Consider the following 57264-nt stretch of genomic DNA (forward strand, 5'->3'; position numbering starts at 1 on the left):
CGCGGTGTTTTTCTTCTGGATCGGGCTGATCACCGACCCCGGGGTGTTTCTCGACGCGTTCGTCCTGGCAGCGATCGCCGCCGCAGTCGTGCTGACGGCCCCGTCGAAGCTCGTGAGCGGCTACCTCGGCGGCCGGATCTACGACCTGAGCGAACGCCGCTCGCTCCGGGTCGGGCTCGGGATGACGACCCGCGGCGAGTTCTCCCTGATCATCGCGAGCATCGCGATCGGCGGGGCCGGCATCGGCCTCACCGAGGGAACCGCCGAGGCGCTGTACGCCTTCGCCGTCGGCTACGTGCTCGTCATGAGCATCCTCGGGACGACGCTCATGCAGTACTCGAGCGAGATCGAGTCCGTCGTCGTGCCGCGTCTCGAGGCCCGCCACGAGACGACGGCGCGGCCGAGCGATGACTGAGTCGGACCCGTTCCGGCCGGGCCATGCAGCCGCGGTCCGAAGGGATAGCTTCAACCGCCTCGAGCCCTCCGTCCTCCCTATGATACGGGCGGTCGTCTTCGACCTCGATTACACGCTCGCGGTACCGACCCGGGATCGCGAGACGATCCTGCGGGAGGCCGTCGACGCCACCGGCGCACCGGAGATCACGCGCGAGGAGTACCTCGAGGTCCACGGCCAGCACCTCACCCGCGAGAGCCGCGAACCGATCTTCGCGGACTTGCTCGAGGGGAGAGTCGACGGGGACGAGGACGAGGACGGGGACGAGGACGAGAACGGGGGCGATGGCAGGGACAAGGACGGGAACCAGAACGAGGTCGGAGTCGCCCCCGAACGGCTCGCGGCCGCCTACCGCGAAACCATTGCCGACGCCCTCGAGCCCCTCCCGGGCGTCGAAGCCATGATCGCGGACCTCAGCGGGGAGTATCGCGTCGGTCTGCTCACAAACGGCCCCGTCCGCGCCCAGCGGGACAAACTCGAGACCCTTGGCTGGGAGGACGCCTTCGACGCCGCGCTGGTCACCGGGGAACTCGAGGCCGGCAAACCCGATCCGCGCGCGTTCGAGGCGATCGCGGCCGAACTCGACGTCGCGCCCGGCGAAACCGTCTACGTCGGCGACGACGTCGAGGCGGACGTCTACGGGGCGACGAACGCAGGGATGGCGGTCGTGCAAGTGCTCCTCGAGGACGGCCCCGACCCGGACCCGCGAGCGGCGGCCCACGTCGACCAGAAAGAGGTCGCGACGGCGATACCGGAGGTCGTCGCGAATCTGGACACGAACCGTAGTTAGGTGTCGGCGTCGGCCTCGAGACCGCGAACGACCGCGCACACCACGTCCGTCGCCCGCTTGACCGCCGCGCCGCTCTCGACGAACACGAGCGTCCGGGGCGGTTGCGTCGCCTTGGGGCGAACCCGGAGGTCCGCGGCCTCGGCTTCCTCGGCCGCACGGTCCTGTTGCAGTTCGAACTCGAGATGGGCGCGATCCTCGTGGACGAACGCTCGAGCGATGCGTCGGCCCTCCGTCTCGTCTTCGTCACCCTCGGAACCTCCGTCGTCTCGAGCGTCACCGACTATTTCCACGTCGTACGCGCGCGCGCCGTCGGGGGTCGGCTCGACGTCGGTATCCGCATTGGTTACCGCAACGGCCGCAAAGGCTCCGTCTTCGCGGCCGTCGAGTTCGGAGGAGAGCAACTGGGCGATCCGCGTCCCGTCGGTGATCCGATCTTCGACCATGTGCGTCGGTCGGGCGGCCGAGGATTAAGAGTACTCGTCTTCGGCCGTTCCCGAGTGGTCAGGCTTTCGCGTCCGAGTCGTCCTCCCCCAGCGCCGCCTTCGCGATCGGCGCGAGTTCCGAGACGTCGATCCCCTCGCGACGGGCGTAGACGACCGCCGCGGCCTCGATCGTCAGTCCGAGTTCGTCCTGGAGCCCGTTGATCGCGCCGACGGCCTCGTGTTTCTCCATCCCCTCGGCGACGAGCGCGTCGAGGACTCGCTCGAACGCGGACCGCTCCCGGAGGATGTCGTCGTCCGGGACGAAATCCTCGGGAACCGTCACCTCCGTGTGATCGAACGTCGGGACGAGGTCGTCCCCTTCGGGACCCTCGCGCTCGAGCAGCCCCTCTCGCGTGGCGACGTCGATCAGGCGCTTTGCCTGGTCGGGCGAGAACCAGTCACGATCCAGCGAGAGCGAGACGACGAACTCGCCCTCCTCGAGGCTGTTCGTGCCGTGCTGGATGAACGGGGCCGCGACGGCGACGCGAAGGCTCATCGGGGACGACTCTCGTGAGCGGCGAAATAACGGTGGCGGTTCGGGGACGGGGTCAGTCCGAAGCGCGGCCACCGCCGTTACGATCGGCACGGGACGGGGGCGGGAACTCGGTGGCCGAGGAGCCAGACCTCGCGGGTTCGGGCGGGTCGGGGAGCACGCAGCGGTCGGGCTCCTGGTTGACGTGCTGGTACCGGTCCGGTTCGTTCGCGAGGGGGTGGGCGGGGTTCTGGTCGCTGTCGATGCGAGCGGCGCGTACCTCGTCGAATCCACAGAGGCGCGCCCGAATGCCTCGCCAGTGGTAGCGGGTCTCCGCCGGGACCGACAGCGGCTGTGGCGGTTTTCCCTCGGGATGGTCGGTCGCGAGGATGGCGTTGTTCACGTTGCTCGCCAGGGCGTCGTGATCGACGAGCACCCCTACGCGAGCGTCACGCGGCGCTCTCGCGGCGAGGACGTCGAGTCCGAGGTGAAGCGCCCGGTACTCGGCGACGTTGTTGTCCGGCGGCGCGTCCGCGGTCGCAATCCGTGCGACGCGTGCGCCGTCGCGCGTTTCGATGACGGCCCCCAGGCCGCCGCCCGATTCCCGGAAGGACCCGTCGGTGGCGACGTAGAAATCGCGGTGATGAGTCCGGGGAGGATGGGCGATATGCGGCGTGGGCGACTCGTCGAACAGGTCCCGCAGTGCGGACCGGCCGTGAGCGGCCATATCCCGTGTAGGAGACGAGTACAACTTAAACTTGTGGGTGAATTCAGTGCTCGCGACGGGCCGACCCCGTTATGTGAGCGATTCAACGTCGAATCGGTCGTGAAAATGTGTCCCATACCACCAACATTTATATTACATATCCCTCTCATTAAGCCCGTATGAAGGGTGCTAACAACATAGCAATCGATCGCCGAACGCTGCTGAAACTCACCGGGGCTGCTGGAACCACGACCGGTCTGGCCGCGCTCGCCGGGTGCATGGGCGAGGAAGGTGAAGACGGGGAAGAAGGCGGTGACGGGAACGGGTTCGATCCAAGCGAGATGACCGTGACGCTGTCACAGTTCCCCGATACCATCGACCCGCTCGACCACATCACCGGGGACTACTTCGACGTCTACGACCACATCTACGAGCCCCTGTTCGACTTCGAGCCGGGCGAGGGGATCTTCCCGCGCGTCGCCGAGGACTGGGAAGCACAGGGCGACGGGACGACCGAGGTTTACCTTCGGGACGACGTCGTCTTCCACAACGGCGACGACCTGACCGCGGAGGACGTCGCCTGGACGATCGAGCGGACGATCGACCCCGAGATGGGCGTCCCCAGTCCGATCGGGACGTTCGGTCTCGGCTCGATCGAAGGCGCGGAGGCGGTCGACGAAACGACCGTCGCCATCGAGTACGGCGCCGCGCCGGGTCTCGCCGAGTTCGAGTTCGGCAACTACGCCCGCGCGCTCAACCGCCAGTGGGCGATCGACAACCACGACGCCGAAAACGACGCGATCTCCGGGTCCAGTCCCGAGGACTTCAACGGGACCGGCCCCTACGAGGTCGTCGACTTCACTTCCGGCGAAGAGATCGTCCTCGAGCGGTTCGACGACTACTGGGGCGACGAGCCACCGTTCGAACAGGTCACGTTCAACGCGGACAGCGAATCCAGCGGTCGCGTCGCCTCGCTCGAGGCGGGCGAGACCGACCTGACGATCAACATCCTGCCGGAGGACGTGGCGACGGTGCAGGAAGCGCCGGACATCGAGGTCCGACGGGTGACGAGCTTCCGGAACATCTTCTGCCCGATGAAAAACACCGTCGAGCCGTTCGACAGCCAGGAGTTCCGGCAGGCGATGAACTACGCCGTGGACAACACGGAGATCGTCGAGACGGCCCTCAGCGGGTTCGGCGAACCGCGCGGCCAGCCCGTCGCGCCCGGTATCAACGGCTTCAACGACGACATCGAACCCTACGAGCAGGACATCGGCATGGCCGAGAGCCTGGTCGAGGAGAGCGGTTACGGCGGCGCCGAGATCGAACTCGTCGCGCCCCAGGGCCGGTACCTCAACGACGCCGACATCGCCGAGATGGTCGCCGACCAGATCGACCAGCTCGAGAACGTCAGTTGCGAGGCGAGCATCGTCGACTTCGGTGTCGTCTCCGACGCCAACCAGGCGGGGGTCGACCCCGACGAATTCGGCGACACCTGGGAGATCCCGTTCTACATGATCGGGTGGGGGACCATCACTGGCGACACCGACTACGGCGTCCAGGGCTTCTTTACGATCCCGGACAACCCGAACCGGACCTTCGACGACGAGGAGCTCAGCGACGCCATCCTCGAGAGCCAGCAGATCGAGGACCCCGACGAGCGACGCCAGAAGCTCGAGGAAGTCAACCAGCTGGCCCACGAGAAGGCGCCGTTCGTGTTCCTGCACACCCAGGAGAGCATTTACGGCATTCGCGAGGAGATCCAGTGGGAACCCCGCGAGGACGAGACCGTCTACCTCTGGGGAATGGACGCGTAGCGTCGCTGCCGTAATCGGATCGAAACCCTAATCATTATCCTTTCGATCTTCATGATATGTTCCAATGAGCCTGGGTAAGTTTCTCGTCCGGCGGATACTCCAGGGCATATTCGTCATCTGGGGCGCGATCACGATCATGTTCGGACTCCGTGCGGTGTCGCCGGGCGATCCGGCGAATCTGATGCTCGCGGAGGGTGCCACTCAAGAGTTGGTCGAACAGGTCAGACGCGAGGAAGGCCTCGATCAGCCGATCTACGTCCAGTACTTCGACTACCTCCAGGGAATCGTCACCGGCGACTTCGGGTACTCCTGGCAATCGAACCGGGAGGTCGAGGCGATGGTGATCGAGCGCATCCCCGCGACGATCGAACTCGCGGTGGCCGCGACCATCGTCGCGATCGTCATCGCGATTCCGCTGGGCGTGATCTCGGCGACGCGGCGAAACCAGCCGTCCGACTACGGGGCGACGCTGTTCTCGCTGCTTGGCATCTCGACGCCGAACTTCTGGCTAGGACTGATGTTGATCCTGGTGCTCGGCGTCTGGACCGGGGTCTTCCCGACCGGACGTCGACCGGTCGGACTCGGCGAAGCCGCGATGACGTTCGCCCAAACCGGGTCGCCCGGTGACCTGTTCACGTGGCTGCGGTACATCACGCTCCCGGCGCTCACGCTCGGGACGTACTTCACGGCGCTCATCACCCGCCTCACCCGGAGCGGTATGATCGACGAACTCGGGAAACCGTACGTGACCGCCAGCCGTGCGAAGGGACTGCCCAACGTGCTCGTCCGGTACAAGCACGTGCTCCGGAACACGATGATCCCGATCATCACCGTCCTGGGGCTCCAGATGGGGACCCTGATGGGCGGTGCAGTCATCACGGAGACGGTATTCAACTGGCCCGGACTGGGCCTACGGCTCATCGACGCCCTCGACGCCCGCGACTGGCCGCTCATGCAGGGCATCATTCTGTTCATCGCGGTCGCGTTCGTGGTGATCAACATCGTCGTCGACGGACTCTACTCGTACCTCAACCCGCAGGTGAGAGAATGATCTCGGACAGAGTCAAGTCGAACCTGAAACAGACGCTCTCGGAGAGTTTGCTCCCGAAGATCGGGCTGCTACTACTGGTATCGATCGTCCTCATGGCGATCTTCGCGCCGCTTCTGGCCACTCACGACCCGACGAGGACGGGGTACTACAGCGAACAGGGATCGGAGTATCCGCCGATCGGCCACGAATACACGACCCAGGTCGCATCGGAGGGTGAGATCGCCGAAATCACCGTCGAGCCGACCTCCGAACACGTTCTCGGTACCAACAACGTCGGCCAGGACGTCTATTCGCGGTTCCTCTACGGCGCTCGAGTGTCGCTGTTGGTCGGGATACTCGGCACCACGATGGCGCTGGTAATCGGGGTGCCGTTCGGCCTCATTTCCGGCTACTACGGCGGCCGGGTGGACGACGGGCTGATGCGGATCGCGGACACCATGCTCGCGTTCCCCGCGCTCGTGCTCGCGCTGGCGTTGATCGGCGTGTTCGGCGAATCGCCGGTGATGGTCCCCGACCCGTTCGTCATGGCGGGACTCGCCGACGGGATGCCGGAGTCGATACCCATCCCGGGTACCGTGACGATCGTCGTCGCGCTGGTGACCTGGGTGTGGTTCGCCCGCGTCGCCCGCGGGGAGGCCCTGTCGATCCGCAACGAGGAGTACGTGAAGGCGGCCCGGAGCTTCGGCACCAGCAACAGGACGATCCTGCTCAAACACGTCCTACCGAACAGCCTCACGCCGATCATCGTCCTCGCGTCGATCCAGGTCGCGACCATCATCCTGATCGAGGCCTCCCTGGCGTATCTCGGCTTCTCCGGGACGACGCTGTCGTGGGGGTACGAGATCGAGCGCGGGCAGGACGTGCTCAGGACCCGACCGTGGGTCGCGATGATCCCGGGCATCGGGATCGTCCTGGCCGTGATCAGCATCAACCTGCTCGGCGACTGGTTCCGCGACGCACTGGACCCGAACATCGAGGGTGAGGCGCGATGACAGAAACAGAAATGGATACGACGACACGGAACACGAACGCGGAGGAGATCCTCCGTGTGAGCGGTCTCTCGACTCGCTTCTTCACGCAGGAGGGACAGGTAAACGCGGTCTCGGACCTCGATCTACGGATCGAACGCGGCGAGGTCTTCGGGATCGTCGGGGAAAGCGGCAGCGGCAAAAGTGTCACCGCCAGGTCGCTCATGGACCTGATCGAACCCCCCGGCGAGATCACCGAGGGGAAAATCGAGTACAACGACCCGGACCTGGCCGACGCGGTACGAGACGACTACCCCCAGGCCGTCGACGGGGAGTACGTCGACTTACTCGAGGTCCCGGCGGACGTCCGCGAGTCGCTTCGCGGGACGTCGTTCAGCATGATCTTCCAGGACCCCGAGAGCAGTTTCAACCCGACGCTGACCGTCGGCGAACAGCTCGCGGAGGCGGTCGAGGTCCAGCGCCGTGCGAGCGCGCGGCCCCGATCGACCCGTGCCAAGACCCAGGACTACACGCTCGCTTCCTTCGCCCTGTCGACGGTGCTCCCCTCGAGGGAGTACGTCAGCGAGGAGAGCCGCGAGCGGGCCATCGAACTGCTCGAGATGGTCGGCATTCCCGACCCCGTCGAGCGGGCCGACGAGTACCCCCACGAGTACTCCGGGGGGATGCTTCAGCGGGCGATGATCGCCCAGGCGCTCGCCGGCGAACCCGACGTACTGGTCGCCGACGAGCCGACGACGGCCCTCGACGTGACGATCCAGGCGCAGATCCTCGATCTGCTGGCCGAGATCCAGGAGGAGACCGGGATGACGATCGTCCTGATCACCCACAATCTCGGCGTCATCGCCCGCATGTGCGACCGCGTCGGCGTCATGTACGCCGGCGAGATCGTCGAGCGCGGCACCCTCGAGGACGTGTTCGACGACCACGTCCACCCCTACACGGAGGGGCTGCTCGGCTCGATCCCCGACCTCGAGGGGGCACGCGGCCGCCTGCAGCCGATCCCCGGCAACGTGCCGAGCCTCCTCGATTCGGAGATGGAAGATCGGTGTTACTTCGCCGACCGCTGTCCGAACGCCATGGAGGACTGCCTGGATCACCCGCCGGAGTACGACGCCGACGGGAGCGCGGACCACGAGGTCCGGTGTGTTCTCGCCGAACGGGACTACGAGGAGTCCCGGGCGTTGCCCGAGGGTTACTTCGGCGAGACGGAACGCCCGGCCGCGGACAAGCACGCCGATCCGGACCGCACGGAAGAAGACGTCCAGCCCGAGCGGGCCGAGCAACCGGTCGACGACTCCGGAGGTGATCGTCTATGAGTTCGGACCTCTCGGACGCGACGGGAGCAGAGACGGCGGACGCCGCGAGCGATGCCGACGGCGAGCAACCCCTCGTCCGGGTCGAGGGACTGGAGAAGTACTTCTGGGAGAACGACTCACTGATCGACCGCCTGCTCGGGGACGAGCCCGTCGCCGTCCGCGCGGTCGACGGCGTCAGCTTCGACATCCACGAGGGCGAGACGCTCGGCCTCGTCGGCGAGTCCGGCTGCGGGAAATCCACCACGGGCGAGACGCTGTTGCGCCTGCAGGAGCCAACGAACGGCCGCGTCGAATTCGACGGCGAGAACGTCTACGACCTCGACGGGAGCGAGCTGACGGACTTCCGGCGGTCGGCCCAGGTCGTCTTCCAGGACCCCTTCTCGAGTCTCGACCCGCGGATGACGATCGGCGACATCGTCCAGCAACCGCTCGACGTCCACGACGTCGGAACCGAAGCCGAGCGCGAAGAGCGCGTTCGCGACCTCCTCGAGCGGGTCGGACTCTCGGTCGACCAGCTCGATCGGTTCCCCCACGAGTTCTCCGGCGGCCAGCGCCAGCGCATCGGCATCGCGCGGGCGCTCGCGCTCGATCCGGAGTTCCTCGTCCTCGACGAACCGACGAGCGCGCTCGACGTCTCCGTCCAGGCGCAGGTGTTGAACCTGCTGGACGACCTCCAGACGGAGTTCGACCTGACCTACCTGCTGATCAGCCACGACCTCTCGGTGATCCGCCACATCTGCGACCGCGTCGCGGTGATGTATCTGGGCGAGATCGTCGAGGTCGGGCCGGCCGACGACCTCTTCGAGGACCCGAGACATCCCTACACGCAGGCGCTGCTCGAGAGCGTCCCGCGAGCGTCGACGGCGGAACAGGACCGCGACATCGAGACGCTGTCGGGCGACGTTCCCTCGCCGCGTGACCCGCCCAGCGGCTGTCGGTTCCGGACCCGGTGTCCGAAGGTGATCCCGCCGGCCGACCTTGAGATCGAGCAGGCGGATTTCCGCGAGCTCATGGATCTCCGCGAGCGCATCGAGCGACGGGACGTCTCCCTCGAGACGGTCGGCGAGGACGGCCGGTTCGAGTTCGAGGACGGATCGGTACCCGAGCGGGACGTCTCCGCGTTCGTGACGGCGCTCAAGGACAGGTTGCTCGACCGCGACCTCCCGGCGGAACACGACGCCGTCGTCGAAGAGGCGCTGACCGAACTCGCAACCTCGAACTGGGACGCCGCCGCGGAGACGCTCCGTGCGGAGTACCAGAGCGTCTGCGAACGCGAAAATCCGCCCCTCGAGACGCCCGCGTCCTGGGCCGGAGCGGACGTCGACTCGAGCGAGGGTGAGGATCATCCCGTTGCCTGTCACCTCTACGCGGAGTCGACGCGGTCCGCCCCCGAGCCGGACCCGTAATCTCGCTTATCGGCGGCGACTACCTTTCTCCACCGGTATATCGGAGAAAAAGAGGATTCCGGGGGAGACCCAATCTGTATTGGCACCAGGTGTAATACCGGCCGTCTCCTGAAACGGGTATGAACCGATCTAGCGACAGCCGAATGGAAGCCGCCTGTTCTCTCCTCGCGAAGTCGAAACGCCGCTACGTGCTCTATCAGCTGGTAGACGACCGCGCTGCACACATCGAAGATCTCGTGACCCAGGTTGCAGCCTGGGACGCAGGCGAGCCCGTCGACCGGATCGACGACGAGACCCGACAGCGGACCTACGTCTCGCTCGTCCACAACCACCTCCCGCGACTGGCCGACTACGACATCATCGACTACGACCTGCGAAGCGGCGACATCGTCCTCGCCGAGGGCTTCGAGGACATCCAGCCGCTGCTCGAGCAGTTCAGACAGACCGAAGAGGATCCGGAGCTTCGCGCCCGCCCCGCGCTCTGATCGGCGATCGAACGCGAAATCGGTTCCGGTGTCCGTCCCCGTGTCGGTGTCCGTGCCCGTTCGCGCTGTCGATTTCGGCGTCCGTATCGGTGTCGCCGCCCGTCTCTTTGCTTCGAATCGAAACCAATAGGACACTCCGAGCGGGAGTGCCGATGTGAGCCGTTATCGAAACGTCGGACTCTTCCTGACGCTTGCAGCCTGCTGGGGATCGGCCTTCGTCGCGATCAGCGCCGGCCTGGAGCACTTCCCGCCGGTGCTGTTCGCCGCGTTACGGTACGACGTCGCCGGCGTCATCATGCTCGGCTACGCGGCCTACGCCCTCGAAGACGGGGCGTGGCTCCCGCGGGGGCGCGCCGAGTGGGCGGTCGTCGCGGTCGGGGCCGTACTGCTGATCGCCGCGTATCACGCGTTCCTGTTCGTCGGCCAGCAACACACGACCGCGGCCGCCGCAGCCATCCTCGTGAGCCTCTCGCCCGTGTTGACCACCGGGTTCGCCCGGGCGCTGGTCCCGTCGGACGCCCTGTCCGCGATCGGGGTCGTCGGCGTCGCCCTGGGACTGGTCGGCGTGGCGATCATCTCCCAGCCCGATCCGTCGAACCTGCTTGCGACCGACTTCGTCGCGAAACTGCTCGTCTTCTGTGCTGCGGCCTCGTTCGCGCTCGGGAGCGTGCTGACGCGGCGGATCGACGCCTCGTTGCCGATCGAGACGATGGAGGCCTGGTCGATGATCGGCGGGGCACTGGTGATGCACCTCGTCAGCCTCGCGCTGGCCGAGCCGATCGAACCGTCCGCCTGGACTGATCCCCAGGCGCTCGGCGCGCTGGGCTATCTCGCGCTCGTCGCGAGCGCCCTCGGCTTCCTGCTTTACTTCGACCTGCTGGAACGGCTGGGGGCCGTCGAGATCAACATGGTGTCGTACGTCGCGCCGATCTTCGCGACGGTCGTCGGCTGGCTCTATCTGGGGGAGGTCGTCGATGCGACCACCGTCCTCGGGTTCGGCTTCATCGTCGCCGGGTTCGCCCTCGTCAAACGCCGGGCGCTCCGGGAGGAGTTCGCCCACGTCAACCGGCTGTACTCGAACTCGAGGGAGTGACAGCGACCGACCCGCTATCGACCGTACGAGTGGCCCACGTACAGCGCGACCAGGTTGAGTGCCACGAGCGCGACGAAGACGAGCGTCCGGAACCGGGTCGACAGGCCGGACGCGAGCAACGGCAGGGAAAGAAACGGTAACACGACCGCCATCCAGAATCCCGCCCGTCGGATCGGCGTCGCAAGCGCCGGGACGGCTCGCTCGAGGCGACGGTCGTGGTCCGGGCTCGTCTCCGCCTGCGTCTCCGGGTCGTCCGTGGCGGTCGTCGAGGTCGGGGCGGCCGTATTCGTTGCACCTGTGGCACTCGAGGCCGATTCCTCCCTCGCGTTCGGCGAGTCCGCCGACGTGGATGCGGATGGAGAGGGGGATCGGGACTGGACCGTCGAGGCCGACCCGGAGGCCGAGGTCGGTCCATCGCTTGCGGCTGACGAATCGCTCATCGAAACACCTGCTATCGGCGCTAGTTCCGCCCCGGGAGCCATATATCGTCCCGACGGTTTCGTTCGGTTAGCGACGATTCACTCGAGTAACCGCCGCGAGCCGTCGTTCGTCGCCGCCTTCGCGAAAACCGCTGTTTTCAGCGCTCGAAAAACCCGTTTCCGCCCGTTTCTCGGCGTGAGGTGCTGCCTTCCCCCGCTCAATTTCGAATTACGGCGCCGGCGCCGCCGTCGCTCGAGAGTCGACGTGGGAACAGGTCCCGCCTACTGTATGGGTAGCGGCGGACGAGAGCGGCGTTGGACGCGAACCGCGAGGCTGTCGCTGCTCGACGAACCCGGAGAAAACGGCGGTCGGATTCGAACGAACCGAGGCCGGTTCGACTACTGGAAGCCGATCCGGCTGCTGCGACGACCCGTCGGATCCGGTCCGCCGGAGCCGCCCTGGAACTCCTCTTCGATCCGCTCGTAGTAGTCGAGGATGTCGTCCGTGATCGTCGGCCGGACGTTCTCCATCGCCTGACGGAAGTGGCGCATCTCGACGACGTCCGCCTCCTCGTCCTCGCGCAGCGCCTCGATCGCCGCCTCGCGGGCGATCGACTCGAGGTCGCTGCCGACGTAGCCGTCGGTGATCTCGGCGATCTCGCGCAGCGTGACGTCGGCCGCCAGCGGCGTATCCTCCGTGTGGATCTCGAGGATGCGCTCGCGACCGTCGACGTCCGGCTCGCCGATCATGACCAGCCGGTCGAACCGGCCCGACCGCAGGAGCGCGGGATCGATCATGTCCGGCCGGTTGGTCGCGCCGATCACCATCACGTCCTCCATCTCCTCTAGCCCATCGAGTTCGGTCAGCAGCTGGTTGACGACCCGCTCGGAGACGTTCGAGCCGGTCTCGCCGCCGCCACGACCCGGCGCGAGCGCGTCGAGTTCGTCGAAGAAGATGACGGTAGGCGAGACCTGTCGGGCCTTGCGGAACGTCTGGCGGATCGCCTTCTCTGACTCACCGACCCACTTCGAGAGCAGTTGCGGCCCGCGCACCGAGATGAAGTTCGCGTTGGTCTCGTTGGCGACGGCTTTCGCCATCAGCGTCTTCCCGGTGCCCGGCGGCCCGTACAGGAGGACGCCGGCCGGCGGATCGATGCCGAGCCGGTCGAACCGCTGGGGGTTGTTGAGCGGCCACTCGACGGACTCCTGGACCTGGTCTTTGGCGTCGTGGAGGCCCCCGACGTCGTCCCAGGAGATCTTCGGCAACTCGACTAGCACCTCCCGCATCGCGGAGGGTTCGACCTCGTTGAGCGCGCCGCGGAAGTCCTCCCGCTTGACGATCATCCGGTCGATCAGGCTCGGCGGGATGTCCTCCTCGTCGAGGTCGATCTCGGGGAGGTATCGGCGGAGGGCCTTCATCGCGGCTTCCTTCGTCAGCGACTCGATGTCCGCGCCGACGAAGCCGTGGGTCTCGTCCGCGAGGTGGCCGAGGTTGACGTCATCCGAGAGGGGCATGCCGCGGGTGTGGATCTGGAGGATCTCCTCGCGGCCCGTCTCGTCGGGGACGCCGATCTCGATCTCGCGGTCGAACCGGCCCGGCCGGCGCAGCGCGGGGTCGACGCTGTCGACGCGGTTGGTGGCCGCGATGACGATGACCTGGCCCCGGGCCTCGAGGCCGTCCATCATCGTCAGCAGTTGTGCGACGACGCGGCGCTCGACCTCGCCGGTGACGTCTTCCCGCTTGGGCGCGATGGAGTCGAGTTCGTCGATGAAGATGATCGACGGCGACTCCTCGCTCGCGTCCTCGAATATCTCCCGGAGCTGTTGCTCGGACTCCCCGTAGTACTTCGAGATGATCTCCGGTCCGGCGATGGAGAAGAAACTCGCGGAGGTCTCGTTGGCGACGGCCTTCGCGAGCAGGGTCTTCCCGGTGCCCGGCGGCCCGTGGAGCAGGACGCCCTGCGGAGGCTCGATGCCGAGCTTCTTGAAGATCTGCGGGTGTTTCATCGGGAGTTCCACCATCTCCCTGACCCGCTGGATCTCGCTTTGGAGGCCGCCAATGTCCTCGTAGGTGATCCCGCCCCCGGTCTTCTCGAACCCGGAGATGGGTTCCTCCCGGAGTTCGACGTCGGTGTCCTCGGTGATGAGGACGACGCCCTCCGGTTCGGTCTCGACGGCGATCAGCGGGATCGCCTGGCCGGGAGAGCGCATAAACGGATGGTTCGTCGAGGACATGACCGGGACGATGTCGCGACCGACGACCGGCCGCTTGAGGATCTGGCGTTTCACCATGCCGGCGGCGTCGGAGCCGAACTGGACCGACGCCTCCTCCGGGGGCGCGAGGACGAGTTCGTCGGCTTTCGTCGCCTCGGCCTTCCGGATCGTCACCCGTTCACCGATCCCGACGTCGGCGTTCTGTCGCGTGAAGCCGTCGATCCGGACGGTGTCCGTGTTCCAGTCCTGCCGGTCTGCACGCCACACTTTCGCGGCGGTCGTATCCGCACCTTCGATCTCGATGATGTCGCCCGGACTGAGCTTCAGGTGCAACAGCGTGTCCGGGTCGAGTCGGGCGATACCACGACCCGAGTCGTTCGGGTACGCCTTCGCAACCTCCAGTTGAACTTCGTTCATGATTCGGGATGGACGGCGATGTCAATGACTCCGATTCGTTATCGGATAGGCTTTTTGCTAGCTTGGGTTTGCTAGATGCTACCAATTCAAAGAAAGGGGAGCGGATACATAGATGTGACGGCATCGGCGGATTTGGTTCCCCCCCGGTCCGGTTCCGGCCCCGAGAAGATGGGTTTTTGCCCGTGCCGGTCCCCCACGTAGCCATGACTGGGACCAGTGCGCGCACGCTCGCGTTCGACGGCCGCATGGGCGCAAGCGGCGATATGATCCTCGCCGCCCTGCTCGACGCCGGCGCGGACCCCGACGCGCTCGAGGCGGTGACCGAGGAACTCGATCTCGAGTACCGACTCGAAGAGACCACGAAGTGCGGCATCTCCACGACTGCGGTGGACGTGTTCCTGACGGACGGGGACGAAGGGACCCCGGAAGGGGCCCGTGACGGGGACGAACAGGACGACTCGGACTTCGATCGGGGGGACGGGACCGACGATCAGTCCCACGGTCACGGGTCCGAAGGCGACCATCACCATCGTCACGAGCACGATCACGGCCACGACCACGGCCACGACGGCGTCCGCGCCGAGGGCCACGGCCCCCACCGCAGCTACCTCGAGGTCCGCGACATCGTCGAGCGAATGGCCCTTCCGGACCCCGTCGAGCGCGACGCGCTGGCCATCTTCGAACTCCTCGGTGAGGCCGAAGCCAGCGTCCACGGCGAGGCACTCGAGGACATCCACTTCCACGAGGTCGGGGCCGACGACGCGATCGCCGACGTGGTCGGCGCGGCCGCCCTCGTTCACGATCTGGACGTCGACCGGGTCGTGACGACGCCGCTTGCCACCGGCGGCGGCGCTACCTCGATGAGCCACGGCGAGTACCCCGTCCCGACGCCCGCCGTCGTCGAGATCGCCGAGCGCGCCGACTGGTCGCTGCGGGGCGGCCCCGTCGACGCCGAACTCCTGACTCCCACGGGCGCGGCGATCCTGGGCCACTACGCCGAGGGCGTCGAGTCGCTGCCGCCCCTCGAGGTCGACGGGTCGGGGTACGGCGCAGGCGGCTACGACCTCGATCCCCACCCGAACGTCCTCCGCGTGCTAGTCGGCGACGGCTCCGGCGAAGGGGGACTGGTGAAAGACGCCATCGCCGTCCTCGAGACGAACCTCGACGACGCCACGCCGGAGGTGCTCGGTGGACTGCAGGAGACCCTCGCGGACGCGGGTGCGCGAGACGTTTCGATCCTCCCGGCGACGATGAAGAAGTCCCGGCCGGGGCATCTCGTGAAGGTGATCTGCAAACCGGCCGACCGGGAGCGGGTTGCCCGCCGCCTCGCCGAGGAGACCGGCACGCTCGGGATTCGTGACTCCGGCGCGAGCCACCGGTGGATCGCCGAGCGGGCGTTCGAGACCGTGGAACTGGATCTCGACGGCGAGACCTACGCGGTGACGGTGAAAGTCGCAAGGGACGCCGACGGCGACGTCTACGACGTGAGCGCTGAGTACGACGACGCACGGGACGTGGCTCGAGCGTCCGGCGTCGCCGTTCGCGACGTAATTAGACGGGCCGAAGCGGCGGCCGAATCGGAGTCGTGGCGAACCTGAACTGCGGCCCGACGAGAACGGGTGGCCACGGGTATGGATCAGCGCCGAAAACAGAAGGGAAGGTCGTCGCATCCGCCGACGTACCAGCGGAACACGTCGGGTCCGTTGCCGCTACGCCAGCTAGTCCAGGTCGTCGCCGTCGACGGTAACGGAGACTCCGGTGACGTCACCGGAGGTGGCCGACTGGTTGACGTCAGCGACGTTGTTCTGCTCGACGTTCTGGACCTGGTTCGTCGTCGCGTCGGCGAACGCGATCGATACCGCTATCGAGTCGCCGCCGTCTACGCCAGCGAGGACGTCGGCTGTCCCGCTGTCCTCGTGAGAGGCGGCGGCCGTTCCCGCGAATCCCATTGCCAGTACACTGGCCATCAGTGCTATCGTCAGTGTGATCGTAAGTGCGCGTTTCATAGTTGATCGTTGTGAGGCACGCATCACACCGGCGATCGACAGCGGGAACGACGATCCGACAGGTGTGTGTACTCCGGCGAGATAGCCACTGCCGTCTCCCCGCTGCTCCCGCTGTGACGCGTTACCCAGTCGTTCCCTATCAGGGAAGCCCACTTCAACCCGAAGAACGGTTTCGGGGAGAATTGGGCCATTAGCATGACTCTATCGACGCCCAAAGACCGAATGCGACAGATCTCTGAACGAACTCGAGTCGGCCGTTCGAGCATATTGGATACGGGGAGTGCAACGACGACCTTTCCGGAACAGGTCGGTCGTCGGACTCTCGCGACGCCACTGTGGGTCGTTCTCGATCAACAGACGGCAGACACGGTCGCTACGGGCTCCGAGTCGACGGCCGAAAAAAGCAGAATCAAAATTCCGTTCGAGACGGATGTCGGCGTGTGAGTATCAGGGAACGTTACGATTATCCGTTGCCGTCGTTGCCGTCATCGTCGCCGTTGTCGTCCAGGTCGTTCTCCCAGTCGACGTTCACGTCGACGCCGGTGACGTCACCGGTCGTGGCGGTCTGGTCGACCTCGGCGATGTTGTTCTGCTCGACGTTCTGGACCTGAGTCGTCTCGGCAGCGGCGAACGCACCGCTCGCGGCTATCGCATCGCCACCGCCGTCGTCAGTCACAGCTCCGCCAGCGGAACCACCCTTCTGGTGACCGGACTGACCCGCGGCGGCGGCACCGGAGCCACCCCCGTCGCTCGCGGCGAACGCGTCGCCGGACTGGGCGACTGCGAGGGTGTTAGCCTCTTGCACGTTGGTATTGTCCTGGTTTACGGTGGCCGTGGTGGTGGCGTCACCGGACGACAGGTTCTGATCGCCGACGCTGATGTCGATATTGATTCCGTCGTCGTCGTCGACGTTCTGTGCCGCAGCCGTTCCGGCGAACCCCATCGCCATCATGCTGCCGATCAACGCTACTGTCAGTGTAATTGTGAGTGCGCGCTTCATATTTAGTGTCTATTAGGCACGCATCACACGGGCGGGCCGTAACGAGATCAGTGGCCCACTCGGAGCCACACCTCGTCGGGGTAGGCACCGCCATCTCCCCTACTCCTGCTGTGACGCGTTGCCCAATCGCCACTCATCACGGAAACCCACTTCAACCCGAAGAACGGTTTCGGGGAGAATTGGGCCATTAGACGGCTCGAGGGGCGGATTTAGTTGATAACCGCGAGATTCCATCCACGACGAATGAACGTCCGTTCTCGGTACGACGGAACTATAGGCCCCGTTTGCTACAGTTACATCGATTTCATACCGGCTGCCGCCCCCGAAATACCGGCTGAACGACCGTCAGTAAGCCCGTCGTATATAGACGACTGACGGTTCGATCGGCGAGAAATTTCACCGGAACGGAACACCGGCGGCGGCTGCCGAACCAGGTCGGCCGACCGTTCCGAAGCCCTGTAATTCTCCCATGAGGCGGATTCTAACTGGGGATCTCCTCGAGCCGTATTCACACCTTGTAATTGGAAGCCACCGGTTTCGGCCTGCGTACGCTCGACGTGGAACGAGTAGGCTCCTTCATATCGGAATCAACTGACAGATAACAAAGTCTGTCATCCGGATACGAAGGTTCACGCCGTGGAGATGCAGAAACTAACGACTCTCACGGCTCAAGTCAAACGAATCATGACCAACACGACGACGATACGTTCACAGTGTACGACGGTTCTTATGGCCTGTATAGTCGCCTTAGCGATGGTAGCCGGCGGTGCACCGGCGGTTGCCGCGGGCGAGGACGCCGACACCGGTTCGGAGTCCATCCACGCCCTCGAGGATGGCGAAGAGCTGTACCTAGTGTTCGGTGCTGACCTCGGCGATATGACGCTCGAGGAGTACATCGAAGCGCACGCGTCGGGCACCGCCGCGGCCGACGCGGAGGTCACCCAGTACCAGGACGTCAGCCAGGTCAACATCAACCAGCAGGGGAACGCGACCTCCATCTCGATCGACGGCGGTGAGGCCACCGCCGTCCAGGAGGCCACCCAGCAGAACGACAACGTCCAGTTCGGCGACGCCTCTTCCTCGAGCGTCCAGTCGACGCAGTTCGAGGACGTCGGGACCGTGACGGTCGTCCTCGGGAACGGCGACGGCAAGCACTTCGACGGCTGGGGTGTTGCCGACAAGAAAGGTGACAAACCGGACGTCGACGCCGATCAGGCCGCCGATGCGGAGGTCACCCAGGTCCAGGAAGTCGGCCAGCTCAACTACAACGAGCAGAACGTCGCCTTCGCGATCGCCGAAAACGAGAGCGAGGCCGTCGCCCTGCAGTACTCCGAGCAGGCCAACCAGAACCTGCAACAGGGCGTCGCGAACGCTACCAACGTCTACATGGGCGACGGCGAGTTCAGCGACCAGTCCGCCCAGGCCTCTGTCGAACAGGGCCAGGCGACGGACCAGATGAACGTCAACGAACAGGACGGCGCGGTCGCGATCGCCGTCGGCAACAACAGTACGGCGACCGCGATCCAGTTCACCGAACAGACCAACTTCAACGAGCAGATCGGCGAGGCCGACGCCGCGAACGTCATCGCCGGCATGCCCGGCATGAACGTCGCGACCGCCGGCTTCACCGGCGACAACGGCGTCGTCCAGACCGAAAGCACGCTGAAGGGACTGCACGGTGACAAGGACCCGGACAAGGATCACAAGAAGGGCTCCGACGAGATCCAGACCGCGACCACCGAGGTGACCCAAGAGCAAGGCGTCGAGCAGATGAACGTCAACCTGCAAAACACCGCCTTCGCGTACGCGACCAACAGCAGCAACGCCACCGCGCTGCAGTTGTCCTACCAGCAGAACATCAACGCACAGGTCGGATTCGCCGAGGCGCTGAACGTCTACGCCGGACCCGGTCACGTCAACGACGGCGTCATCGCCTCCGAGACGACCAGCGTGACCCTAGGTGGCAACGACGTCGGCGGCGTCTCCGGAATCGCCTACGACTCCGACGCCAACCAGACCAACGACGTCGAGCAACACGCCACCGCGCAGATCGAGCAAGTTCAGTTCGTGACCCAGGAGAACGTCAACGAGCAGCAGGCCGCAGTCGCCGTCGCCGACAACGGCGGCAGCGCCGACTCCGCGCAGTTGACCATCCAGGAGAACGAGAACGTCCAGTTCGCGTCGGTCGCCGCGACCAACGTCTGGGCCGCTTCGTAACTGAATACCCTCGAGACTGCCTTCGGCTACCGCTTCGACGTCGTATTCGATTTCTCCCGTTTCTTCGGAGCCTCGTGCCGCTAGAGGCGTCTCGCTCCCACTGTGAGACCACAGTAACGCACCTGAGAGTCGTGGTATCCGATCGATCGCTGGCGTCGCTACCGTGCGATCGGATACCGAGATATCGGTCGGTAAACGCGAAGCGACGCGATCGATTCGGCCGGAGTGTGAAATTTATCGCTCGAACGAGGACTGTTTCAGCGAGTTCCAACCGTATTGACGAAACCGTTCAATCCTATTGTCTATTTATCCGGTGAGACGATCACGGACGCAAACGATACCCCTTATCGATACGAGCGGGTATGGCTATCGAGACCGCCGTCGTCCTCGCTGCCGGGGAGGGAACCCGACTCCGCCCGCTGACGCGGAATCGACCCAAGCCGATGCTCCCGGCGGCGACGAAACCCATCCTCGAGCACGTCTTCGATCAACTCCTCGAGGCGGGGATCGAGAGGCTGGTCGTCGTCGTCGGCTACGGCCGGAACCGGGTCCAGTCACACTTCGGGCCGACCTACCGGAACACCCCGATCACGTACGTCACCCAGGAGTCACAGCTCGGGACCGGCCACGCGTTGCTGACGGCGGAGTCCGCCGTCGACGGCTCGTTCCTGGCGATCAACGGGGATCAGATCGCCGACGACTCCATCGTCCGCGACGTCCTCGAGACCCACGGCGACGGGAGTAAAGCGATGCCGAACGACGGTCCCGCCGCGACGCTCGCGCTGTTGCGGCGGCCGGCCGACGGCGAGTACGGGGGCGCACACGTCGACGACGGCCGCGTGACGGAACTCGAGGAGTCGCCCGGCGACGATCGATCGTATCACCTGAACGCGGGAATCTACGCCTGCGAGCCGGCGGTGTTCGACGCTGTACGGGAAGCGACCTCGGAGACGGGAGAACACTCCCTGATCGACGGCCTTTCGCGGCTCGTCTCGTCGGACGACCTCGTCCGCGGGGTCGTCACCGAGGGGACGTGGGTCGACGCGACCTATCCCTGGGACCTGCTCGACGTCTCGTTCGCGCTGTGTGACGCAGGAATGCTCGAGGCCGATCCCCCGGCTGGGGATCGTTCGGCGGCGACGATCCACGATCGGGCCGTGGTCAGGGAGCCTGCGGTCATCGACCGGGACTGCGTGATCGGCCCGGGAGCCGTCGTCGGCCCCTACGTTTGCCTCGGGGAAAACGCGACCGTCGGATCCAACGCCGTCCTCGAGCGGAGCGTCGTCGACGCCGATACGACCGTCGCGGACAACGCGACCGTCGTCGACTGCGTGACCGGGACGGGAGTGACGATCGGTGCCGGATCGACGGTTCCGGGCGGCCCGGGCGACGTCCGTGTCGGCGACCGCGTCTTCGAGGACGAGTCCCTGGGTGCGTTACTCGCCGATCGCGTCACCGACCACGGGGGCGTCGCGTACGTTCCCGGAACGATCGTCGGTCCCGACACCGAACTCCGGACCGGGGCGACCGTCCGCGGAACGGTGCCTGAGAGAACGGAGGTGTGGCCCTGATGTGCGGGATCGTCGGCTACACCGGTGCGCGAGCGGACCGGAGCGTCCGCGAGGTGCTGTTGACGGGCCTGTCGAACCTCGAGTACCGTGGCTACGATTCGGCGGGCGTCGCCATCGCGAACGGCTCGCTGGCAGTTCGCAAGCGAGAAGGCGAGCTTCCGGAACTGAAAGCCGCGATGGAAGGGGGAGCGGAACCGGTTCCCGACGACGGCCTCGCCGGCATCGGACACACCCGCTGGAGCACGCACGGGCCACCCTCGGACGCGAACGCCCACCCCCACACCGACTGCGGGGGTCGCGTCGCCGTGGTCCACAACGGCATCATCGAGAACTACCGCGATCTCCGCGAGTCGCTCGCCGAACGGGGACACGAATTCGAGAGCGACACCGACACCGAAGTGATCCCGCACCTGATCGAGGGGGCGCTCGGCCAGGGCGACGAGTTCGAGGCCGCGTTCCGGCGGGCCGTCGATCGGATCGAGGGAAGCTACGCGGTGGCGGCCGTCCACGCCGACCGGGAGACGGTCCACGCGACGCGCTACCGGTCCCCGCTGGTCCTGGGGCTCGACGACGACGGCTACTTCCTCGCGAGCGACGTCCCGGCCTTCCTCGAGTACACCGACCGCGTCGTCTACCTGGAGGACGGCCAGTTCGCGTCGATCCGTCCTTCCGGGGCCGAGATCACCGACGAACGTGGCTCGCTGGTCGACGTCTCGGTCGAGACCATCGACTGGGAACCCGAGGACGCGGGCAAGAGCGGTTACGACCACTATATGCTCAAGGAGATCCACGACCAGCCCCGCGCGATCCGGCGGTGCCTCCGCGGCCGGTTACGGGAACTCGACGGGGCCGTCGAGATCGACGAACTCGGCGGGCTGGACCGGCCAAAGCGGGTCCACTTCGTCGCCTGTGGCACGTCGTACCACGCGTCGCTGTACGGAGCTCGCCGCTTCCGGGAGCGGGGGATCCCGTCGACGGCCTTCCTAGCGAGCGAATACGACGTCGGCAAGATTCCCATCGAGGAGGGGACGGTCGTCATCGGCGTCACCCAGAGCGGGGAAACGGCAGATACGCTGACCGCGCTCCGGGAGGCAAACAGCGCGGGGGCGACGACGGTCACGGTGAGCAACGTCGTCGGGAGTTCCGCCTCGCGGGAAGCCGACCACGTGCTGTACATCCGGGCCGGCCCGGAGATCAGCGTCGCCGCGACGAAGACCTTCGCTTCCCAGCAGGTGGCGCTGACGCTGCTCGCGAGCGCGATCACGGGAGCGTGCGACAGGGACACCCTCGAGGCGTTGCGATCGCTCCCCGACCACGTCCAGTCCGTGCTCGATCAGTCGCGTGCACGCGAGATCGCCGCCGAGTACGCGGACGCGGAGATGGACGCCTACTTCTTCATCGGCCGGGGCTACGCCGCGCCGGTCGCCCTCGAGGGGGCGCTCAAACTCAAAGAGATCTCCTACGCCCACGCCGAGGGGTTCCCGGCGGGCGAGTTGAAACACGGTCCGCTCGCGCTGGTGACCGAACGCACGCCGGTGTTCGCCGTCGTGACGGGCGACTCGCGCGCGGAGACGATGCGCGGGAACATCAACGAAGTCGCGTCGCGGGGTGCCCCCGTCGTCGCGGTGACGGACTCGCCGGAACCGCTCGCGGCCGACGTCGATCACGTGGTACCGATCCCGGAGACCGACCCGCGGCTCGCGCCGATCCTGGCGAACGTCCAGCTACAGCTCGTGGCCTACTGGATCGCCAGGGAACTCGGACGGTCGATCGACAAGCCGCGAAACCTCGCGAAGAGCGTCACCGTCCAGTGACGGTCGCCCGGACTCCGGACGCCGAAGCGACGTGACTCTCGAATCGCCGCCGCAAAAAGTGAAACGGCGACTCGAGGGGCGAACACACGGTGGAGCGTCAGAAGAGGTCGGTGACGCCGAGCGCGTCTTCGACGACGTTGTCGACGTCGACACCGACCCCGAGGTCGTCGACGTCAGCCACGTCGTCACCGGTCCCCGTCACCACTACTGCAGTCTCCTCCTCGAGTGAGACGTCCGTTTCGTCGATTTCCTGCGAGCTATCTTCGACGATCGACTGTTCTTCGACCGCCTCGCCGGTCTCTTCCTGGCCGGGTTCCGATACTGTCACGTTCTCCGTCTGTGCCGCGACACCACCGGCTCCGACGGCCATCGCGAGGAGACTCATCGCGATCGCGAGGACCGCCAGCCGCCGACAGCGGGTCAGTTGATTCGTCCCAGTCATGGTACTTCCCCTCCGCGGGGCAGCGGGAGGTCGACCGATTCGATCAAAAACGACTGGAATCGTTCGGTTCGAAAACACGCTATTGACGCCCCTGTAAGTCCGAATTTGTCCCGAAACGGTGTGAGAACGGAACGGTCACCGTGGATCGAAGCAGCCACCGGGCTCTCCGATATACACCGGTATTGCTATGACAGTCGTGATGCGGTGACCACCGTTCGACTCCCGCAACGGACGAACGATAATGCGGAGGTCCGGCAAAGGTACGGGTTGCAGTCGACGGCAAAACCGGGGGTAGGAATCGCTTACTTAATGCGACGCTTCTCGTAGACCGTTATCACACGATTCAGTATCGCATTGTATTATGTGCTTTCGAGCTGTAATCAGAGCCATGCAGGATCGCGACACTGCGAGCGGGGGGACTCCGCGATCGTCGGCCACCGCAGCCCACCGCTACGGGCGACGCCCTGATATACCGACAGCGGTACCCAGCCTCCGGCGACGCGCGAGCACGAAAGCGGGAAACGAAATCGCCGAACGGAGACCGAGGGGGTTTCGCGAGCGACGGACTCGAGCGGTGCGTTACCGGCAGTCGTCGAGACCGCAAACACGGGGCCGGAGGCGAGGTGAGAGGTCGTGGAACTGATCGACGAGGAGGGCAACCTCTTGGGCGTCGTCAACGTCATCGACGCGCTCGTTGTCCTCCTGTTGCTGGCCGTCGTCGTCGCGGGGGTCGCACTCGTTACCGGCGGACAGGACCGGACTAGAGACGTCGATTCGGCGGAAACCGGCTACGCGACGCTCGAACTCGGCCAGCAGCCCGGGTACGTAATCGACAATCTCGAGTCCGGTGACGTCGGAACGCTCGGCGAGACCGGCCAACCGGTGACGGTGACCGACGTCTACGTCACTCCGCTGGCGACCGCCGAGGACGAGAACGCCACGACGACCGAGAACGGCACGAACACGGATGCCGACAGTACCGACGACGCCGTCGAGCCGATCGCCTCCGACAACGCCGTCGAGCCCCACGTCACGGTCCGCACCGAGTTCGAAACCGTACAGACCGGCGACGACGGCCCGGAGGAGTTCCGGGCTGGCGACGAGACGCTGTTGCTCGGGACCGAACAGCGTCTCGATATGGGAACCTACCGAACGAACGGGACGGTCACCGACCTCTCGCTCGAGGGCCAGTCGCTCGAGATCGACGAAACGACGACCACCGTCGATCTCGAGATGCGCAACGTCAGTCCGAGCGTCGCCGACGCCCTCGAGGCGGGAATGACCGAAACCGTTCGCGGGACGACCCACGCCAGGATCGTCGCCGTGGAGGAAGAGCCTGCCGCCGTCGTGCTCGAGAGCGACGACGGAAACATCTACGAGCGCGACCACCCGCGGAACGTGGACGTGACGCTGACGGTGGAGCTACGGACCCAGGAGGCAGGGACGACGGAACGGTTCCGCGGGGAGCCGGTCCGGATCGGCTCGACCGTGGTGCTGGACTTCGAGACGCTCGTCGTCGAGGGTGAGGTCACCGCGATAGCGTAGACGGCGATCCGCTCTCCGAGACTCGGTGGCGCTCGAGGGACGGCCTCTTGGAACAGGTATGTTGAATCGCGAGCCGATTCTCACGAGCCGGGAAACCGCCCGTCATACATGGGGTTCAGAAACCAACAGCAGGGTGAGAACGTACCACACATCGGGGTCACGACACCCTGGGTTTCAGTGAACATGTCCAACGTGAGCGTCAACTCGGTCGAAACGGACCGGTCGAAGAGCACCGAGCAAAGCAGGGCGCAGTCGGAACGCACAGTCTGCCCCGAGTGCTCGGGACGGCTCCGCCACGACGTCAGCCACGGCGAACACGTCTGTGTCGAGTGCGGGCTCGTGGTCGACGCAGACGAGATCGATCACGGACCGGAGTGGCGCTCCTTCGACGACGAGGGCGACGCCCGGACCCGGGTCGGCGCACCGATCACCGAGCGGAGACACGACAAGGGACTGAGCACGACGATCGGCTGGGAGGACAGGGACGCCTACGGGAACGACCTCTCCGCGAGCAAGCGGACGCGACTGCGTCGGCTCCGGACCTGGAACGAGCGGTTCACCTCGAAAGACGCTCGCGAGCGGAACCTGAAACACGCCTTCGGCGAACTCGAGCGGATGGCGTCGGCGCTTGGCCTCCCCGACCCGTGTCGCGAGACCGCCGCGGTGATCTACCGGCGGGCCGTCGAGGAGGACCTGCTCCCTGGTCGCTCGATCGAGGCGATGGCGACCGCCAGCCTCTACGCCGCCGCGCGCCAGCACGGAACCCCGCGAACGTTCGTCGCCTTCGACTCGGTGAGCCGCGTCGACGACCAACCCGTGAAACGCGCGTACCGGTACCTCTCGGGCGAACTCGACCTCGAGATCGCCCCGCCGGATCCCGAACAGTACCTCCGGCCGTTCGCGTCCGACCTCGGGGTGACCGACGAGACCGAACGCCTCGCCCGGGAGATCCTCGAGGCGGCGAAAGCCGCCGAACTCCACATCGGCAAGAGCCCGGCCGGGATCGCGGCGGCGGCCATCTACGCGGCCGGTCGCCTGACGAACGACCGCGTCACCCAGGAGACGATCGACGAGACGACCGGCGTCAGCAAGTTCACGATCCGAAACCGGTACCAGGAGTTGCTCGAGGCCTACGGGATCTACGAGGAAACGGAACACAATCGCTGACGACGAGTCCGGATCAGATCGGATCGGTTCTCGGCCGCCGCGTCGACCGGATCCGGTCCCGACGATCAGTAGCCGAGTTCGAGCAGCCAGTTCGCCACGAGACTGAGAACGGTGATCGCGAACAGGCCGGCCAGCAGGAGAAACGCCGTCCCCCAGCCGAACAGGTCCGCGAGCAGTCCGACGCCGACCGAGCCGGCCGAGCCGACGACGGTGTAGACCGTCCGGACGAGGCCGAACCCGGCCCCTTGCTCCCGGTCGCCGAACTGGTCGAGGAACCGGGGATCGATCGCCGAGAAGAAACTCGAGCCGGTGCCGGCAAAGAGGATGGCGACGGCGACCGCCGTCAGTCCGTCGGCGACGACCAGCGCGAGGAGGCCGACAGCGCCGGCGAACATGGAGCCGCCGATGGCGAGGTCCCGGCCGTACCGGTCCGAGAACTCGCCGATGGCGAACTGGCTCCCGGTCCGGACGACGAAAAACCCCGAGAAGGCGGTGCCGGCGAGCGTCGCCGAGTACCGGTGGTACTCGACGAGGAAGGTCGGGAGGAACGTGAGCAGTCCCTGGACGATGAACGTCCCGATCATCGCGATGGCGAGCGTAAACGCGATCGGCGGCCGGGAGACGAGTTCGACCAGCGCGGATCGTTCGAACCGTTCGCGCATGGGCTGGTCGGGGCGTCGGGGTTCGGTCGGCCGGATCCGCCAGGCGACCAGGATGAAAATCGGGAGGCCGACGAGGAGCGCGACGGCGACCGCGGGACGCCAGCCGTACCGGACGCCGACCCAGGAGGCGGCGACGGGTGCGACCAGGCCGGCTAACGGGCCACCCAGCGAGTGGATGCCCACGGCACGACCGAGTTCCTCGTACGTGCGCGAGAGGAGCGTCGTGGCGACCGCGTAGTGGAGACCGGCGACCGCCCCGAGGACGACGGCGATGGCGACGAAGGCGGCAAATGCCGGCGCGAACGCGAGCAGGAGGCTCGCGAGCGAGGTTCCGCCGACGGCGACGAGGATGACCGGCTTCTCGCCGTACCGGTCGCCGAGGACGCCGCTCGGGAACTGGGAGACGCCGTAGGCGAGCCACATCCCCGAGAGGGCAAGCCCGATCTGGGTGTTCGTCACGTCGAAGTCGGCGGCGATAAAGGGAATGACCGGGCTGATCCCCATCCGGGCGAAGTAGGTGACGAAAAACGCGAGCGTACAGAGTGCGAGCACCGTGGTCCGATACTGCCAGCGCATTCGGTGTCTCCGGCGATTTCGGCGACTGGGGGTTAAGTGTAGCGACTGCAGGGTCGGAGTTCCGGCCGGACGGATGGACGGACGGGCGGTCACCCGGTACTCCGGTCCGCCAGCACCAGCCCGCAGAAGAACGCGGAGGAACTGCGACGCCTGCCCGAAAAGGGATCCCCCGCCCCTGCCATTGGATATTAATATCCGACACAATTACCTCTCAAAATTGAGTATAACTAAGTAGGAGTTGTTCGAAGTACGACTGCGCCGCAAGGCGCGACCCGGCGGGGAAACATCCCCACCACCCCTATCGAGCCTCCCCGCCGGGGCTTCCTCTCGGAAGCGATCGGTTGTTTCTCCCGGTGATACAAAACGGCGTCGGCTACGGGCGCGCGGACCATCGAACATGTGTGGTCGGTGTCCCCGTGTTTCGGGGTCTTTCTCACGACATGGACGTACGCCGTATCGGAATCACGAGACTCGTTAGAGGTGACCCGCTCGAGACCGGGACCTCGGGTCCGAGCCGTCTCGCAGCGGGTGATCGGCCACGAACCTCCCCGCCGCTACCGTGAGGCAACGAGTGGCCCGACCGGGGATACGGAAGATCGCTCTCGACACCGCCGGATTCCGCCGATCGTTACGCGTCGTGTTTCTCCTGTTCCTGTTCGCGGAGTTCGATACGGCGGATCTTCCCGCTCGAGGTCTTGGGGAGTTCGTCGACGAACTCGATCCGGCGGGGGTACTTGTACGGCGCCGTCTCCTCTTTCATGAATTCCTGCAGTTCGTCCTTGAGGTCCTCACCGGGCTCGTATCCCTCGGCGAGGATCACGTAGGCCTTGACGACGCTTCCGCGTTCGTCGTGGGGGCTGTCGACCGCGGCGGCCTCGGCGACGGCATCGTGACTGACGAGTGCGTCCTCGACCTCGAAGGGACCGATCCGGTAGCCCGACGAGATGATGATGTCGTCGGCCCGGCCCTCGAAGAAGAAGTAGCCGTCCTCGTCCTTCGAGGCCAGGTCGCCGGTCCGGTAGTACTCGCCCGAGAGCTTCCGTTCGTCGAGGTGGGGTTTCTCGTAGTAGCCGTCGAAGATCGCCGGCGAGTCGATCGGGACCGCGATCTCGCCGATCTCGCCCGGTTCGACCTCCTCCTCTTCGTCGACGTCGAGGATCGTCGCGCCGACGCCCGGCGTCGGCTTGCCCATACTGCCGGGCTTGACGTCGATCCCCGGATAGTTCGTCACCAGTGCGACCGTCTCGGTCTGGCCGTAGCCGTCCCGCGGGGTCACGCCCCAGGCCTCCTCGATGCGCTCGATGGGTTCGCGGTTCAGCGGTTCACCCGCCGAGAGCGCGTCGTTCAACTGGACGTCGTAGTCCTCGAGGTCGGCGTTGGCGAACATCCGGTACTGGGTCGGGACGGCACAGAGCTTGGTGACCCCCTCGGTCTCGAGGATCTCGAGGAACGTTTCGGGGTCGAACTCCCCGTCGTAGATCAGCTGGGTCGCGCCGGTCGTCAGCCCGACGCCGACGGGGCTCCAGAACCACTTCGCCCACCCCGTTCCCGTGGTGGCCCACAGGAGTTCGTCCTCGAGGTCGGTGTCCTCGTCGACCCCCCACCAGTACGGCGCGTTGACCGCGTTGAAGCAGTACATCCAGCGGTGCTTGTGGAGGACGGGTTTGGGCTTGCCGGTCGTCCCGCTGGTGTAGTTGATCGACATCGGATCCTCGGCCTCTAAGTCCGGGCCGTCGTACTCCGTCGGCTGGCCGTCGACGACCGACTCGAACGTCGTCCACCCGTCGCCGTCGGGGTCATCTTCGTCGCCCTCGAGGACGATCACGCGCTCCAGCGGCGTCTCCTCGAGCACCGGTTCGACCATGTCGGTGAGCGACTCGTGGACGACGACCGTCGAGGCCTCGCAGTCGTTCGCCCGGAACTGGATGTCTTTCGCCCGGAGCATCGCCGAACACGGGACGAGGAGCGCGCCGACCGCGAGCGCGCCCAGCTGGATCGCGAACGCGTCGGGGTGGCGCGGGAACAGGTGCATCACCCGGTCGCCCTCACCGACGCCGAGGTCCTCGAGGCCGTTTGCAAAGCGGTACATGTCGTCGCGAATGTCGGCGTAGGTCCGTTCGGTCCGCGTACCGTCCTCCGAGCGGAATTTGACCGCGACTCGGTCGCCGATCTCCCCGGCGTACTCCTCGACCACAGAGGGGATCGCATAGGTGTCCGGAATATCCCACTCGAACTCCGATCCCGTGGCTGTGTGATTTTCACCCATATGTAGCCGCTATTACTATTTGGATGATAATTGTTGTGTGAGTGGGGTTCGCATGGAGATCCGGTGGCGAGTACATCGGCCACGGGTCGGCTCTCAACCGGATCGGACGGTGCTGAAATGCGAGCCGATCGTCGTCCACGGAGAACGGACGGTGACGGCACTCGAGTGTGGTTGCGGTGGTCGAAGAACGAAATCAGCAGACACTCCGTCGGCTGGGTCGCAGTCTCCGGAATTGCTCCGTTTTCGCACCCGCCAGTACGACCTGCTCGCTGCTCACTTCTCGAGCGTCTCGTACACCCGTTTCCGGACCGAGACGTCTTCTTCGGCGAGATTCCGAAGGAGCGTCCGCACTTCGTCTGGCGTGGCGGACTCGAGTACTGCCTCAAGCGATCGGTCCGCGCCGATATCTTCGACGTCGCCGCTGGCAAGCACGGCTGCGACGATATGCTTGCACGGAACCGTATCGTCGGGACAGCTGCACTCTCCCTCGACGTAGCTCCCGTTCGAGAGCGTCACCTGGACTTCGTACGGCTGGCTTCCCTGTACGGTCGCCCGGAGCCGCTCGTCGACCCGGACGGCGTCGGTGACGGCCCCGCGTTCGTAGTAGCGTTCGCCGCGCTCGTACCGTCCGGGGTCGGTCACCGACCGGAGGGTGTCCGTGTCGACTGCCGACGACGCCTTTCGGGTGCGGAGGCGCGGGAACTCCTCGACGACCGGGTCGTCACCCGGTATCGACGGCACGGCCCCTCGCCGGTGCACGTAGCCCTGCTGTGGCCACCCCAGCGGGAACCAGTACGACGGGTCGCTGACGACGTCCCAGCAGGCGTCGATCACGTCGACGCGGTCCGCCGGAAGAACGTTTTCGAGGGTGACGGTCCGTGGCGTCGTCCCTATCTCGAGCGTGACCTCGGCTTGGTGAGTGTCCTCGGTGGCAACGCGGTCGGCGTACTCCGTGCGGACGGACTCGAGTTCGGCGATTCCCTCGGCCGAGAAGCCGTGACCAGTGCGCTCGAGTTCGAAGATTACCTCGGCGTACGTGCGTTTTTCGCGGTACGTGATCACCGGCCGGTTGCTCCCGACGAGTTCGGTCGGTTCGTAGTCCGGGAGATCCGTCTCGAGGACGATCGGCGCGATCGGGTCCGTCGGCGTCTCGGGAAGCCGATCGGTATCCGGCCTTCGGTCGTCGCTCGGCTCGCCAAGCGGCGACTCGAACAGACGGCGACAGACCGGACAGACGGTCGCGCCGAGGCCGTCGTAGGTCGTCCGCTCGTGCGCCCGACACCAGTCACAGGCCCGGCGCGTCTCCCGGTCCGTTCGATCCCAGTCGATATCGCGACGTGTCGTCACGCGTTTGAGATCGGCGATAACTCGGGCCCGTCGTTGCTGCTGGCGCTCGAGTTCGGCGCGACACGATCCGCACAGATCGGCGTCGCCGTCCCGGATAGCCACCGGGAAGACGAGCCGCTGCTGGTCGGAACGGCCTCGCATCGAACCGCTGGTTGGCGGCGAGATCGGGCCGGTCGGAGCGGCAGCGGGCTCGCCGGGTGTGTCGTACGCGACGATATCGATTGCAGTCACGGTGTCGTCGGGCGTGGCGTCGTCGGCGTCGAACTCCCGACCGTATCGGCAGCCGTCGGGGCCGACGAGGTGCCACTTGCCGGAGCCGGAGCCGGAGCGAGCGAACGTGGGCACGGTAGTCGGGAGAACGTCAGGACGGTGAAACAGCGTTTCGGTCGACCTCGAGAACCGGACGAACACGACCTCTCACTCGAGCGCTATTGCAGACGCCGGTCTGTGCTATCGGTCTCTCTGGCGGCCAGCCCGCTCTGTGGCAGCGATGACGTCACGCATCTGGGTCACCTGATCGTCGTCGAAGACGTCCCGGAGATCGTGGAGACCGGCTATCAGTGAGCCGGTCTACCGCGTCGCTGAACGACTCGTCGTCACGCTTGTGAGCTCTGATGTGATCGTAGACCTCGTCCTCGAGGCGAATCCAATGGACCATGCTCGTTGGGAGTGCTATCTTTGAACAGCGAGAGAATCCCACCGTTTACGGTGGGCGTGAATCGCGTCGCTGAACGACACAATCCACTGTCGGTGGCAGGCTGGATATTCCACGATCATCCACACCATTAAGTTGGATTATCCACATAGGCTATACATGGCGATTGAGGTCACTCGTACCTACGTTGGCTCTATCCAGAACCAGCAACAGGTCCGCGATGACCTCGACTCGCTCGGAGACTCCGCCTCAAAAATCTGGAACAGCGCACGCTGGACAGCCGACCGTATCTGGAACGCAACAGGCGAAATCCCAGACGAAGGGACGCTGAAAGCGTACATGAAGAACCAACCCTGCTGGAAAGACCTGAATGCACAATCCAGTCAGAAAGTCATTGAAGAACTTTCTGACGCTTTCCAGTCGTGGTTCGATCTGCGACAGACAGACGACGAGGCGAATCCGCCCGGCTACCGCAAACACGGCGACACTCGGCCCAAGAGCACAGTCACGTTCAAAGCAGACGGGTTCAAACACGACCCAGAGAACAACCGCGTCCGACTCTCGAAAGGCTCCAACCTCAAAGAACACTGGTCGGACTTCATCCTCTGTGAGTACCAGACTCGTCCCGACGTTGATCTTTCGGAAGTCAACAAGGTACAGAACGTTCGAGCTGTCTGGAACGGTGACGAGTGGGAATTACACTTCGTCTGTAAAGTCGTACTCGAAACCAACGACGCCGCAGGCGACGGCGTTGCTGGAATCGATCTTGGAATCACGAACATCGCCACGGTCGCGTTTCCCGACGAATACGTTCTCTACCCCGGTAACTTGCTCAAACAGGACAAGCACTACTTCACCCGAGCAGCGTACGAGACTGAGGGTGAGAACGGCCCATCAGAGAAGTCGATGTGGGCACGTCGAAAACTCGCAGAGCGTGAAACCCACTTCTACCACGTTCTCACGGACACAATCATCACCGAGTGTGTCGAACGTGATGTTGGCACGCTCGCGGTGAGTTGGCCTGAAGACGTACGAAAATCAGACTGGGGCAAAACGGGGAACAAGAAGTTGCACTCGTGGGCGTTTGACCGTCTCTACCAGTACCTCGAATACAAGGGCGAAATCCGTGGCGTCGAGGTGCTGAAAGAGAACGAGTGGAACACCTCGAAGACGTGTTCACGGTGTGGTGACGATACGACGTCGAACCGTGTCGAACGTGGCCTGTACGTCTGCTCATCGTGTGAGTTGGTAGCCAACGCAGATTGTAACGGGGCGGAGAATATGCGACAGAAGATAACTCCGAGTCCTCACGGCGAGGATAGGAGTAACGGCTGTGTGGCACAGCCATCGGTACACCTGTTCGACCGCGAAAGCGGGATGTTCCAATCGAGAGAACAGGTCGTATCGTAGACCAGCAAATATCCCACCCTGCGGTACGGGAAGCCGCGTCCTTCAGGGCGCGGAGGATGTCACTGTGGATCAAGATTCTGATTGGTTCGAATCGTTCAATACAAGATTGAGCAGCGGCGACGTATCAGAGACAACTACCTTACTGTCGCCCATACTCGAGATCCTCAGCGAGTTCCTCGTCCGTATAGTGGCGCTCGACGTTACGTTCACCGAGAAGCTGGTGGAATTCTCGGCGCGACAGTTCGGCGAGTTCGCGCGCCTTTCCGAACGAAAGCATCCCTTCCCGGTAGAGGGATATCGCTAACTCCCGTCTAAGAACGTCCTCTCGCTCGTCTTCGGGGACGTTGACGGAATCGTAGACGTCTGCTGGGACATCAATCGTCCGCATATACTGTTGTTATCCCCTCTTCTACAAAGACTCTTGGTTCGCATGTATTCTGCTGGAGTCTAGCCCCGTCTTCCGGAGCCAGTCGTCGGCCACAGAAGCAGCGACAAATTCGGTCACCGTGTACGACACCCGACGACCGCTCGAGCGAGGAGCTCCACGGCCATCGATCCCACGCGAACGGGTGTGCTCGGCCTGGAATGAGGGTTCCTGGAACGGACGAACTTTTTGAGGGGACGTATTCATCGAGTGGACAGCCCTCGCGGCGGATGTCAGTCATTGTCAAGAACCCCGACGCTTCGTGGGGTGCCGTCTCCGGAGAGATCGACCGCGGATGGATTCTGGGTGACACGAGGGGGTTGACAGCGAAATGATATTTTCCGGTTGGGAATGTGGTGGATTAATTAAATTCTGAGACAAAGTCATCGCTGAGTTCATCCGCGAACTCGTCACCAGTGAGCCAGATCACCTGGTCATTATCGAAACCATACCTCGGGATTAGCGCTTCCGCAGCTTCCCCAAGCGGAATGTCATTTGTTACGACTGTAACTCGATCAGCAGTGTCATTGAGGAGCATTTCCAGTGCTAGACCCACGATCTCTGTATCCGTTTTTTCGACGATGTCTTCCGACCGATCGCTGGAATTGGCAATGAAGCTTCGTGCTTGATCCATAAGGCTCGAGACATCCGAATTCGAATATGACGGGCTCCCAGTAATCTTCATCCACCCCTCCTGAAGTGCTTCGTCAACCGCGGAATTGTCAGGTGTGTACTCATCGAGAGCAGGATCACTAGTCACTTCGGCATATACCTGTGGGGAAATACGAAGGACAGCATCGCGGCGGCGAGCTTCACGAGCCAGTGCCTGAAATCGTGTGCTTTCACGCCGTCCACAACTAATGAGAATCGACGAATCGACAAAGATAATATCGCTATCACTCTCCATATCAGATCAGTCTTCGACGACAGGTCGGAGTGCATCCAAAATAACTCCTGCTTCCATGGGCGAGAGATTTCGCTCACGAGCCATGATCTGGTGAGTGACTGATCCGTCAACGTATTCGCGAGCGTACTCGAGCGCGATAGCGAGCCCGTCGAGTCCGTGGCGATCAATGTACGTATCGATGTCCTCATCCCGCGTTCGACGGGCAATCGCCTCGATTAATTCTGGCGTGATCTGTCGCTCCGAATCCCCAGTCACCAGGTGGAGATCAATGTCGTGCGCCGTATACTCCGCTGGACGCCCGTCGTTCGACTGTTCGACGAAGCCTGCGGTCTCGAGGTCGTCAACGTATTCGTAGACCGTTCGCTGTGGGAGATCGAGCGTCTCGACGATATCTTGGATCGTTGTCTCTGGATGGTGCCGGATATAGGTATAGATCCATGCTTTTCGGGGGTTCCCGAGGAGTTCGAACGCCTCGCCGCCAGTATCGAGTGGCGTATCCCAGTTTGCCTCTCTCGTTGCCATCTTAGTAGCGAGTTGCACGCAAGCTGCAATAAGACTTGTTGAACATAATCGAACGAGCCGGCTCAGAGTCGCATCTCACAGACAGCGGAGATACAACCGTTGCAAAAGCTCACTGAAAAAGTGATTCGAACTGGCCAATGAGTGGAGGCACCAATGACAGCTGTTGTCTTCAGGGTAACCGTCGAATCCCGTTCCTCGTCGTGACCACCGACGACCACTCGAGTGGCATGCCAGGCGATAAATGGGTGTCTCGGCCTCCGTCACTCTTCATCATCCGTCAGGCTCGGGTGAGGATCCGCAGGAGCGTGCTCTTTCCATGCTTCACCGTCCTCTTCGGCAAGCTGCTCGTTGAACAGCGCAGTTGCACGGGCATATCCATCGTGACTCTCGAGACGTCGGTCGTCAGTAGTTACGGCCCAGTACGTTCCCTTATGTTCGACCAGGTCACGGTTCTTTAACCGTGACAGGGCAGTGCTTACGCTTCCTTCGTTGAGGCCAGTGTGTCGCGCGATTTCTTGCGCCTTGAACGCCTGGTCGTCGTTGGCGGCGAGGAATCCGAGTACCTGATCCGTCGTCGATAACCCCTCGAGCTCCTCTTCGCTCGATCGTTCGAACGTCTCTCTGTCGATTGACATTCCTATGCGTTAGTAGCGTGCGTTCCGTTATAGATGTTACTAGTGAAATTACCGTGATTCGACTGGTGGTTGTTATTTTTGACATGCCTTGTTGAACGCAAGACAGCGTCGGGGTAGGATCGATCCTGCACAGTCACACAGTGTCAAAGGCGGGTTCTTAGATTGACCTCCTTCACGCCCTGAAGGACGTGGAATCCACCCATCGGATTTCCGCCGAGTGTGGTGTTCGAGGTTCCAACCCGCACTCAAGGGGAACCAGAGACACTCTGGCGAAACTCTCGTTTTCCCCCTGTCTAGGGCTGTGGCCCGGCCAATGAGGCTCCATCGAATACCATGTCATCGCCGTCTGACGAGTGACATCCTCCTCGCCGTAAACGGCGAGGCTTCCCGTACCGCAGGGTGGGATATTTGCTGGTCTACGATACGACCTGTTCTCTCGATTGGAACGTCCCGCTCTCGCGGTCGAACAGGTGTACCGATGGCTGTGTCGTTCGAAAGGCGCTATGCGCCTTTCGTGATGACGAGGGACCTCCGGTCTCTCGAACCACCACACAGCCGTTACTCCTATCCTCACCGTGAGGACTCGGAGTTATCTTCTGTCTCATGTTCTCCGCCCCGTTACAATCGGCGTTGGCTACCAACTCACACGACGAACAGACGTACAATCCACGATGCTTCCGGTTCGACTTCGTGTCGTCACCACACGCTGAACACGTTTTCGAGGTGTTCCATTCATTTTCTTTCAGCACCTCGATGCCACGGATCTCGCCTTTGTATTCGAGGTACTGGTAAATGCGGTCGAACGCCCACGTGTGGAGTTTCTTGTTGCCACTCTTCCCCCAGTCTGAGTTTCGCACGTCTTCAGGCCAACTCACCGCGAGCGTGCCGACACCACGTTCGACACACTCCGTAATGATGGTGTCCGTAAGCGTGTGGTAGAAATGCGTTTCACGATCTGCGAGTTTCCGACGTGCCCACATTGACTTCTCCGAGGGGCCGTTCTCACCCGCAGTGTCGTACTCGGCTCGCTTGAAGTAGTGTTTGTCTTGCTTGATCGAGTTGCCGGGGTAGAGGACGTATTCGTCGGGAAATGCGACCGTGGCGATATTTTTGATCCCAAGGTCGATTCCAGCAACGCCGTCGCCTGCGGAGTCGCTGGTTTCGAGTTCGACTTTGCAGACAAAGTGCAGCTCCCACTCGTCGCCGTTCCAGACGGCTCGAACGTTCTGTACCTTGGTGACTTCCGAAAGGTCAACGTCGGGGCGTGTCTGGTATTCGCAGAGGATGAAGTCTGACCAGTACTCCTTGAGGTTCGACCCTTTGCTGAGCCGGACGCGGTTGTTCTCTGGGTCGTGTTCGAACCCGTCTGCTTTGAACGTAACCGTACTCTTGGGCCGGGTGTCGCCGTGTTTGCGGTAGCCGGGTGGATTCGCCTCGTCATCCTTCTGTCGCAGATCGAACCACGACTGGAAAGCGTCAGAAAGTTCTTCGATGACTTTCTGACTGGATTGTGCGTTCAGGTCTTTCCAGCACGACTGGTTCTTCATGTACGATTTCAGCACACCCTCGTCTGGGATTTCACCGGTCTCATCCCAGATGCGGTCGGCTGTCCATCGTGCGACATTCCAGATTTTCGAGGCGGAGTCTCCGAGCGAGTCAAGGCCATCGCAGACCTGCCGGTGGTTCTGGATCGAACCAACGTAGGTGTGCGTGACCTCAATCGCCATACATAGTCCATGTAAATGAATCAACTTAATGGTGTGGATTAGCGTGGAATATCCAGCCCGCTATCGAGCGGTGGTTCGCGTAGTTGAGTGACGCGATTCACGCCCGTTGAGCAAACCGAAGGTTTGCGATGCCCATCAGAACGCTTCGCGTTCTGAGGACGCCGTGAACGGCGGGATTCTCTCGCTGTAAGAAGATAGCTCACAGCATTCTGCCTGCCAGCTTTCGGAAACACACTGCTGTAATTAGTATGGGTTAATTTCTCACCTAGTATGAGTAGGATGGGTGCTATTCCATCCTAAATCCCGTGACGGGGGTGGCCCATACTACTCAGCACCGATTGGATATAATAACAAGACAATATTGGACTGGCTGTGACGAAGACAACAGGAGTGCCGCTGGCCACCACGGAGGGAGAGCACTCAGACAGAGACGGCGAACCAACCCTCGAAAGAAGTGATCCGAAACCAATCCTGAACGGATAGGAATCCTCTCGAGTAGACCGGAACGAACCGTCCAGTCTCCGCTACTGCTCCCGACAGAAAACCGGAGTACCCCGATCCTGTTCGGAATACCCCGGTTTCAGAACTCTCGAGTTGATCTGGACGAGAGTTACCCACCCCAGGGGAGTCCGTAACGACCGACTCGCGCAGGCCCCGACAGGCCATTGCTACCGGAAGAACTCGTGTCCCGGTATAGTCTCTGACCCGACGGCTACGCCGAGACCGCTCGAGAAGAAGATTCCCTCTCGAGTCACCGACGTTGATCCGATATCGAGCAACAGGTCCCGTCACTCAGTGACTGGCACAACCACCCAAAAATAAGATATAATATCTATTCGGGAGGAGGACAAAACCGGTCCGATAGAGGGCCCCCATTCGATTTGATCCCGTCTGGGACCCCGCGCTATCGCTGAGAAATTCCTGTTTGGCCTGGCCAGTTCTCTGAGGTCCCCTCACGGAGGAGATAGTTTGCTGTTCGTAACGCACCGCTGTTGCAGTAGTGGCGTTGTTGTTATTATATTCAATCGGCCTCAGGTAGTATGGCCTGCCTCCGTCCTGCGGTTTAGTGTAGTATACTATGGGAGAGACACAGCCTAGTTGCCAGTAGTGGTCAGGGTAGTCGGGCGCTAGTGTAGTTACTATATCACGGGACTAGTCAGATACCAGTTATTTATTGGGAGGGGCTAACTGGATGATCTCAACTGAGACCACTGGGGGTATCGCTCACTGGTCGACCCAGAGAGAGGAAAATCGGTGTCGCCGATCTCAACAGTGGTTGGCTTCCTGATATCCAGCGCGGACCTGATCGAGAATATCGACTCCCATGGCTGTCATACCGAACGAGATGAATCCCCAGAAGATCCCCGCAGCCAGTGTTGGACCGACCGCCCCAAACAGTGGTGTCTCAACGTATACTGCCGTTAGTGCCACACCAACGATCAGGGCTTTGAGACCCAGATCCCACGTATTCCCGAGCCATGCAAGATATCCAGATACGGACCGAATCTGGGGTCGAACAGTTTGACGGAGGCCAGGCACTATCCGCGCCTCGAGTTCGTCCCTCGGGGTCGGGTCGTCTAGGGTGATACGGTCGAGGATATTATCGGGATTATCCGGCTGAAACGCTGGCGCGATGTCTTTTCCCTCTGGAAGCCCGAACTTTATTTTCTTCCCATCGTTGACCCTCTCGACAATACCAGCATCAACTAGGTTGTCGACGGCATTCCAGTAGGTATTGTACGCTGGCCCGCGCTCATACCCGATTTGCCACTGCTTGTGCTGATCGATAATCTTCCCTAGCTGATGGCATCGCCGGTTTGTTCTAGCTATCAGTAACTGCAGCAAGCAGAAAACGGTTACCCGGTAGAGATCCCGTCCGTTCAGTCCCTTACAGAATTTGCCCGTATCCTCCGCCAGCGTTCCAAAGATGTCTTCGAACGCTACGTCATTTTCCTCGAGTACTTCATATACCCAGTCCGGAAGTACAGTGTCTGCATCGAGGCTAGCTGGGCGGTCAATATTTATTTCTTCGTTACTATCGCCGGATTTTGGTTGTCCTTCTGTCATATAGCTCCGGGGTCGTAACGGGAGGCAATAAAAATTGGTGCTGCATGAACGATCATCTAGTGACCGCGCCGATTTCTCACCCTTCTCTGCCAACACGCAGGTGCACCAGCAGGACACACCCACACAGACCGGCGCATCGATCACAGCTACTGGCTGCGTAGACAGGCACCTGCGCATCGCGAACCACGAATGAGAGTACCAGAACCCACGGATACTGGCCGTAGTCATCGAAAGCTTTGCGAAAAAGCGGCCAGATACTTCGAAGCCGACCGAGATACTGACACTCCCCGTCTCGAGCAGACGCCCAAGACGATCGAGCCGGGGACGATACTGTACCGGACCGACGCGGGCGTCCAGCAAACGGAATCGCCGTCAAGAGCCGTCGACGCTCTGTTGTCGGAACTCACGTCGGAGATCGACGACGAGGCGGACGCCGTCGAGGTCTACGTTGGCACTCGAGCAACGGCGGGGAGACTCATCGAAGCAGTTTCCAGAACCGAGCTGTTCCGCAAGACAGTCGTCCGGATCTACGTCGAAGAGCAAGGGACGTACACGCGATACGTTCCCCCATACATCGACAAAGAGTCGCGGCCGAGTCGGATCTACACAGCGACGCTCCAGTTGTTTATCGACGAGTTCCTCGCAGAGACAACGGATCGGACGGAAGCAGTGCCACTGGAGGAACTCTACGAACAGTTCTGTTGCTGGTGTCGGAACGTCACCGCAACCGCTGTACCGAGCCGACCCGGCTTTGGTCGACTCCTGGCCGCAGAAGGGCTCGAAACGGGTCCGCGAGGTAAAGACAGAACTCGCTACGTACTGAACTACACGATCGCACCACCGACCACGACCAGCACCGGTAACGAGCAGTAGCAACCGGCTCCACTCATCTCCACTTTTATGATGCAACAGGTCAATCGAATGCCGGCGATCGACAGTATACCGGACGACCGGACTCCGGCGGTCGCGCGCCACGGTGCGATCCACTGTTGTCAAAGCGGCCTTGATGAGTCGTCGCTTCGCCTCTCCGGGGCCCTTGCGGGACCGTTGTGCGAGGCGATTACGAACGCGAGTACGGCCGTCCCGGAACTGGCCTCGGTCGAACTGCTCGTCCTGACGGGAGAACGAACGGCGACCCTCGTTGTTCACGGTAGCCAGACAGCCCAACACAACACGGGCTGGCTGGCCGATGGTGCCGGTGAAGCCGGCTCCGGACGGACTGCCGGCGGAGACGAGCTGGCAGCGCTGCTGCAACGACGGCTTCCGGACTGGTACGGAATCGAGCGAGGGACCCTCGTACTCGATCTCATCGGTATCGCTGCCGCACCGACGAGTCGACTCGTCTACACGGACGAGCCACCGTCGGGGTCGGCACTCGAGTCGCTGTTCCGGGAGATCGTCGCCCGGAATCACAAGCACAATATCCCGACGGTCGGTCAACTGCTCGTTCAACGGGAGTCGACGGACCGGTTTCGGGTGACCGCGCGCGTCGCCGACATCGGTCGGGCGGAACGACCGCTTGGCCGTCACGGACTCGCAGCGTCGCTCGACGCCTCACCCAGTTGTCCGATCGATCGCACCACGCCGGACGGGATCACCTCGAGTCGACGCCTGGCAGACGATTACTGGGAGCGGAACGTTCCACACAGCAGCCGATTTCCCGGGCTGATGACCAGCCCCGGGACCACGAACGCTTTAGCGGCGCTGATGTCGTTGGGGTTCCGGGACAGTACCCACGAGTATGCAGCACTGTTGCAGGGCCGGCCGGCAGCGGACCCCTACGAACCGTTTCCGGTCGACCCTACGTTGGCGCTGTCGACTGCCGAACTCGAAGCGATACTTGACGTGACGCCCCACTACGAGACGTGTCGCTGGCCGGCGAAACCGACTCGCTTTGCCCCGCGATTCATCCGCGAGACCGTACGAACGCAAGCGGCCGGAACGGACCACGAGGAGCTTCTTCGCGGTCCACATCCCGCTATGACGGAACTCGGCGTCCAGACCGGCGGTTCGCTCAGGGCGTTTACCGGCGGCTGGCTCGAAGAGACCGGCTATCACGCTGAGACACTCGATGAGCGGTCGCGAGGCGATCCCCACTTCCGGGGCCACCCGAACGACGATGCCGACGACGGGCCTGTCGTGCTGGTCGATCCCAACGGCGAGAGTTCGGACCAGGTCGTTGGAACAGCGGGCGAACTCATCATGGCGGCAAACCGTGCGCTGCGAGAGGGGTCACATCTGCTGGTCGTTACACCTTCACGGGAGACAGCCCAGTGGGCCCGTGACGTCCTCGAAGTCCCGTATGCGAGCCGCCGTACTCGCGACGTTCAGCAGGTGTACAGTATTCCCGCGTTCGTCTACACTGGTGACGGCGACATCGTCGTTACCGAGCGCGAGTCGCAACCGCTGTACTGGACCGTCTCCGACGGACAGCGATCTCTGTACGCCGGTGATCGGTGCCTGGCGTCAGGGCCGGTCACAGCGCCGCTCTCGTCGTATACGTTCGAGACGCCACGGCTGACCAAGCGCGGGGATTCGATGATCGTATTGAACGACGATCGAAGCGTCCGTGAGCGGCGGCCGTCGCTGGCAGCGTGTGCGACCGACTATCGGGCTGTGCGTCGTCCAGTACTGCCGATCCAGCCGCTGTTCTGTACGGACGTGACGGTCGCGTATCGGGCGGGGAGTTCGCTCGTCGAACCGATCCGCTCGCAACGCTGGGACGACGGGAGGACGCTGGAGTCTCGACGACGTCACTACAAGCGCGCCCTCGAGACGTTCCTCGAGACGTACACGGTCGGCGTTTCCGCTCAGAGCAGCAGGACGGCCCCGCGGTTCTTCGAGCGCTTTCTGACCTGGTACGATGGCCGGATCACGTGGCCGGTACCCACTCGGGACCGACTCTCCCGAGCGCTACCGAACTGGGTGCACGCTCGGACGGATACGAGAGAACCGGTCGTACTGGAAAATCGCTCCTGGTGGCTTCCAGTTGCGGATCTCCCGCTCGCGATTGCTCACGGCCGGTCTTCGGATGCATCGGCTCACCACGACCGATCAGCGACTGAGTGAGACCACGACCATGTCCATCCGCGATACCCCACGAACGGGATCGATCGAAGTGCTGGCCCCTCTGGTCCGAACGACCGGGCTGAGGGAAGCTACCGGCCTCTCCTCGAAACGCGGTCTCCAGGCCAGCCCACGACTCGGATCTCACTCTGGTCAGCGGGCGTGGCAGTCGTATCGAACGCCGATCAACGCTCCGAAAACAGAAGATCACAAATAAATGCAATCACCTAACGGATCAATACGGTACGTCGATAGTAACGGCAACTTCCGGTACTGTCGACCCAATGCAGTTCGCTTGATGTTCCCCGGTCATGCCGACGAGGATCGTCGGCTAGACCGATTGTTGCAACTCGATGACATCGCCGAGGACATCCTCGAGGAGTACGGTATCGACATGCTCGAACTCCTGACGTGGCCCGGAGAGGTTCAACAGGAGTATTTCCTCATCGGTCACAGTACGGAGACAACCCACAATCAGAGCCTCGAGGACCTAGACGAAGAGCAGGACTCGGAGACGGACACCCAAGCGGCTGCGCGTGAAAGCGAGACGACCCTTGACGAGTATACTGACGTCGGGGATCCCGACAAAACGGATACTGCGGATCCCGATGAGACTGGTAGCGAGAATCCCGACGAACCTAATGGTGAGGATCCCGACGAGAATGCTGGTGAATCCTCGTCGGCCATCAGTTCCGAGCAGCCGGTCTCGAGTGGCGATGATGGAAAACCGGACACGCGAGCACAGCGGATCAAAGAAATCGTCGACGACCACTTCGAGGGTGAAATCGGGACCCAAATCTGTACCATCGATCTCGCGCCACTCGGGGAGATGCCGGTTCCGACGAGCCGCCTGCTGCAGCCGACGAACCTGTCGTTCGATCCCGTCGAAACGTCACAGAAAGCCGCGACGGTCGAACTCGTCAAGACGCTCAACGAGGACCGCATCTCGTTTATCCACCAGTGTCTGTTAGAGCCGGCCGGCTCATCGAAATCGCACGACTTTCTTGTCACGGCACGGCTCGCGCCGTTTGGGACTGGGCACGGAATCGTCACCGAAGCCGACCTCGAAAAGCACCTCGCTGCGGACAACCAGTATCGGATCTCGGAGTACGTTCCGGGTCCAGCAACCGATAACTGGGCGCTGCCGATCAAACCACATCGACGATACGCCGACCAGCAGAGTACCCATCCGTCCAAACTCGAGCAACTCGATGAGATGAGTCTCCGGGACGGGTCAATTGAGGAGGTTGCAGTGGGCTGCCCGGACTACCGGGCACTGCTTGCCGGCCGCGTCCACAACGATGATCGCTACGAGCAACTCTTCGGCGCTTATGGACGCATTCCGATTTCCAAAGCCGACTTGCCGCATTTCTTCACAGCGGTGCCCGCGTACTTCGAGGTGAGTTCGTTTGGCCAACTGACTACCACAGACGAACCGGAGATCACGACCGAAGAACTCGGCAGTGAAAGTCCGGGGACGCGACAGTCTTACGGGCTCGAACTACCCGGCGATACGACCGCAGTGACCGACGACTCCGATGAAGAGTCGGATCGCCACAAGGAATTGGTCAACAAACGAATCGAATTTTTGCTCCGTCACGGTCACGAGATCGTTGCCGTTGATCAGGACGTCATCGACGTGGATATTCCGGATCACGATCCGACGACGACGCAGTATCTTGACGGTGAATCCCGGCCGGATATCGTGAGCAAAACGGACGGCGTTGTCCACTTCCACGAAATCGAAGTCGCGAACAAGACGAAGCCGGCAGCGCTCATCACGAACCTCGCACGGGCTGCCTATCACGGCCATCAGGTGCATATCGTCACTGAAACCCGCGCTGAGGCAAAGAGCAAGCTGTGGACGACGAATCCCGAGGCCAAAGAGGGCCCCGTCAGCATGCCGTTTAAGGATACTGACGAAGAGTGGACGGTCCTGTACACCCAGCGCAAGGCTGTGCATCGAGCTGCTGACGATGTCTGGTATCTCCTTCCCCGCGAGTTGTCCGAAGCTACGTGGCGATTGACGCCCGACGACAGGTTGCAGTTGGTCGGCCCGGACGGCTCGATACTCGCCGAGGGCGACGCGGAACAGTCGGTTGATGCGTTCGAGTACAACACGCCACGCGTCCGAAAGGAAGGGGACGAATGGGTCCTCGAGTCGGCCTCCGGTGAAGTGCTTCGGCGCCGATCCACGAAAGGTGCAGCCGCGAGCGGCTATTCGTTCGTCCGGAAGCCACTCGTCCCGACGCGATTCGAGTACCTCGAGAACACGACCGTCGAATTCCAGTCGAACAACGGCTTCACCATCTTCGAAAAGCCGCCGCTGTGGGAGCAACCCCAGCAAAGCGCCTCGATTCGCTACGAGGAAGCGAGCAAAGCGTTCGTCGAGTTGGTCACAGTCGAACGTGAGGGGGCTGAGATTCCGATCCCCGAGCTGCGACGGCGGTTCAAGGCGTGGTATACGGAACAAACTGATCTCAAAGAGCCCAACGAAACGTGGTTCGGACGAGCGCTGCGGGCCTACTTCGAGGTCGATGCCACCGACGACCACAACAAGACGCTGGTCGACCGAAGGTTCCGGTTCTCGGAAGGGCTGGTGTCGCCGGATCTGTCGTTTATCGAGGATGAAGGCTGAAGACGGCGGTCATCTCTCGAGGGACCCAATTCGTGGGTGATTCCAATCCTTCCCCCGGCTGTACGTCGTGTCTTACTCCTGGGGATCCTCAACAAGGTCCGAGCTGGAGGTCTCAGATCTGGGCTCGCCGTTATTTCCGTTCTTGTCGATACTCGGGACGTGGTCTTCCCATCCCGGTTCAGCATACGCATCGTCATCAGGAGCTGCTTCAAAGAGTTGCACTGCAGCGTCGACCGATTCAAGCCGATTTTTCAGGTGTTCTGCGCGATCGGGATTAACGTAGTACGTTCCCTTATCGTGTTCGACCAGTTCCTTCTCGGAGAGACGGGTCAGTGTTTTGGATGCACTTGCTTCGCTGATGTCTGCACGTGCCGCGATTTCAGCTGGACTGTATCTCTCTCCTCGGTTCCGTACGAGGAAGCCGAGCGCATCGTACTCGTCAGTTTCTGGGGTTACCAAGAACGGATCGCTATCCTGGGAGTCACCCATATCACTATTGGAGTTTTGGATTACATCCATGTAAAATGACCCGCAACTATCAGTACCATCGTTAAGCGTCTGGATATGATATGAATATGTGTGACTGGGGCAGAAAAACGGAAAGTCGGGGAGCATGGGCAGGTGACACTTCCTAAACGATTCCGAGACGAGTTCGATATTCGAGGCGGCGACGAGGTAACAATCCGCGCTGAGGGTAACAAAATCGTTATCGAGAAACCGATCTCACGCGAGGACCTCGCCGAAGGCTACCGTCGGCGCGCCGAACAGCATCAAGATCTCGCCGACGAGTTGGACGCGGTCTCGCAGGAAGCAGATGACCATCTCGGCGATATTCCTGACTGGGAGGCGTAGGAGAGAGCAATGCACATCCGACGCGGTGATATCGCCATCGTTGAGTTAGATCCACCCACGCGGATCAGAACAGCACGGTACACGGCCGTGTCTCGTCATCCAGAACGACGTCGGAAACGAGAATGCTCCGACAACTGTCGTCGTTCCGTTTACGTCATCGTTCGACGGCGCGTTGCAGAACGACATCCTCGAGATACGTTTCTCTAGTGACGTCACGCATCTCTTTGCACTCGTTTGTATACTGGTTAACCAACTCCAGACGATGGACGACAACGTCTTCGTCGACCATCAGACGTCACCCTTGGCGAGGCGGTCGATAAATTCGCGTCGTCGTCGGTCCCGTTCATCGCTCGAGGCGTCGACCTGCCGTTCGAGTCGTCGCTCGTCTGCCGCTTTCGTCTCGAAATCACCGTACAGCAGCTGTCCGTCCCGAAGCGCGTTCAGTGCGACAGTCTCGGGAAGCGCCTCAAGATCACTCACGTCTACGAACGGGTCGGCATACGACTGCAGCGCGCTGTCGATGCGATTGCGCCGGCGAAACCGCTCGCGTCTCGAGAGTTCGTCGGGGAACCGCACACAGACGTCGAGATCCGAGGCGTCGGTCTCCGCGCCGGTCGCGTACGATCCGAATAGCACCGCATACTGAACGGCAGCGTCCGCAAACACCGATCGGAACCCCTCGAGATCGACGCGACCGTCGATATCGTCGTCCGAAACGCGAGCGTCGTCTCGCATGTGTACAGCTACGCGGGATACTGTCTTATACGCTGAACAGGCGCAATACCACGGCCTTCAGGCCGTGGATACGCGCCGTCATACAGTGACGCCTTCCACCGAGACCGACAGGGCTGGATATTCCACGCCAAACACAGCCATTAATACTCTATATTCCATAACTGGTTATGAACACAGTACGATGCTGGAGACAACCCGCACTTACGTCGCACGCATCACGAACCACAGTCAGGTTCGTGACGACCTTGACCAATGCGGGTTCTCCGCATCCAAACTGTGGAACGTCGGACGCTACTACATCCAACAACGGTGGGATGAAGGCGGTGAGGTTCCCGACGAAGCCGAACTGAAATCGGAGTTGAAAGACCATGAACGCTATAGTGACCTGCATTCTCAGTCAAGTCAGCGAGTTCTCGAAGAGCTTGCTGAGGCGTTCACCGGCTGGTATAACTCCGACGACGGCAATAACCCACCGGGTTACCGGAAACGTGGCGACCAACACCCGCGCTCCACCGTGACGTGGAAGCAGAAAGGCATCAAGCACGACGACAAGCACAACCGTGTTCGCCTCTCGAAAGGTTGGAATCTGAAAGACGGACGGTCTGACTTCATCCTCGCAGAGTACGAAACCCGTCCCGACGTAGAAGTCGAGAACATCCAGCAGGTGCGTGCTGTCTGGAACGGCGACGAGTGGGAACTCCACCTCGTCTGCAAGAAAGAGATTCCCGTCGAGGACGCACCCGGCGAAAAGACAGCGGGTATTGACCTCGGTATCAACAACTACCTCGCCATCGACTACGAAGACGGGGCGAGTGAACTGTATCCGGGGAACGGACTGAAACAGGACAAGCACTACTTCACCCGCGAGGAGTACCAGACCGAAGGCGAGAACGGGCCATCGAAACGCGCGCGGAAAGCCCGACGGAAACTCTCCCGGCGTAAAGACCACTTCCTCCACACCCTCTCGAAACACATCGTTCAACGGTGCACAGACGAAGGTGTGGAGAAGATAGCGGTTGGCGACCTCAGCGACATCCGCGAAGACGAGAACGGCGACTCGCGGAACTGGGGCCAGTCGGGGAACAAGAAACTCCACGGATGGGAATTCGACCGATTCGTTCGTCTGCTTGAATACAAGGCCGAGGAACATGGAATCCTCGTTGACCGTGTAGACGAGGAGAACTCCTCGAAGACGTGTTCGTGTTGTGGGCAGATTCGGGACAGCAACCGTGTGGAGCGCGGTCTGTACGTCTGTGACTCATGTGAGACGACGATGAACGCAGACGTGAATGGCGCGGTGAACATCCGCAGAAAGATAACTCAGAGTCCCCCAACGGGGGATATGAGTAACGGCTGGTTGGCACAGCCCGGAGTCTTCCTGTTCGACCGCGAGAGCGGACGGTTCACACCGAGAGAACAGGAAGTCTGCAAACCGTAATATCCCAACGCTCGGGATTCCTCCGCCTTCAGGCGGAGGAGGATGTCAAATCATCGGCTCTGCGACGAGTGTGCGCTTCGCGAGGATTCAGTCGCACTCTGTAGTCAACTTCGGACTGTCTCGATCGAACATCGAATCGTGGATGTGATTGGGTCCGTTCCGGACGAGCGCATGGACAAGGTCGATACGGCACTCGAGTACCGTCTCTGATTATCGACTTCCCTGAAATCAAGGCGGAGCGCCATCGGTATTTCACGATGCGAAAGCGGATGCAGAACGCCGGGAAGTCATCGTTCGACCGGACGTTCGAGCAAAAAGAGGAGCGGTTTGTCCACGATCAACTCCACAAACTCTCTCAGCAGGTTGTGGAGTGGGTGTCGCAGTTCGAGAAGCCCGCTATTGTCTTTGAAGATCTCAAAGACATGCGGGACTCAATTGACTACGGCACGCGGATGAACCGTCGCCTCCACAGCCTCCCGTTCCGTAAACTTCGTGAGTTCATCACGTACAAAGCCGCATTCCAAGGCATCCCGCCCAACGAGATCAACCCAGAGTACACGAGTCAAGCGTGTTCGAGGACTGCGTGTGAGCATACGACTCGTGCAAACCGTGACAAGAAGCGTTTCAAGTGTGTTGAATGTGGGCGACAAGACCACGCTGACCGGAACGCAGCTATCAACATCGCCAAGAAAGGGTTGAAGAAACTGGATAGAAATGTGCTTGCTCTCAACACCCTTCCGCAAGTCATGAAGGTGCGACGGCAGACATCGGGGCCGTCGACGCCCCAACCGTGACCCACGAGACCGTCAGAGGCCACCATGCCGATGGTGTCGCGGGTGTGTCAGACTAATCCACGGGAAGCCACGGGCCACTGCGCCCGTGGCAGTTCACGATTCGACTGAGTTCTCGGATTTCGTAACTTGACTCTGGGGAACCAGCTAGTACGTTGGGAACGTCTGCTCTCGCTTTTCGGCTAAAGGCCGCTAGCTGTCAATTGGAAAGGAAATTACAGTCGTGGTTCCCTGATGGGAACTCTCACTTCCCATGGCAATTCTTAGTTTCCACTCAGAGGAGATTCTATCGGTCAACTAAGGTTGAAGACTGGACATGCTACGGTTGGGTGGGTCAGTTCGACAGAGAGGCAGACTCAACTGATCGGCTCTAGATCTTCGAAGACCATTCTACTCATAATTTCCTTGGTCAGTTCGACGGTTAACTGCCGCCTCTTGCCTGAAGGCAGGAAAACTCCTAGCACGAGAAACCCGGCCTGCTGAAGCAACCGGAGAGGTTTCATCCTGTCGAGCACCGCCACCCAACCCGAACTATTTTCATGATGGGCAAATTATTGCATAATATGCAAGGTGCGAGGGTGCTTTTTGACTTCCCATTTCCGGAAGAACGAATCTTCCGATACCAAGCGATGCAGGATATCCTTCATCATCTCGCCAACAATCCCTTCGAAGGGTTTACACAGCAAGAACTCGCGTCGATTACGGGCGCGGACGTATCGTCGATTTCGCGTTCGGTCAAACTCCTCGAGAAGTCGGGCGTCATCGAGGTGAGCGAGCAGCACCCCGCCCAAATCACGATCGACATAGATCATCTTCAGCGACCGGAACCGGTATTCATGATCCCACAGTCCGAATTCTGCAAGCCAGTCCAAGCCTATCTCAATGAACTCGAGATACGCATCCAAGAGAGCGAGGAACTTGACGAACTCGTTGGAGTCATTCTCTTTGGGAGCGTAGCACGCGGAACAGCAGACCGTCGCAGTGACATCGACCTCCTCGTCATCGTTGACGGAGATCTTACCTATGGACGGCGTATTTGTACGTCTGTCGCGCGTGATATAGAGGAGGAATCGTTCGACGGTCACCGATACGAGTTTGAGGTTCTTGTCGAAACGCCGGATACCGCTGTTTCCCACGGCGGAGAGCTGAAAGAGATATTCGACGAAGGGCTAGTACTCGACCGTTCTGACCAACTACAGGAGTTACGCCAGAACATATACGCCTCGTCTGGAGGGGATGTGTAGCCATGCCGATTAACCACGACGACATTGAGCCGGAGTTGTCGAACGCACAGGAGGCGTTCCGTCGTGGGGGGCAAACTCCCGAGGAAGGGCTAGACGTTTCGAGTGCTGATCTCGTCCAACTTCGGAAGGCGTGTCGACTTCTCTCCGGGGCAGAGCGATTGCTCGAAGACGGCTATTACACGCTCACGATTGAAGCCGCCTTCACGTCGATCGAACGAACGCTGCTCTTCTGGTTGATTACAGAGGGACATCACGATCCATCCCAGCCGCCACAATCACACACCACCGCGATCAATCGAAGCGCCGAAGTCGGATTCATCACTGACGAAGTTGCGACAGAACTCGAAGATCTCTGGAACGAAAACCGTGCACACACGTACTACCAGGATGGGATGGCTACTGATGATCGTGCAGATACGATGGTCGCGCTCGCCGACGAGATCCATTCACAGATCATCAATCTCGTTGGACAATCTCACGAATGCATCTGTGAGTGATGTCGGTGAACAATACGGCGCGCTTTGGAGCGTAATGAGCCTGTTCTTGCTGCCGACAGCCAGTTCGGGAATATCCCCGGAGTCACCCGTGAAAGCTACTGCTGATCAGGATTGACCTATTCGGTAGTCCACTGACTGGTTACTGGCGAAAGGTGGGGGTACTGTCGTTGCTGACCATCATAGTACCACCCTCCAGTGACAGCTGTTGTCTACCGGTGGAGCAAGACTTTCTGTCCCTGAATGTGACCGCCGAGGACCACTCGAGAGACACCTACAGCTACCGATACCACGTTACCACCCGCATATCGCTTGGAACTGGAGTCGTCCTACAGAGAGGTACCTCTCTCGAGGGCTGAGTTTCCGGCGTGGACAGCGCTATCTGTGGACATCATCTGTCTCTGGATGCTCTCCATTTGGTCCTCCTTCACCGGGAAGTTCAGCATCAACGGGGATCACCAACCGCCGCTCGGTGTACTCGAGACCGTTCTTTCGCTCCTGTCGTCGTCGGACGGCTAACCGGTTCTTCGAGAGATCTAACATCGCGTCGATCACTCTCGAGACCAACTTCTTCGCGTAGCTCTCGCTGATGCCGGTCTCCTGTCGGCGAATCCAGTGTTTGAGATCACTGGCTTTGACGTACTCGTCGATATCCTTGCATCCACTCTCCCACGGGTTGTCTCCAACGCTCGAGTCCGTTCGTGCCTGCCAGAGTTTTGCGGCTAACCGTGTCGGGAGGGCGTTCGCCGCCGACCGGCGCATCTCCTTATCCATGCGCGCGAGCTGCTGGATCGGCAGGAGGTCGCCGTAGGCAAGCGAGACGTTGCCGCCACGTTCGAGTGGATCCACACTTTCGGGTAGGCGGTAGTAGGCCTGTCCGTCGGCTTTCGTGATGCGCTCGAGGCGACCATCCACGACGTCGACGGCGTGTTCGTCGATCGTCTCGACGCGGAGATGCGCGCCTTTCTCGAGTTCGCGGCTCTGGAGTTCCGCGATGCGTGCTTTGTTCGCGTTGGCTTTCTTCAGGGCTGCCTTGGCCAAGCTCTCGAGGCGCGTAGCTTCGGACTCGAGTTTGTCGACGCGGTCCTCGAGTTCGCTAGTTCGCTCCTGGAGGTGATCCCGATCCGCTTCGAGTTGCTCGATGCGTTCGTCTTTACGCTCGAGGTCCGTCTCGAGTCGGTCGATCCGGTCGCGAAGCTGCTGGAACTCCGCGGCAAGCTCGGTCGTGGTTTCGGTCGGTGCATCTGCTGTTGGAGTCGTGTTCGACGACATTGGAATGCGTAGCGATAGCTCTCGAGAGGGTTGTTCACGAGCGATACGGTCCGAAAGCAACGGTGGCCCGGCAACCGACAGCCTGAACACTCGCTGGGGTGACCGGTCCCTAGCTCACAGAGAACGGGAGTCGCTCCGAGTGAGAGACGGCCGAAATCGGTGCCGAGTTACCGGATTGGGGGATGTGGCCTCCGTTACTCACCTCCGCCGGTGTTCTCTTCACCTTCGTCGTCCTCGATCGGCCGATACTCGTGAGTCCGTCCGGAGGGCTCGTATCCCGGTACGTAGGTGAACTGGGAGTTCGGCTTGTCGTGAAACACGAAGGGAAGACGGCCCCGCTGTTCGCGGCCGGTCATCCGATACCGATACTCGAAGAGATCGTCCGAAGGTCCCAGCGCGTTCGGGGCTGGCAGGTCACCACGATGCAAGTCCTCGAGAGTGAGCACACGGACTTCCCACTTGCGGGCGATTTCCTCGGCGCGCTCGGTCAGTTCGGTCGTGTGACACAGGACCGGCATCGCAACGCAGGTAAAGGCGAGCATACAGAGTCGGAAGAGTTCGTCTTCCGTGACGAGGCGGCTGTCCCAGTCTTTGCACTCGGCGAGCAGCCAGTCGGTGGGCCGATCCCGTTTCTCCTTGCGCTGAGCGGCGACGTCGATCTCGAGGCCATACACGGAGACCCGCGTTGCGGCGCTGTACCCCCACCGACGCATCGCCTGTTCGAGCTGGTATTCGAGCCAGCGTCCGTCACCGTTCCCTCGTCCCTCCGTTTCCTCGCGCGGCGGGCCGTCGCTACTCATCGGCGACACCTCCCGTTGCTGGGTCGTCAGCGGCTCCGGCAGTGTCGGTCAGCAGCGCGCGAACCTCCTCGAGTTCGGTGCGCGCACGGTCGAACGTGAGATGCACCTGCCGGCGCTCGAGGCTGCCGGTTTCCCGTTTCGACGTCGTGTGCAGGGCCTCGAGTCGCTCCTCGAGGCGAGCGAGGATCTCGGCGTACGTCTCCCACTCGGTATCGCCCTCCGCAGCGGTGGGGGACCACTCGTCGGTTCGTGGCGGATCCAACAGCGTCCGTCGCGCTCGCAAGAGCGCCTCCTGGAGCGTGTGCAAGCGACGTCTGACCGTCGTTCGGGCGTCCGCGGACAGCGCCGCGTCGTCGTCGACCGTGTCTGTGATCGCCTGGACCGTGTGGATCGTCGGCTCGAGGTCCGTGTAGTCTCCGTCGGGTGGCGTCCCCGTCGGCTCGATGGCGTCGGCGGTTTCCTCGCCCGTGCGGGTGTCGAGGATCTCGTACTTGCGGTGTGGACCGGCCCGCGGACGAACCATGATCGGCTCGTCGGCGACGGTCTCCGGAACCCTCGTGATGTGGGCGAGTAGGCGCGGATCGGTCTCCTCGAGTCCCGGTTCCGGAATCCGGAGCTCACGTCTTCCCTGGCCGTCCTCGACCAAAAGGAAGCCAGTGTAGCCGACCAGATACGACGGAATGTCGAATCCGTCGTCGGTGAGTTCAACTTCCTCGACAGGGAACTCGAGCGTAGTGAGATCGGTGAGCCGGCCGAGACTGCAGGTCCCCGCGGTCGTGACCTCCGAGACGGTGAGTTCGCTGTGGTCGGCCGCCGGCACGAGTGCGAGCGTTCGCTCGTCGGTTTCGATTTGTCTGTAGGCCGTCCTGGGTTCGTAGTCGGTGATGATGCCTGTCGTCGTGGTTTCGTTTGTCCCGGTCGGCGTGGACTCCCAGGTGAGTTCGATGCGTGCTCCGGGTGGCAGCGTTCGAAGCTGACTCAGCAGGGCCTGTGGGGTCGGCTCCGTCACGTCCGTCATCGATCGACACCTCCGGCAGTCGACGGGGCCTTCGAACGGTCGGACGGGACACACAGCAGCCTCCGGATCGCGTTGGTTTGACTGCGACACCACAGCAATCGTTCCCCGAGACGGGCGTCCGCGTCCGCCGAGAGTTCCGGAACTCGAGCACGCCGTTCGTAGAGGTGACGAACGACGTCGTCGATCCGATCGAGGAGGGGCTCGTACCCTGTTCCCGAGGGCATCTCGAGTTCCGGATCGACCGGAACCGTCGTCTCGAACAGCCGCTGCTGGAGCGTGACGGTCGTCGACCGGAGCGCGTTCACGTGATGGCGAAGCTGGGATCGAGTCCGACACTCAAGGGCTTGATCGGTGCTGCTCCGCCGGGAGAGTTCCAGCACGAGTCGCCCGAGTTCCGCGAGAACGGGCTCGAGGTCGTCGGCGTCGAGCGCCCGCGGCGGTGTGTGTCGGCAGGGGGTCTCGAAGTCGAGAGCCGGATCGGGGTCGCGGTCGAGATCGGTCGTCCTCTCGGTCGAAGCGGTGGTCCGATCGTCCACGAGTTCGTACGTGCGATGCAGGTCGCCGGCTGTGACCGTCACTTCGAGGGCGTCGTAGGACGGCGCAAGCGACCGGCCGGCGATGCGGGCCAGCAGTCGATCGTCGTGGTCTTCGAGGCCTGGGGCAGGAATCCGTCGGTACCGTCGACCGTATCGATCCTCGATCGTCAGGATGCCGGTATAACCGACGAGGTCGTCCGGGACGACGACGCCGGCGTCGGTGATTCGGAGCCGGCCGGTCGGACGCGACCTGAACTCGACGGCACGAAGCACGCCGAGTCGAGTCACTGCCGTTTCGGAGACCGACGCGACTTCGATCTCCGAATTCGTGAGCGTGATCTGCAGGAGATCCGGTCGCCGATCCGGCTCGAGCTGGCAAACACCGGCCGTTCGATCGACGTCGGTGACGGTCCCGCGAGTGGTCGTGGTGAGGTCGGCGTCGTTCTGCCAGCGAAGCCACACGCGCGTCGAGGGCGTGGCTGCGGTGATCGCGTTGATCAGCTCGACGGACTCCGCGGTCGACGACTTACTCGTCATCGTCCGCACCTCGCTCGTCGATCGATTTGCGGTCGAACGCGATCGGATCCGGCCCGAGATGGGTTACCTGTCCGTTGCCGCGGCGAGTGAGCATCGTCACTCCACCGTCGCTGACGGTCCCGTCGTCCGTCTGGCGACGGAAGGTCAGCAGGAGGGGATCGACCTGTGCGCGAACCTCCCGGAGGCGACGCTTCGCCTCCCGCTTGGTGTCGTCGTCGAGCGCCTCGCTGGCGGCGATCTCCTGGAGAAGGTCGTGTGCCAGAGTGTCGATCCCTTCGAGGATCTCGACGTACGCGTCGTACGGTGACTCGCACGCGGGGTCGGTGGTGGACTCGGGGATTCGGTGGTCGTCGGCGGCTGCGAGAAGCGTCTCGAGGACGGTTTCGACGTCCTCGTCGGTGCACTGCTCGAGGGCGGCCAGCGTCTCTGCAGTCAGGGGAATGGACTTCGGTTCTTCCATTGTTCTATAGTCCTATAGTTCAGCCGTAGTGTCGTATAGTCCTATAGTTGTTCGGGACTGGCGTTCAATAGGATTATACCGGTCGGCCGGTCTTGCTCGAGTATGGCCGACGATATCACGACCATCCAGGTCACCGAAGAGACGTGGCGACAACTGAACGTGCGCAAGAACCCCGGCGAGACGTTCGACGACGTGATCCAGCGCCTGCTCGAGGAGGCCGACGGATGAGTTAGTTTGTGGTGAGTCAGTCATCGGTAGCGGGAACCTCCGGGTTGGTGAACTGAGAGCGGCTGTACGGTGTTTCCGAGAGTGGTTTGATCTCCGGGAGTCCGGATCTCTGGAGTACATTGGTGAGTTCGTCTGTAGTGATCGACTTCCAGGTCCGGTGCTGGTCGGTGTACTGTCGGAGATCACCGTCGACGGAGGCAACGACGTCGGGTGAGGTGGTACCGAACGCGAGGACGACGGGGTCGTCAGTGGTCCAGGTGTTCTGGATATGGGTTGTGAGCGTCTCGAGTGTCGGCGGTGTCGTTGGTGTGTCGAGCGTCGCGTTCGTCTCGATAGTTGGAGCGTCGGTCAGTTCAGAGCCGATGACGCGCCACTCACGGCCGGTCCAGACCGATTCGATGCGGTGCCAGCTGTCGTCCTCGCGTTCGAAGGTGTATCGTCGGGGCGGGCCGTGGGTCGGTCGCCACTGGAGGGTAAGGCGGTCGGTCATCGGCGGGTCACCTCCTCGAGTCTGGTATAGAGTTGTTCGAGATCGCCTGGGGTGATTGGGCGCTCGAGGTGGAGGACGACCTGGTCGGTGTAACAGGCGGTGACGAGATATTGTGTGTACACCTCGAGGAGTTGGCGTCCCTGCTGGGTTAGGTAGTACGTCTGATTCCCGGATTTGATTATGTTGTCTGCGTGGAGATCGTTGAGGGACTGCTGGATATGGTTATTGAGAAGTTCGTCGTATTGATTCTCGAGGCTTGTCTTGATAGTCGGTTGGTCTGGGCAGTGGGTCGTCTTCTCGAGTGATGCGACCGTTGCGAGGAGATCGCGTTGTAGTCCAGAGAGGGCTGTCCAGGCTGTATTGGTTGATGTTGGGGCCTGGTTGGTGATTATGGGCGATGCATCTGTCTGGTCGGGGCATTCAAGGCCCCGTGAATCGTTTTCGAACATGCTTCCGTAGCGTAGGTACGGGAGCCACGATGGATCCGGTGTCACAGCACCGGGTCCCGTTACGTTCCTCCTAGCCCCATATGATCGGGGACATGAGTCTCCCGTTAACTGATTATTCAGTAGGATCCCTAATAAATCTTCTCACTTATTAGTGATCATACGATCAGCTATTGTTGATTAGCATTTCGTGTATCGATACCTGTATGAATTGGCCCAGATGTATTGGGACTATGCGTCAACCCGATAGTTGGATGCAGTTGCCAACAGATGAAAGAATACTCGAGGCACTGCATTCATCGGGTATGGTCCTCTCTCCGGCTGTGATTAGCAAGAATATCGATCGGAGCAGAGAAGAGGTGACTAGACGTCTTTCTGTTCTTGTCGAGTACGGGCTTGTCACACGAGTCGAACGCGGGTATTACGAAATTTCTAAATTTGGTGAACAGTATCTCGAAGGGAACCTCAATGCTAGTGAGTTGGATCCCGACGACGATTTAGAGCAGTAAATCCAGGTTTTGTCTAATAGATAGTGCCTCTGAGAAGGTGTAGCTCAGAGCGAAAACGTGATGAACCCGTGGCCGCACCTGATGGGCAATGACTGACGACGCCGACCCGCAGGCCGTCGCGGAGGCGACCACTTCGTTCCTCGCGGACCGCGACGACGGGGAGCAGGCGCTCGAGGCCGTCCTCGAGGTCGAAGCGGCGTCGGAGACGTGGACGTTCGACGACGTGGCACTTGATTCCGGGACGTTCGGGGAGCTGGTATCTCGCGGGGTCGTGGAGAAGGTCGACAGCGAGTATCGGGTGGCGGACGTCGAGACAGTGAGGGTCGTCCTCGACGGGGAAGAGGTTACGTCGACGGGAGCAACGGACCGCGGATTTGCCCTCGAATACGACGTCGATCTCCGGGCGCTCTCGGCGCTGGTCGGCGCATTGGTCGTCGTCGCCGGGGCTCGCATGCTCTCCTACGGCAGCGTCTTTCAGCGCGGGTACGTCGTGTCGCCGGGGAACGATCCCTACTACTTTCGCTACTGGCTGGAAGATCGACTCGCCGAGTCGTCAGGCCTGACGGATTAAGGCGTGTTCGTGGATGCACCGCACGGTATCTCGGGGCGGCGTCCGGCCACGCACGCGACCAACTGGTT

Annotated in this window: 52 protein-coding genes and 5 pseudogenes (2 of these 57 only partly in view); 29 read left to right on the forward strand and 28 right to left on the reverse strand. The window is 62.3% G+C overall.

Going from position 1 to position 57264, the window contains the following annotated elements; genetic code table 11:
* Both BM113_RS18330 and BM113_RS18335 read left to right on the forward strand, forming a co-directional pair.
* Positions 1 to 415 carry the end of a cation:proton antiporter gene (locus BM113_RS18330; RefSeq protein WP_089789470.1) on the forward strand. The gene continues 905 nt to the left of window position 1, outside the view, so 415 of the gene's 1320 nt are visible here — the last part of the coding sequence; its start codon lies beyond the left edge, outside the window; it ends in the stop codon at positions 413 to 415.
* Positions 416 to 494: 79 nt separating this feature from the next.
* On the forward strand, positions 495 to 1244 hold the full coding sequence (locus tag BM113_RS18335) for an HAD family hydrolase (protein WP_089789471.1): 750 nt from the start codon (positions 495 to 497) through the stop codon (positions 1242 to 1244).
* On the opposite strand, the gene BM113_RS18340 is transcribed toward BM113_RS18335, so the two are convergent.
* Genes BM113_RS18340 through BM113_RS18350 form a run of 3 tightly spaced genes read right to left on the reverse strand, consistent with a single transcriptional unit; the run spans position 1241 to position 2925 of the window.
* The gene (locus tag BM113_RS18340) at positions 1241 to 1687 is read right to left on the reverse strand and encodes a DUF7993 family protein (RefSeq protein WP_089789472.1); all 447 of its coding nucleotides are present in this window, start codon (positions 1685 to 1687) and stop codon (positions 1241 to 1243) included. The genes BM113_RS18335 and BM113_RS18340 overlap by 4 nt on opposite strands.
* Before the next feature lie 58 nt (positions 1688 to 1745).
* Complete coding sequence (locus BM113_RS18345; protein ID WP_089789473.1) at positions 1746 to 2222, reverse strand: DUF2240 family protein; 477 nt, start codon at positions 2220 to 2222, stop codon at positions 1746 to 1748.
* Between the two features lie 52 nt (positions 2223 to 2274).
* Positions 2275 to 2925, reverse strand: a complete 651-nt coding sequence (locus BM113_RS18350; RefSeq protein WP_089789474.1) for a ribonuclease H family protein — start codon at positions 2923 to 2925, stop codon at positions 2275 to 2277.
* 158 nt (positions 2926 to 3083) lie between these two features.
* On the opposite strand from BM113_RS18350, the gene BM113_RS18355 reads away from it, so the two are divergent.
* The 7 genes from BM113_RS18355 (at position 3084) to BM113_RS18385 (ending at position 11061) form a co-directional block, all read left to right on the forward strand.
* Positions 3084 to 4721: an ABC transporter substrate-binding protein gene (locus BM113_RS18355; RefSeq protein WP_177209218.1), complete on the forward strand. Its 1638-nt coding sequence runs from the start codon at positions 3084 to 3086 to the stop codon at positions 4719 to 4721.
* A gap of 64 nt (positions 4722 to 4785) precedes the next feature.
* Entirely contained in the window at positions 4786 to 5772 is a 987-nt protein-coding gene (locus BM113_RS18360; RefSeq protein WP_089789476.1) for an ABC transporter permease, read from the forward strand.
* Complete coding sequence (locus BM113_RS18365) at positions 5769 to 6764, forward strand: ABC transporter permease (protein WP_089789477.1); 996 nt, start codon at positions 5769 to 5771, stop codon at positions 6762 to 6764. Before BM113_RS18360 ends, BM113_RS18365 begins: the two co-directional genes overlap by 4 nt.
* Before the next feature lie 11 nt (positions 6765 to 6775).
* Positions 6776 to 8077, forward strand: a complete 1302-nt coding sequence (locus BM113_RS18370; RefSeq protein ID WP_089789478.1) for an ABC transporter ATP-binding protein — start codon at positions 6776 to 6778, stop codon at positions 8075 to 8077.
* Positions 8074 to 9483 carry an ABC transporter ATP-binding protein gene (locus BM113_RS18375; RefSeq protein ID WP_089789479.1) on the forward strand — a complete coding sequence of 470 codons (1410 nt, stop codon included), beginning with the start codon at positions 8074 to 8076 and terminating at the stop codon, positions 9481 to 9483. Before BM113_RS18370 ends, BM113_RS18375 begins: the two co-directional genes overlap by 4 nt.
* 119 nt (positions 9484 to 9602) lie before the next feature.
* On the forward strand, positions 9603 to 9968 hold the full coding sequence (locus tag BM113_RS18380) for a DUF7344 domain-containing protein (protein ID WP_177209219.1): 366 nt from the start codon (positions 9603 to 9605) through the stop codon (positions 9966 to 9968).
* Positions 9969 to 10122: 154 nt separating this feature from the next.
* The gene (locus tag BM113_RS18385; protein ID WP_089789481.1) at positions 10123 to 11061 is read left to right on the forward strand and encodes a DMT family transporter; all 939 of its coding nucleotides are present in this window, start codon (positions 10123 to 10125) and stop codon (positions 11059 to 11061) included.
* 14 nt (positions 11062 to 11075) lie between these two features.
* Here BM113_RS18385 and BM113_RS18390 read toward each other — a convergent pair whose 3' ends face one another.
* Positions 11076 to 11501, reverse strand: coding sequence for a DUF8028 family protein (locus BM113_RS18390; RefSeq protein ID WP_089789482.1), 426 nt, complete (start codon positions 11499 to 11501; stop codon positions 11076 to 11078).
* 378 nt (positions 11502 to 11879) lie between these two features.
* Entirely contained in the window at positions 11880 to 14111 is a 2232-nt protein-coding gene (locus BM113_RS18395) for a CDC48 family AAA ATPase (RefSeq protein ID WP_089789483.1), read from the reverse strand.
* 203 nt (positions 14112 to 14314) lie between these two features.
* Between BM113_RS18395 and larC the strand changes: the two genes are divergently transcribed.
* Positions 14315 to 15709: a nickel pincer cofactor biosynthesis protein LarC gene (gene larC / locus BM113_RS18400; protein WP_089789484.1), complete on the forward strand. Its 1395-nt coding sequence runs from the start codon at positions 14315 to 14317 to the stop codon at positions 15707 to 15709.
* Positions 15710 to 15829: 120 nt separating this feature from the next.
* Here larC and BM113_RS18405 read toward each other — a convergent pair whose 3' ends face one another.
* Together BM113_RS18405 and BM113_RS18410 are read right to left on the reverse strand one after the other, a co-directional pair.
* On the reverse strand, positions 15830 to 16117 hold the full coding sequence (locus tag BM113_RS18405) for a hypothetical protein (RefSeq protein ID WP_089789485.1): 288 nt from the start codon (positions 16115 to 16117) through the stop codon (positions 15830 to 15832).
* 463 nt (positions 16118 to 16580) lie between these two features.
* Complete coding sequence (locus BM113_RS18410; protein ID WP_245758102.1) at positions 16581 to 17117, reverse strand: hypothetical protein; 537 nt, start codon at positions 17115 to 17117, stop codon at positions 16581 to 16583.
* Between the two features lie 753 nt (positions 17118 to 17870).
* Here BM113_RS18410 and BM113_RS18415 point away from each other — a divergent pair.
* The 3 genes from BM113_RS18415 to glmS all read left to right on the forward strand — a co-directional run bounded on the left by BM113_RS18415 (position 17871) and on the right by glmS (position 22719).
* Complete coding sequence (locus BM113_RS18415; RefSeq protein ID WP_089789486.1) at positions 17871 to 19334, forward strand: hypothetical protein; 1464 nt, start codon at positions 17871 to 17873, stop codon at positions 19332 to 19334.
* Positions 19335 to 19696: 362 nt separating this feature from the next.
* Entirely contained in the window at positions 19697 to 20905 is a 1209-nt protein-coding gene (locus tag BM113_RS18420; protein ID WP_089789487.1) for a sugar phosphate nucleotidyltransferase, read from the forward strand.
* Positions 20905 to 22719: a glutamine--fructose-6-phosphate transaminase (isomerizing) gene (glmS, locus tag BM113_RS18425; protein ID WP_089789488.1), complete on the forward strand. Its 1815-nt coding sequence runs from the start codon at positions 20905 to 20907 to the stop codon at positions 22717 to 22719. The genes BM113_RS18420 and glmS overlap by 1 nt, the downstream gene beginning before the upstream one ends.
* Positions 22720 to 22816: 97 nt before the next feature.
* On the opposite strand, the gene BM113_RS18430 is transcribed toward glmS, so the two are convergent.
* Positions 22817 to 23161 (reverse strand): hypothetical protein, encoded by a 345-nt coding sequence (locus BM113_RS18430; RefSeq protein WP_089789489.1) that lies wholly within the window; start codon positions 23159 to 23161, stop codon positions 22817 to 22819.
* 633 nt (positions 23162 to 23794) lie between these two features.
* Between BM113_RS18430 and BM113_RS18435 the strand changes: the two genes are divergently transcribed.
* Together BM113_RS18435 and BM113_RS18440 are read left to right on the forward strand one after the other, a co-directional pair.
* On the forward strand, positions 23795 to 24706 hold the full coding sequence (locus BM113_RS18435; RefSeq protein ID WP_089789490.1) for a DUF4330 family protein: 912 nt from the start codon (positions 23795 to 23797) through the stop codon (positions 24704 to 24706).
* 183 nt (positions 24707 to 24889) lie between these two features.
* Positions 24890 to 25873, forward strand: coding sequence for a transcription initiation factor IIB (locus BM113_RS18440; RefSeq protein ID WP_089789491.1), 984 nt, complete (start codon positions 24890 to 24892; stop codon positions 25871 to 25873).
* Positions 25874 to 25938: 65 nt separating this feature from the next.
* Here the strand turns inward: BM113_RS18440 and BM113_RS18445 are convergent, their stop codons facing one another.
* The 4 genes and pseudogenes from BM113_RS18445 to BM113_RS23050 form a co-directional block, all read right to left on the reverse strand.
* The gene (locus tag BM113_RS18445; RefSeq protein WP_007142008.1) at positions 25939 to 27111 is read right to left on the reverse strand and encodes an MFS transporter; all 1173 of its coding nucleotides are present in this window, start codon (positions 27109 to 27111) and stop codon (positions 25939 to 25941) included.
* A 628-nt stretch (positions 27112 to 27739) separates the two neighbouring features.
* On the reverse strand, positions 27740 to 29377 hold the full coding sequence (locus BM113_RS18450) for an acetate--CoA ligase (protein WP_089789492.1): 1638 nt from the start codon (positions 29375 to 29377) through the stop codon (positions 27740 to 27742).
* A 273-nt stretch (positions 29378 to 29650) separates the two neighbouring features.
* Positions 29651 to 31069, reverse strand: a complete 1419-nt coding sequence (locus BM113_RS18455) for an SWIM zinc finger family protein (RefSeq protein ID WP_089789519.1) — start codon at positions 31067 to 31069, stop codon at positions 29651 to 29653.
* A 105-nt stretch (positions 31070 to 31174) separates the two neighbouring features.
* Positions 31175 to 31382: pseudogene (locus BM113_RS23050) on the reverse strand (antitoxin VapB family protein).
* A 156-nt stretch (positions 31383 to 31538) separates the two neighbouring features.
* Here BM113_RS23050 and BM113_RS18465 point away from each other — a divergent pair.
* Positions 31539 to 32789, forward strand: coding sequence for an RNA-guided endonuclease InsQ/TnpB family protein (locus tag BM113_RS18465; RefSeq protein WP_089789493.1), 1251 nt, complete (start codon positions 31539 to 31541; stop codon positions 32787 to 32789).
* A gap of 139 nt (positions 32790 to 32928) precedes the next feature.
* On the opposite strand, the gene BM113_RS18470 is transcribed toward BM113_RS18465, so the two are convergent.
* From BM113_RS18470 to BM113_RS18495, 6 genes are all read right to left on the reverse strand, one after another.
* Positions 32929 to 33177, reverse strand: coding sequence for a UPF0175 family protein (locus BM113_RS18470; RefSeq protein ID WP_089789494.1), 249 nt, complete (start codon positions 33175 to 33177; stop codon positions 32929 to 32931).
* Positions 33178 to 33574: 397 nt separating this feature from the next.
* Entirely contained in the window at positions 33575 to 34120 is a 546-nt protein-coding gene (locus tag BM113_RS18475) for a PIN domain-containing protein (RefSeq protein ID WP_089789495.1), read from the reverse strand.
* A gap of 6 nt (positions 34121 to 34126) precedes the next feature.
* Positions 34127 to 34642, reverse strand: a complete 516-nt coding sequence (locus BM113_RS18480; protein WP_089789520.1) for a winged helix-turn-helix domain-containing protein — start codon at positions 34640 to 34642, stop codon at positions 34127 to 34129.
* A 260-nt stretch (positions 34643 to 34902) separates the two neighbouring features.
* Positions 34903 to 35277, reverse strand: coding sequence for a MarR family transcriptional regulator (locus BM113_RS18485; RefSeq protein WP_089789496.1), 375 nt, complete (start codon positions 35275 to 35277; stop codon positions 34903 to 34905).
* Positions 35278 to 35693: 416 nt separating this feature from the next.
* Positions 35694 to 37004 carry an RNA-guided endonuclease InsQ/TnpB family protein gene (locus BM113_RS18490; protein WP_089789497.1) on the reverse strand — a complete coding sequence of 437 codons (1311 nt, stop codon included), beginning with the start codon at positions 37002 to 37004 and terminating at the stop codon, positions 35694 to 35696.
* Positions 37005 to 38270: 1266 nt separating this feature from the next.
* Positions 38271 to 39071, reverse strand: a complete 801-nt coding sequence (locus BM113_RS18495) for a hypothetical protein (RefSeq protein ID WP_089789498.1) — start codon at positions 39069 to 39071, stop codon at positions 38271 to 38273.
* Positions 39072 to 39464: 393 nt separating this feature from the next.
* On the opposite strand from BM113_RS18495, the gene BM113_RS18500 reads away from it, so the two are divergent.
* The 3 genes from BM113_RS18500 (at position 39465) to BM113_RS18510 (ending at position 44775) form a co-directional block, all read left to right on the forward strand.
* Positions 39465 to 39944: a hypothetical protein gene (locus BM113_RS18500; protein ID WP_089789499.1), complete on the forward strand. Its 480-nt coding sequence runs from the start codon at positions 39465 to 39467 to the stop codon at positions 39942 to 39944.
* Between the two features lie 30 nt (positions 39945 to 39974).
* Entirely contained in the window at positions 39975 to 42140 is a 2166-nt protein-coding gene (locus BM113_RS18505) for a hypothetical protein (RefSeq protein ID WP_245758103.1), read from the forward strand.
* Between the two features lie 340 nt (positions 42141 to 42480).
* Entirely contained in the window at positions 42481 to 44775 is a 2295-nt protein-coding gene (locus BM113_RS18510) for a hypothetical protein (RefSeq protein ID WP_245758104.1), read from the forward strand.
* Between the two features lie 72 nt (positions 44776 to 44847).
* Here the strand turns inward: BM113_RS18510 and BM113_RS18515 are convergent, their stop codons facing one another.
* Positions 44848 to 45264 carry a MarR family transcriptional regulator gene (locus BM113_RS18515; protein ID WP_177209221.1) on the reverse strand — a complete coding sequence of 139 codons (417 nt, stop codon included), beginning with the start codon at positions 45262 to 45264 and terminating at the stop codon, positions 44848 to 44850.
* Positions 45265 to 45354: 90 nt separating this feature from the next.
* On the opposite strand from BM113_RS18515, the gene BM113_RS18520 reads away from it, so the two are divergent.
* Both BM113_RS18520 and BM113_RS22950 read left to right on the forward strand, forming a co-directional pair.
* Complete coding sequence (locus BM113_RS18520) at positions 45355 to 45627, forward strand: AbrB/MazE/SpoVT family DNA-binding domain-containing protein (RefSeq protein WP_007142022.1); 273 nt, start codon at positions 45355 to 45357, stop codon at positions 45625 to 45627.
* Between the two features lie 9 nt (positions 45628 to 45636).
* Positions 45637 to 45847: pseudogene (locus BM113_RS22950) on the forward strand (type II toxin-antitoxin system PemK/MazF family toxin); the annotation flags it as partial.
* Here BM113_RS22950 and BM113_RS22955 read toward each other — a convergent pair.
* A complete protein-coding gene (locus BM113_RS22955; protein ID WP_007142023.1) occupies positions 45782 to 45916 on the reverse strand; it encodes a hypothetical protein in 135 nt (44 codons plus the stop codon). The pseudogene BM113_RS22950 and the gene BM113_RS22955 sit on opposite strands and share 66 nt — an antisense overlap.
* Entirely contained in the window at positions 45916 to 46362 is a 447-nt protein-coding gene (gene mntA, locus BM113_RS18530) for a type VII toxin-antitoxin system MntA family adenylyltransferase antitoxin (protein WP_007142024.1), read from the reverse strand. Before mntA ends, BM113_RS22955 begins: the two co-directional genes overlap by 1 nt.
* A 181-nt stretch (positions 46363 to 46543) precedes the next feature.
* On the opposite strand from mntA, the gene BM113_RS18535 reads away from it, so the two are divergent.
* The 5 genes and pseudogenes from BM113_RS18535 to BM113_RS18555 all read left to right on the forward strand — a co-directional run bounded on the left by BM113_RS18535 (position 46544) and on the right by BM113_RS18555 (position 50332).
* Entirely contained in the window at positions 46544 to 47800 is a 1257-nt protein-coding gene (locus BM113_RS18535; RefSeq protein WP_089789503.1) for an RNA-guided endonuclease InsQ/TnpB family protein, read from the forward strand.
* 63 nt (positions 47801 to 47863) lie between these two features.
* Positions 47864 to 48010, forward strand: a pseudogene (locus BM113_RS18540) (type II toxin-antitoxin system PemK/MazF family toxin); the annotation flags it as partial.
* Positions 48004 to 48650 (forward strand): annotated as a pseudogene (locus BM113_RS18545) (RNA-guided endonuclease InsQ/TnpB family protein); the annotation flags it as partial. The pseudogenes BM113_RS18540 and BM113_RS18545, both read left to right, overlap by 7 nt.
* Before the next feature lie 504 nt (positions 48651 to 49154).
* The gene (locus tag BM113_RS18550) at positions 49155 to 49835 is read left to right on the forward strand and encodes a nucleotidyltransferase domain-containing protein (protein ID WP_238593289.1); all 681 of its coding nucleotides are present in this window, start codon (positions 49155 to 49157) and stop codon (positions 49833 to 49835) included.
* Between the two features lie 2 nt (positions 49836 to 49837).
* Entirely contained in the window at positions 49838 to 50332 is a 495-nt protein-coding gene (locus BM113_RS18555) for a DUF8154 family protein (RefSeq protein ID WP_089789504.1), read from the forward strand.
* A 375-nt stretch (positions 50333 to 50707) separates the two neighbouring features.
* On the opposite strand, the gene BM113_RS18560 is transcribed toward BM113_RS18555, so the two are convergent.
* The 5 genes from BM113_RS18560 to BM113_RS18580 form a co-directional block, all read right to left on the reverse strand.
* Positions 50708 to 51601: a DUF8008 family protein gene (locus BM113_RS18560; protein WP_089789505.1), complete on the reverse strand. Its 894-nt coding sequence runs from the start codon at positions 51599 to 51601 to the stop codon at positions 50708 to 50710.
* Positions 51602 to 51795: 194 nt separating this feature from the next.
* Positions 51796 to 52401 (reverse strand): hypothetical protein, encoded by a 606-nt coding sequence (locus BM113_RS18565; RefSeq protein ID WP_089789506.1) that lies wholly within the window; start codon positions 52399 to 52401, stop codon positions 51796 to 51798.
* Complete coding sequence (locus BM113_RS18570; RefSeq protein WP_089789507.1) at positions 52394 to 53419, reverse strand: hypothetical protein; 1026 nt, start codon at positions 53417 to 53419, stop codon at positions 52394 to 52396. The genes BM113_RS18565 and BM113_RS18570 overlap by 8 nt, the downstream gene beginning before the upstream one ends.
* Entirely contained in the window at positions 53416 to 54492 is a 1077-nt protein-coding gene (locus BM113_RS18575; protein ID WP_089789521.1) for a hypothetical protein, read from the reverse strand. The genes BM113_RS18570 and BM113_RS18575 overlap by 4 nt, the downstream gene beginning before the upstream one ends.
* The gene (locus tag BM113_RS18580; protein WP_089789508.1) at positions 54482 to 54952 is read right to left on the reverse strand and encodes a hypothetical protein; all 471 of its coding nucleotides are present in this window, start codon (positions 54950 to 54952) and stop codon (positions 54482 to 54484) included. The genes BM113_RS18575 and BM113_RS18580 overlap by 11 nt, the downstream gene beginning before the upstream one ends.
* Before the next feature lie 102 nt (positions 54953 to 55054).
* Here BM113_RS18580 and BM113_RS22020 point away from each other — a divergent pair, with 102 nt between their 5' ends.
* Positions 55055 to 55180, forward strand: a complete 126-nt coding sequence (locus tag BM113_RS22020) for a DUF7557 family protein (RefSeq protein ID WP_076738743.1) — start codon at positions 55055 to 55057, stop codon at positions 55178 to 55180.
* 16 nt (positions 55181 to 55196) lie between these two features.
* On the opposite strand, the gene BM113_RS18585 is transcribed toward BM113_RS22020, so the two are convergent.
* Together BM113_RS18585 and BM113_RS18590 are read right to left on the reverse strand one after the other, a co-directional pair.
* Positions 55197 to 55670 (reverse strand): hypothetical protein, encoded by a 474-nt coding sequence (locus BM113_RS18585; RefSeq protein ID WP_089789509.1) that lies wholly within the window; start codon positions 55668 to 55670, stop codon positions 55197 to 55199.
* A complete protein-coding gene (locus tag BM113_RS18590) occupies positions 55667 to 56164 on the reverse strand; it encodes a PadR family transcriptional regulator (protein WP_245758105.1) in 498 nt (165 codons plus the stop codon). The genes BM113_RS18585 and BM113_RS18590 overlap by 4 nt, the downstream gene beginning before the upstream one ends.
* A 185-nt stretch (positions 56165 to 56349) precedes the next feature.
* Between BM113_RS18590 and BM113_RS22710 the strand changes: the two genes are divergently transcribed.
* Together BM113_RS22710 and BM113_RS18600 are read left to right on the forward strand one after the other, a co-directional pair.
* Positions 56350 to 56625: a winged helix-turn-helix domain-containing protein gene (locus tag BM113_RS22710; protein ID WP_029601727.1), complete on the forward strand. Its 276-nt coding sequence runs from the start codon at positions 56350 to 56352 to the stop codon at positions 56623 to 56625.
* Between the two features lie 88 nt (positions 56626 to 56713).
* Positions 56714 to 57264, forward strand: a pseudogene (locus tag BM113_RS18600) (MFS transporter) (it continues 1884 nt past the right edge of the window).

The organism is Natronobacterium haloterrestre, from assembly GCF_900112205.1.
In the GTDB taxonomy this organism is placed as follows: domain Archaea; phylum Halobacteriota; class Halobacteria; order Halobacteriales; family Natrialbaceae; genus Natronobacterium; species Natronobacterium haloterrestre.

Bases quoted from the DNA above. Each gene is read 5' to 3' on its own strand.
- BM113_RS22710 (WP_029601727.1), top strand. From the start codon at position 56,350: ATGCGTCAACCCGATAGTTGGATGCAGTTGCCAACAGATGAAAGAATA.
- BM113_RS18395 (WP_089789483.1), bottom strand. From the start codon at position 14,111: ATGAACGAAGTTCAACTGGAGGTTGCGAAGGCGTACCCGAACGACTCG.
- BM113_RS18555 (WP_089789504.1), top strand. From the start codon at position 49,838: ATGCCGATTAACCACGACGACATTGAGCCGGAGTTGTCGAACGCACAG.
- BM113_RS18580 (WP_089789508.1), bottom strand. From the start codon at position 54,952: ATGGAAGAACCGAAGTCCATTCCCCTGACTGCAGAGACGCTGGCCGCC.
- BM113_RS18380 (WP_177209219.1), top strand. From the start codon at position 9,603: ATGAACCGATCTAGCGACAGCCGAATGGAAGCCGCCTGTTCTCTCCTC.
- BM113_RS18390 (WP_089789482.1), bottom strand. From the start codon at position 11,501: ATGAGCGATTCGTCAGCCGCAAGCGATGGACCGACCTCGGCCTCCGGG.
- BM113_RS18335 (WP_089789471.1), top strand. From the start codon at position 495: ATGATACGGGCGGTCGTCTTCGACCTCGATTACACGCTCGCGGTACCG.
- BM113_RS18550 (WP_238593289.1), top strand. From the start codon at position 49,155: ATGCAAGGTGCGAGGGTGCTTTTTGACTTCCCATTTCCGGAAGAACGA.
- BM113_RS18365 (WP_089789477.1), top strand. From the start codon at position 5,769: ATGATCTCGGACAGAGTCAAGTCGAACCTGAAACAGACGCTCTCGGAG.
- BM113_RS18490 (WP_089789497.1), bottom strand. From the start codon at position 37,004: ATGGCGATTGAGGTCACGCACACCTACGTTGGTTCGATCCAGAACCAC.
- BM113_RS18560 (WP_089789505.1), bottom strand. From the start codon at position 51,601: ATGTCGTCGAACACGACTCCAACAGCAGATGCACCGACCGAAACCACG.
- BM113_RS18370 (WP_089789478.1), top strand. From the start codon at position 6,776: ATGGATACGACGACACGGAACACGAACGCGGAGGAGATCCTCCGTGTG.
- BM113_RS18375 (WP_089789479.1), top strand. From the start codon at position 8,074: ATGAGTTCGGACCTCTCGGACGCGACGGGAGCAGAGACGGCGGACGCC.
- BM113_RS18420 (WP_089789487.1), top strand. From the start codon at position 19,697: ATGGCTATCGAGACCGCCGTCGTCCTCGCTGCCGGGGAGGGAACCCGA.
- BM113_RS18475 (WP_089789495.1), bottom strand. From the start codon at position 34,120: ATGGAGAGTGATAGCGATATTATCTTTGTCGATTCGTCGATTCTCATT.
- BM113_RS18440 (WP_089789491.1), top strand. From the start codon at position 24,890: ATGTCCAACGTGAGCGTCAACTCGGTCGAAACGGACCGGTCGAAGAGC.
- BM113_RS18405 (WP_089789485.1), bottom strand. From the start codon at position 16,117: ATGAAACGCGCACTTACGATCACACTGACGATAGCACTGATGGCCAGT.
- BM113_RS18495 (WP_089789498.1), bottom strand. From the start codon at position 39,071: ATGACAGAAGGACAACCAAAATCCGGCGATAGTAACGAAGAAATAAAT.
- BM113_RS18480 (WP_089789520.1), bottom strand. From the start codon at position 34,642: ATGGCAACGAGAGAGGCAAACTGGGATACGCCACTCGATACTGGCGGC.
- BM113_RS18340 (WP_089789472.1), bottom strand. From the start codon at position 1,687: ATGGTCGAAGATCGGATCACCGACGGGACGCGGATCGCCCAGTTGCTC.
- larC (WP_089789484.1), top strand. From the start codon at position 14,315: ATGACTGGGACCAGTGCGCGCACGCTCGCGTTCGACGGCCGCATGGGC.
- BM113_RS18570 (WP_089789507.1), bottom strand. From the start codon at position 53,419: ATGACGGACGTGACGGAGCCGACCCCACAGGCCCTGCTGAGTCAGCTT.
- BM113_RS18345 (WP_089789473.1), bottom strand. From the start codon at position 2,222: ATGAGCCTTCGCGTCGCCGTCGCGGCCCCGTTCATCCAGCACGGCACG.
- BM113_RS22955 (WP_007142023.1), bottom strand. From the start codon at position 45,916: ATGGTCGACGAAGACGTTGTCGTCCATCGTCTGGAGTTGGTTAACCAG.
- BM113_RS18450 (WP_089789492.1), bottom strand. From the start codon at position 29,377: ATGGGTGAAAATCACACAGCCACGGGATCGGAGTTCGAGTGGGATATT.
- BM113_RS18415 (WP_089789486.1), top strand. From the start codon at position 17,871: ATGGTAGCCGGCGGTGCACCGGCGGTTGCCGCGGGCGAGGACGCCGAC.
- BM113_RS18575 (WP_089789521.1), bottom strand. From the start codon at position 54,492: ATGACGAGTAAGTCGTCGACCGCGGAGTCCGTCGAGCTGATCAACGCG.
- glmS (WP_089789488.1), top strand. From the start codon at position 20,905: ATGTGCGGGATCGTCGGCTACACCGGTGCGCGAGCGGACCGGAGCGTC.
- BM113_RS18355 (WP_177209218.1), top strand. From the start codon at position 3,084: ATGAAGGGTGCTAACAACATAGCAATCGATCGCCGAACGCTGCTGAAA.
- BM113_RS18445 (WP_007142008.1), bottom strand. From the start codon at position 27,111: ATGCGCTGGCAGTATCGGACCACGGTGCTCGCACTCTGTACGCTCGCG.
- BM113_RS22020 (WP_076738743.1), top strand. From the start codon at position 55,055: ATGGCCGACGATATCACGACCATCCAGGTCACCGAAGAGACGTGGCGA.
- BM113_RS18430 (WP_089789489.1), bottom strand. From the start codon at position 23,161: ATGACTGGGACGAATCAACTGACCCGCTGTCGGCGGCTGGCGGTCCTC.
- BM113_RS18505 (WP_245758103.1), top strand. From the start codon at position 39,975: ATGCAACAGGTCAATCGAATGCCGGCGATCGACAGTATACCGGACGAC.
- BM113_RS18470 (WP_089789494.1), bottom strand. From the start codon at position 33,177: ATGCGGACGATTGATGTCCCAGCAGACGTCTACGATTCCGTCAACGTC.
- BM113_RS18350 (WP_089789474.1), bottom strand. From the start codon at position 2,925: ATGGCCGCTCACGGCCGGTCCGCACTGCGGGACCTGTTCGACGAGTCG.
- BM113_RS18535 (WP_089789503.1), top strand. From the start codon at position 46,544: ATGCTGGAGACAACCCGCACTTACGTCGCACGCATCACGAACCACAGT.
- BM113_RS18485 (WP_089789496.1), bottom strand. From the start codon at position 35,277: ATGTCAATCGACAGAGAGACGTTCGAACGATCGAGCGAAGAGGAGCTC.
- BM113_RS18515 (WP_177209221.1), bottom strand. From the start codon at position 45,264: ATGGGTGACTCCCAGGATAGCGATCCGTTCTTGGTAACCCCAGAAACT.
- BM113_RS18360 (WP_089789476.1), top strand. From the start codon at position 4,786: ATGAGCCTGGGTAAGTTTCTCGTCCGGCGGATACTCCAGGGCATATTC.
- BM113_RS18565 (WP_089789506.1), bottom strand. From the start codon at position 52,401: ATGAGTAGCGACGGCCCGCCGCGCGAGGAAACGGAGGGACGAGGGAAC.
- BM113_RS18410 (WP_245758102.1), bottom strand. From the start codon at position 17,117: ATGAAGCGCGCACTCACAATTACACTGACAGTAGCGTTGATCGGCAGC.
- BM113_RS18465 (WP_089789493.1), top strand. From the start codon at position 31,539: ATGGCGATTGAGGTCACTCGTACCTACGTTGGCTCTATCCAGAACCAG.
- mntA (WP_007142024.1), bottom strand. From the start codon at position 46,362: ATGCGAGACGACGCTCGCGTTTCGGACGACGATATCGACGGTCGCGTC.
- BM113_RS18585 (WP_089789509.1), bottom strand. From the start codon at position 55,670: ATGACCGACCGCCTTACCCTCCAGTGGCGACCGACCCACGGCCCGCCC.